This window comes from Clostridium neuense, from assembly GCF_045310695.1.
Taxonomy (GTDB): domain Bacteria; phylum Bacillota; class Clostridia; order Clostridiales; family Clostridiaceae; genus Clostridium_S; species Clostridium_S neuense.
On the sequence record NZ_JBJIAA010000004.1, the window covers coordinates 57,672 to 115,342 of the forward strand.

Here is a 57,671-nt window from a genome sequence, read left to right on the forward strand (position 1 = left end):
TCCTCCAACAAATTTATTTCCTACCTTTATTTTTTTCGTTTCTACCCTCATCATAACACTACACCTCTAAAAAAACTAAATTTTAAGTGGATATAAAATATCCTTTATAGTAACTATAACCATAAGTGCCATAAGCAGTGCAAAACCTATTGTATTTATTACACCAACCTTATCATCATCTACCTTTTTACCCGTTATTATTTGAAATAAAAATAATAGAACATAACTTCCGTCAAGTGCTGGAATAGGTAATAAATTAAACAATCCTACATTAGCACTTAAAAATGCCATAAAATTTATAAGCGTTATCAAGCCTGCATTAGCTGCTGCCCCAGTCACTCTTATTATACTAACAGGTCCAGAAACATCTTGAGCAGATAATTTACCAGTAAACAGCATTTTTAGACTAATAAAAACCTCTTTTACCATAAATGCAGTCTCACTAAAGCCATACTTAATACTTTCAATTACGGATGGATTTTTCACATTAGTAAAGCCTACTCCTATGAGATATCTATTTTCTTTAGTATCCTTCATAGGTGTAAGATTGAAACTTTTAGTCTCTCCATTTCTTTTTACTATAACATTTATAGGATTACCTTTATTTAAATACATTTTAAGAGAAAAATCATCACTTGTAATCATTGTAGAATTATTTGCTTTTACTATTACATCTCCCGCTTTAACTCCAGCTTTTTCTGCTGGTGAATTTGGGACAATCGAACTTATCCGCTTAGAATAGTATCCACTAGTTCCAGTAATTATAGCATATAAAATTACTGCAAGTATAATATTCATAATTGGTCCAGCTGATACAATACTTAATCTTCTAAGCGGTGATTTATTATTATACGCACGCACGTCGTCACTTTTTTCCTGCTCCCCAAGCATCTTAACATATCCACCTATAGGAAGTATTCTAAGTGAATATTGAGTTTCTTTCCCGGTGAACCCTAGTATTTTAGGTCCCATTCCTATAGAAAACTCTTCTACATTTACATCATTTAATTTAGCAAGTATAAAATGTCCCAATTCATGTATCAATACTATTAATCCTAAAACTAAAATAGCTATTATTATATTAGTAAGGCTCAAATCCACCACTCCTACTTGTTATATTTATTTTTCAAATAATTAATTACTTTTTTATTTTCTTCTATTATAGTATTTACATCCTTTATACACTTATTTTCAAAAGAATTTAAAGCATCATATATAATCTCATGTATTTTATTAAAACTAATTTTTTCCTTTAAAAACAAATCTACTGCATACTCATTTGCTGCATTTAGCACTGTTGGCATTATTCCACCCGCTTCTCCTGCTTCATATGCAAATTTTAAGCATTTAAATGTATCTAAATCTGGTTTTTCAAATTGAAGGCTTGGTATAGAAAAAAAATCAAGTGGTTCAATAACAGCTTCACATCTTTCGGGATAATTTAGTGCATATTGTATTGGAAGTTTCATATCTGGAACTGCCATTTGTGAAATAATACTTCCATCCTTGTATTCAACCATGGAATGTATTATGCTTTGTGGATGAACTATTGCTTTAATATTTTTAAAAGGCATATCAAAAAGCCAGTGAGCTTCTATAACCTCAAGCCCTTTATTCATAAGTGTTGCAGAATCAATTGTAATTTTACTTCCCATACTCCAATTTGGATGATTTAAGGCCTCTTTAACTGTAACATTCTTTAGCTCTTCTTCAGTTTTGCCTCTAAATGGTCCTCCAGAAGCTGTAAGGAGTATATTTTTAACAGCTTTATGATCATTTCCTTGAAGACATTGAAAAATAGCTCCGTGTTCTGAGTCTACTGGAAGTATTTTAACTCCGTACTTCTTCGCTTCTTCTTTTACAATTTCTCCACCAACCACAAGTGTCTCTTTATTAGCAAGCGCTATATCCTTTCCTGCTCTTATAGCACTTATAGTAGGCATAAGTCCAATCATACCAACTATAGATGTAACAACTATATCAGCGTCCTTATTTGAAGCGGCTTCATTTAAGGCCTCCATTCCAAATTTTATTTCTGTTTTTATACTTTTGTCTTTAAAATAGCTGCATAAATTTTTATAAGCCATCTCATCCGTAAGTACTGCAATTTCAGGATTAAATTCATCTATTATATGTATCATCTTTTCGTAACTTTTATTAGCTGTAACTGCAATTAATTTATATTTATGTATGTCACTTCTTATTACCTCCAGTGTCTGAGTTCCTATTGAACCAGTTGCTCCAATTATGGATATATTTTTCATTATATCAACTCCTATTATAACCTTAAACTGAGAATATTATCTCCTTTGCACTTATTACATACAATGGTCCCATAAATATCCCTATTATGCCAAAAAGCTTCATCCCTATATACAAAGAAATCAATATTAAGAGTGGATGTACCTTTAATCTGCTACTCATAAACTTCGTTTCCAAAATCTGTCTATTCACCTGAAGTAGTATATATAAAGTAAATATTCCAAATGCTATTATATAATTTTTCAAATAAATGTTATACAAAATCAAAGGTAGGAAAACAAGTATAGTTCCGACATATGGCAATATATCTAAAATTCCACACAGTATACCAAATACAACCGCATTATCTACTCCTAGTATTAAAAGACCGATAACTGTCTCTACTGTAGTTATTATCACCAAAGAGAATTCTACTGCAATCATCTTTCTTAATTCACCAATTTTTTTATATATGAGTTGTATATTAATATCTGGCAGCACAATTTTAGATAAATTAACTATATCATATTTATCCACCAAAATAAAGTAAACAGCAATGTTACCAACAAAATATGCCAAAATAGTATCTGTAGTATATAGAGCTCCTTTTCTTATAAAATCACTATTAAAAAAATTAGTAATTTGGACTTTTACCTTTTCAAGAATATCAGCTATATTTATATCCTTAAAAAAATATATTTTATTAAAATCCACATTACCAAAATCATTTATGACATTAATTCCAATTTCCCTTATAATAAAGTTCCCTATGTAAATAAAAAATATAAAAATCACAGTATTAACAAGTACTATACTTATCGCAGCATTTATTTTATTATTAAAAATATTGATTTTACACAAAAAATTATATATTGGTGTACACATTATAATTAAAAAAAGCATTACAAAAAATGGTTTGAAATAGTATTTTATTATCATAGTCAGCATGATAAATGCTACAAGCAAAAGAACACATTCTATTAGCTTTTTGTATTTTTTCAAAATGATTACTCCTTAAACATTTAAATAATATCTATTAATTAATATTCAAGAAGTTCATCATATATTATTTTATTTTAAGCACTCCTATAGCAATTCCAATAATCCTTGCACCTTCGTCTTCATCTATAACTATAGGCTTATATTTATCATTTTCAGGCATTAAAAGCACTTTGTTTTTTGTTATATTAAGCCTTTTTAATGTAGCACTTCCATCTATATCTACTGCAACTATATCTTTATTCTGAGCCATCGCTTCCTTTTTTATAACAACATAATCTCCATCACAAATATCTGCATTAACCATACTATCTCCCTTAATTTTCAACATAAAGCAGTCTTTTGCACCTTTAATCCAGTACTTTGGCATATAAAAATCATCTGTTATTTCAGGATTTATCATTATAGGTTCACCTGCTGCTATGTCATTAAATACAGGGATTTTATTCATATCTGCCTCAATATATTTTATATTGTCTTCATTTAGTATTATTTCAGATTTATTATCAATATCCCTAACAAAGCTAAAGCTTGTACTATGCTTTAAATCGTTATATATAAAGCTCTCTATAGATTTAATAGCTATATCTTTATTTGTTTTATTACTATCATTATAAATGTTTTTAAGAATAAAACTTTTTATTTTATCACCATCAGAAATTGTGCTTAATTTTCTGCTTTTAACAAACCAAGCATTTTTATTTGAAATATTATCTTTATTAAATGTAAAAAATATTGTTGAATACTCTTTTTTATTGCCTAGTGCCCTTATTAAGCTTATTTCAGCTCTTGTATAATTTTCAATATCTTCAGCAATTATATGCGTAAAGCTTAATTTATGATTGTTCTTTATATAGCTTATTGCATTTAGTATCTTATCCTCTTTATCCATAACCCCATTTTTTTTCATAATTTCATTATATTTAAGCATTAACTTAAATATTGCTTCTCTATATAAAGAATTCTTATTAAGTCTTTTACCAATTCCATTTCCTTTGATTCTATCTGCTTTCTGATAATCTTCTAAACTATATTTACAACTTTTAATCCAACTTATTTCGCTTAATAAAAGCTCTAATTTATCATCTTCATATGCTTTTATCATAGGATATTTAATCCTTACCTCTTTAAGTGCCTCTTTGAGGTATAAAAGCTTATTTTCCCGCGTTACAATATTAAACCTATTATATTTATTTGTTATGCTTTCTAAGCTCATAATATCGACAACATTAACTTTAGGCTCAAGAAGTGTCATATATCTTCCTTCAGCTTCCATAGACATACTTACAAATAAATTTTTTAGTTTGTCTAACTTTTTGTTATCGGAACATATTATTAAAATTCTATCATTATCATATAAACAATAATTATTTTTAAGAAAAATTGCTCTATTTACAACAGTAATAGTTTTCCCACTATTGGATTTACCCTTAACAAATATGTAATTTGATGATTTACTTGTACTAATTCTGCTTTGTATGCTGTTTAGCTGCATATTATCACTTCCCTCTAAACCGACTAATTAATATATCTTATATTATACACTAAATTCAAAAAAGTTTGTCCTTTTATAGTGGCAAACTTTTTGAATTTACAAAAATATTTTATTTATATTATTAAAATACAATAAAGCTCAAATAATAATACACAATAACAGCTGAAAAAAGTATACTATCAAATCTATCTAATATGCCTCCATGTCCCGGTATAAGATTACTGTAATCTTTAACTCCTACATATCTTTTTATTGATGAAGCAGCTAAATCTCCACACTGAGAAAAAACTCCACATAAAAGTCCAATAACTGCATAATTATATATTGGAATCTTAACCCCATAGCTATATATTACATATCCATATATTGTACATGCAATTACACTTCCAAGCAGCCCGCCTAAGGACCCTTCGACAGTTTTTTTGGGACTAACCTTAGGACAAAGTTTAGTTTTTCCTAAAAGTCTTCCAAAATAATAGGCAAACGTATCACACAGCCATGAAGCTATAAATATAAGCCACACTAAATACTTTCCATACATCAATCTATTAGTTAAAACTATAAAACTAAAAAACACAGCTACATATATAAATCCAAGTATAGTAACTCCAATGTCCAAATAGTTATATTTTGTATTAAATATTGGAACACAAAACATTAAAAACACTCCGATTACTATAAAAAACATTAACAATTTATAATTATTATTTCCAAGAAAAATATAATATAATATACAAAGCGTATATCCCAATATGGACATAGGATTAATTTGTTTTTCTTTTGAAACTTTATAGTATTCATATAGTCCTAAAATGGATAATACAAATATCAATAATCTTAGGTATATTCCACCTAAAAATAAAAATATAAGTAAGGGTGCTAAAAATACTGCTCCTATATACCTTTTATTTATTTTCTCCATTATTTACTCCTCCAAACCTTCTATCTCTATTTTGATAATCACTTATAGCCTTATGAAGGTCATTTATAGAAAAATCCGGCCAATTTATATTTGAATACCAAAACTCAGAGTATGCACATTGCCATAAAAGAAAGTTACTTAAGCGCTGCTCTCCACTTGGTCTTATGATAACATCAGGATCAGGAATTCCTTTAGTGTATAGATATTCTTCAAATTTATTATCATCTAAATTCCTCATATCCTCATCAGATATCAATCCTTTTTCATAATCATTAAATATATTTTTTACTGCTCTTAAAATTTCATACCTTCCACCATAATTTAATGCTAAATTTAAAACAAGACCAGAATTATTTTTTGTATCCTCAATGGATTCATTTAAAATATCTATGCATGGCTTAGGAAGCTTGTATATATTACCTATGGTACGTATGATAACATTATTTTCGTTAAGTTCATTAAGTTCATTTTTAAGATACTCAACCAATAATTTCATAAGACCACTCACTTCATCCTTAGGTCTTTTCCAATTTTCAGTTGAAAAAGCATATACAGTAAGATATTTAACACCAATATCACTGCACTCTCTTACTATTTTTTTTAGAGTTTCCACTCCTGCTTTATGTCCTAGTGTTCTTGGTAAATTCTTTTGCTTTGCCCATCTACCATTTCCATCCATTATTATTGCTATATGTACAGGAATATTATTCATATCAATTTTAACACTTACATCATTAACCTCTTTTTTATTAGTTCCATTTAGAAATTTCCACATAACCTTATCTCCAATCAAAGTATAATCTTCATTTTATAAATAAACCATTTTTAAGTTTTAAGCAGTTTATCTTTAAATAAATTATACAGCACTATTTAATAAAATAATATAATAAAAATATTAAAAAACCTGCGAATAAGCATACGCAGGCTATTTAAAACTTTAATCCCTTTTTTAGGAAAGTCAAAACATTAAATCAAACAGTCATAACTTCCTTTTCCTTAATCTCCACAAGGTTTTCTATTTCCTTTATAAATGAGTCAGTTTTCTTTTGAATGTCATCCTCTGCCTTTTTAGCTTCATCTTCAGTAATAGAATTGTCTTTTTTTAGAGCTTTAACTTTATCATTTGCATCTCTTCTTATAGATCTTACTGCTACTTTGCTTTCTTCTCCAGCTTTTTTAACATTCTTTACAATATTTTTTCTTGTCTCTTCAGTTAATTCAGGAATTACAAGCCTTATAGCAGCTCCATCATTTGATGGGTTTAATCCTAAATCAGAAACAAGTATAGCCTTTTCTATATTTTTTATAGAAGATTTATCCCATGGCTGAATTAATAGTATTCTTGGTTCCGGCGCAGAAACATTAGCCATTTGATTAAGTGGAGTCATTGTTCCATAATAATCAACTTCTATTCTGTCTAGTATAGAAGGATTAGCTCTTCCTGCCTTCATAGTTGATAGATCCTGCTTTAAAACAGAAATACTTTTTTTCATTTTTTCTTCTGCTTCTTTAATTATCTCTTTTACCATAGATTTACCTCCTTAATATTATTTAGATATTAAAGTTCCAATTTTCTCACCTGATACAGCCTTTTTAATATTTCCAGGAATATCTAGTCCAAACACAATTATAGGTATATTATTATCCATACAAAGTGATGTGGCAGTAGAATCCATAACCTGTAAATTTTTATCTAACACTTCTATATAGCTTAATTTATCATATTTGACAGCATCTGCATACTTATGAGGATCCTTATTATAAACACCATCTACTTTTTTAGCTAAAAGTATTACATCCGCCTCAATTTCTGCTGCTCTTAATGCTGCTGTAGTATCAGTTGAAAAATATGGATTTCCAGTTCCTCCACCAAAAATTACAACTCTGCCCTTCTCTAAATGTCTCATAGCTCTTCTTCTTATAAATGGTTCTGCAATTTGCTTCATTTCTATAGCTGTCTGAACTCTTGTAATAACTCCTATGTTTTCAAGAGAATCTTGAAGAGCCAATGCATTTATACATGTTGCAAGCATTCCCATATAATCTGCTGTTGTTCTATCCATACCTTCGCCATTTCTTCCACGCCAGATATTTCCACCGCCTACCACAGCTCCTACTTCTAATCCAATATCAACAATTTCCTTTATCTCTTGGGCAATTCTATTTGCTACATCAAAATCTATTCCATATCCATTTTCCCCAGCAAGAGCTTCTCCAGAAATTTTTAGCATTATCCTTTTATATTTTACTGATTCCATAGTATACCTCCATAACGTGCCAGCATATTATTATTTTGATTGGCTTTTAAAAAAAGAGAACACTCCGTGTTCTCTCTTTTATTTTACTTATTTTGCTGCATTTGTCTTTGAACTTCTTCAGCAAAATTTTCTTCTTTCTTTTCTATACCTTCGCCTCTTTCAAATCTAACAAAATCAGCTATAGTAATTTTAGCTCCTACTTCTTTTGCTACTTTATCTACAAGCTTAGATATAGTAAGTTCTGAATCTTTAACCCATAATTGATCAACAAGGCAAACTTCTTTCAAATATTTCTTTATTCTACCTTCAACCATTTTTTCAACTATTTTTTCAGGTTTTCCTTCATTTAAAGCTTGAACTCTATATATTTCTCTTTCTTTATCTAATGCTTCATGATCAACTGAAGTTTCATCTAAGAAAAGTGGATTTGCAGCAGCTATCTGCATACAAATATCTTTAGCCAAAGTTGATACTTCTGGAACAACTTTATCTGAATTTAATTTTACAAGAACACCTATTTTTCCTCCTGCATGAACATAGCTTTCAACTAATCCATTTTCAGCAGAAAATTTAGTGAATCTTCTAACATTAATATTTTCTCCTAATTTTGAAATTAAATTAGTAACAAATTCTTTTAATGTTACGCTTTCATCTTCAATATACTTTTGTTCTAAAAGTTCATTTACATCTTTAGCATTACTTAATGCTGCCATTTTAGCAACATTTTTAGCTAATAATTTAAAGCTCTCATTTTCTGAAACGAAATCAGTTTCGCAGTTAACCTCTGCTACTGCTCCACTTTTGCTACTTTCATCAACATATGCTAAAACTAAACCTTCGGAAGCAATTCTGCCAGCTTTTTTAGCTGCAGCTGCTAATCCTTTTTCTCTTAATATTTCAATAGCTTTTTCAGCATCACCATTTGCTTCTGTTAATGCTTTTTTACAAGCCATCATTGCGGCTCCAGTTCTTTCTCTAAGTTCTTTAACTGCACTTGCAGAAATCATATACTATTACCTCCGTTAATGTTTTATAAAATAAATTTTCATTTATAAAATTCTATTCTGCTAATTGTTCTCCCTGTCTGCCTTCAATTACTGCATCAGCAATTTTAGCTGTTATTAATTTTACAGCTCTTATAGCATCATCATTACCAGGTATTACATAATCCACTTCATCTGGATCACAATTTGTATCTACAATAGCAACAACAGGAATTCCTAAAATCTTAGCTTCAGAAATAGCATTTTTCTCTTTTCTAGGATCTACTACAAATAATGCTCCTATATTTTCTTGTTGCATATTTGTTATACCACCTAAATTTTTAACAAGTTTTTCTTCTTCGCCTTTTAAAAGTGTAACTTCTTTCTTAGGTAAAACTTCGAATGTTCCATCTTCTTCCATTTTCTTTAAATCTGCTAACCTTTGAATTCTAGTCTTTATAGTATTGAAGTTAGTTAACATTCCACCTAACCATCTATTATTAACAAAGTGCATTCCACTTCTTACAGCTTCTTCTGAAATAGCTTCTTGAGCTTGCTTCTTTGTTCCTACAAAAAGTACATCTTTTCCTTCTTCAGAAACACTTTTAATGAAATTATAAGCTTCATCAATCTTTTTTACAGTTTTCTGTAAATCGATTATGTATATTCCATTTCTTTCTGTAAAAATGTATGGAGCCATTTTTGGATTCCATCTTCTAGTTTGGTGACCGAAATGTACACCTGCTTCTAATAATTGTTTCATTGAAATAACTGACATAAAATTTTTCCTCCTTAAAATTGGTTATTACCTCCATTATCTTTTAATGTAAATCACTTAATTAAAAAGGAATTTTAAAAAAGCACCGATTTACAAATTGGATAATGTGTGTATTTTTACTCTAAGTAGTATATCATATAGCATTTGCTTAATCAATACATTTTATTTTATTTTTTTTAATTCATCCATGAGTTTATCATTCAATATTTTTATATGTGTTCCCTTCATTCCAAGTGATCTTGATTCAATAACCCCTGCACTTTCAAATTTTCTAAGAGCATTTACAATAACTGAACGTGTTATACCAACTTTATCTGCTATCTTAGAAGCAACAAGTAATCCCTCATCACCATCTAACTCGTTAAATATGTGTTCTACAGCTTCCAACTCTGAATAAGACAATGTTCCTATCGCTAATTGAACAACAGCTTTTTTTCTTGCTTCTAGTTCAATTTCATCATTTTTAGACCTCAAAATTTCAAGTCCAACAATAGTCGCACTATATTCTGCTAAAACTAAATCATCGTCATCAAACTGCTTGTCAAATCTTGCAAGTAAGAGTGTACCCAATCTTTCCCTGTTCCCAATTATAGGAACTATAGTAGAGATTTTATCACTTATTGCACATTTAGCATCATCTTCAAAAAAGCATGTTCCATTACTATGTATATTAGCACTAGTCTCATAAGAATTTAACAACTTATTATTATATAACTCTGGAAACTTCATTTCATTTATAAAATCATTTTTTACAACTTCACACTCAAATCCACTTGAAAAATTATACCCTAGTATTTTTCCCTTTCTGCTTATAACATATACATTACATTCAAGTACATTACTTAAAAGTTTACATATATCATTAAAAACCACAGGTTCCGCACCAGTTTTTTGAAGTATCTTATTTAGCATTCGTGTTTTATTTAATAGTGTAGACATTAGTATTCCTCCATTTATTTATACTTTATTTTAAAGTTTATTATCAATTTAAAATATTATAATTTTTCTTAACATTTCGAATTGAACGTAAAACCATTAAAATAATATCATAATAAATTTTAAAATTCAACTTTAAATTCTATAAAATTATACTTCATAGTCAACAAAATGGTTAAGTACTAATTATCTCCTAACTTTTTTTCATGCTTACATTCACTATTTGAACACTCAAGATATTCCCCTTTTGATTTACTAGTTTTCTTAACCATATAACTTCCGCATTCGGGACATTTCTCATCTGAAGGCTCAAACCAACTAACAAAATCGCAGTCGGGATAATTGCTGCACCCATAGAATTTTCTTCCTTTTTTACTTTTACGAGCAACTACCTTTCCGCCACACTTTGGACAGCTTACCTTAAGTTCTTCCACAATAGGTTTTGTATTTTTACAGTCAGGATATCCAGGACAAGCTAAAAAATCACCAAATCTACCATGCTTTATAACCATATTTTTTCCACATTTATCGCATTTTATATCAGTTACTTCATCCTCTATTGTTATTTTAGCAACTTCCTTCTCAGCAACCTCAATAGATTTTTCAAGTGGTTTAAAATATTCGTCTACAACCTTATTCCAATTTTCTTTGCCTTCTTCTATATTATCGAGCTTATTTTCCATGTCAGCAGTAAATTCTACGTCTACAATCTGCTTAAAATATTCACTGACTATATTATTCACAATATTTCCAAGTTCTGTGGAATATATAACTTTTTTTTCTTTTCTTATATACTTTCTATCCAATAAGGTTGAAATTATAGGTGCATAGGTACTTGGTCTTCCTATACCATTTTCCTCTAAAGTTTTAACTAGGGATGCTTCACTAAATCTTGCAGGCGGCTGCGTAAAGTGTTGTTTTCCTTCGATTTTCTTACAAAGCAATTTTTCGTTTTCAACTAATGAAGGTATCTTTTGGCTATCTTCTTCATCTTCAGTCACATATTTATATATTTTCATAAATCCTTCAAATTTTATACTGCTTCCTGTAACTCTAAAAGTGTAATCATTATTACTTACATCAACAGAAATGCTATTTAGAATACAATTTGCCATTTGACTTGCTATAAATCTGCACCATATTAAATTATATAGTTTATATTGATCATCCTTTAAACTTGCCTTAACCTTATCTGGAGTAAGATCTATATATGTAGGTCTTATAGCTTCATGTGCATCTTGGGCATTTTTCTTTCCCTTATATACTTTAAATTTCTCTGGAAAATATTCTTTGCCATATTCAGTAACTATAAAATCCTTTGCCGCATTCTGAGCCTCTAACGCTACTCTTACAGAATCAGTTCTCATATAAGTAATAAGACCTATAGTTCCATGACCTTTTACTTCTACGCCTTCATATAGCTGTTGTGCTACTGACATTGTTTTTTTAGTAGAAAAATTAAGTTTTCTGTTGGCATCCTGCTGTAGTGTACTGGTTGTAAAAGGTGGAAGAGAATTTTTATTCTTTGTTCCACTCTTTATTTTTGATACTTTGAATTCTCCATTTTTAAGTTCATCTATAATTTTATCATTCTGTTCTTTATTTGTTATGCTGATCTTTTTACCCTTATAATAAACAAGCTTTAGTACAAAGGCTTTACCACTTTTATTTTTGCTGACTTCACTTTCAATAGTCCAATATTCTTCTGGTTTAAAATCATTAATTTCCTTTTCTCTATTGCAGATCATTTTGAGTGCAACTGATTGAACTCTACCTGCACTAAGTCCCCATTTAACTTTTCTCCATAAAATAGGGCTAATCTTATAACCAACTAATCTATCTAAAATTCTTCTTGCCTGCTGGGCATCGACAAGAGAAACATTTACTTTTCTTGGATTTTTAATTGCATTTTTAACAGCATTCTTAGTTATCTCATTAAATTCAATCCTACACTTTTCACATTCATCAATCTTAAGAACTTTTTCCAAATGCCAGGATATAGCTTCACCTTCCCTATCAGGGTCGGTTGCAAGATAAATTTTATCACACTTTTTAGCTACTTTCCTTATTTTATCTAAAAGTTCGCCTTTACCCCTTATGGTTATATATTTAGGTGTATAATCATTTTCAACATCTACTCCTAAAGTACTTCTAGGTAAATCTCTTACATGTCCCATAGATGCTTCTACAATATAATTACTTCCAAGATATTTTCCTATAGTTTTAGCTTTAGCAGGTGATTCAACTATCACTAATTTTTGTCCCATCTTATCCCCTCCAAAATTCTGTCTTAAAATATTCAAATATATTATTTAAAAGCGTTATTAATTTTAACATAATAATTTCCGCCTAGACATAAAATTTCATTTTTTAACTGCATTTCAAATAATAACGCATATAACTCCTTAATGTCAATATTAGTTAATCTTTTAATATCATCCACATGCATTGGAACATCTGTAATAAGGTTATATAATTTTTTTTCTTCTGGTTTCTGAAATTTTATCTTTTCTTCATAATTGCTGTAGCCGTTATTTTTAACCTGCAGTCCTAAAATATCAAATACATCACTAGATTTTGTAATTGAATGTGCACCTTCTTTTATTAGCATATTAGTTCCAAGGCTCGCCTTTGAAAAAACTGAACCAGGAACTGCTGCAACCTCTTTTCCCTGATCAAGTGCTGAATTTGCAGTTATAAGTGATCCACTTTTAATCCCAGCTTCAACCACTATAATTAAATCACTTAACCCACTTATAATTCTATTTCTAATTGGAAAATTATATGGCATTGGTTTTGTATTAGGCTCATATTGTGAAATTATACACCCCTTGTCAACAATTTGGCAATACAGTCCCCTATTTTCTCTTGGATATATTACATTTGCACCACAACCAAGTACAGCACATGTATATCCATTATTCTCAAGGCATTGCGTATGGGCATAGGTATCTATTCCTCTTGCCATTCCACTTATAATTCCAATGTCCTGCTTAACTAAATCCTCTATTAATATTTTAGTAATATCAAACCCATAGTGAGTACAATTACGTGATCCAACAACTCCCACATTAGTACTTATGCTGTTTAGTTTTTTTATATTACCTTTATAGAATAAACCAAATGGCATATCATCATAGTTTTTTAACACCTTAGGATAATCTTCTTCATAATAAAAAACTACTCTTATTTCTTCTTTTATCATTTCCTGCTTAATTTGATTTATTCTATCTTTATCATAATAAAATTTTGCCATAGCTTTATTTTTACTAATAAACATATACCATATTTCTTTTGTATTTCCAAACTGCTTTATTAAATTCAATTTATCTTTGTTTGACGCGTTTATAGTAGTAAACCACAAATCATAATCATTCATAAGCTTAATTACCTCTACATTTTTTTTATTAATTCTAAACACAAATATTTTTTTTATTCAATATAATTTGAATATAAATACATATATTGTCAATAATTTTGTTAGAGGTGATTAATATTGGCTATTGTAATAAACTCAGCTGCACTATCAGGCATAAATGCTTTTATGGTCTCTGTAGAAGTTGATATAACAAGAGGCTTGCCGTCTTTTAATATAGTCGGTTTAGCTGATACTGCTGTAAGAGAATCAAAGGAACGAGTACGCTCTGCAATAATAAATTCAGGCTTTAACTTTCCAGTTAAAAGAATAACTGTAAATTTAGCACCAGCTAATCTTAGAAAGGAAGGCTCCTTGTACGACCTACCAATTGCTATTGGAATACTAATGGCCACAAATCAGATAAGCTTTAGCAATTCAAATGAATACATATTACTAGGTGAATTATCCTTGAATGGAAACATAAATCCCGTAAATGGTGCTTTAACTATTGTTTTAGAAGGCTTATCAAAGAGCTTTACTAAATTCATTGTTCCACTAAAAAATGCTGAAGAATGTTCAATAACTGAAAAATCTCAAATATACCCTTTTGGAAATCTAATTGAACTTATAAACTTTATAAAATATAGGGATATGCTTCCTTACCATAAGAGCAAAATAAAATCCAAAACTAAATATAAACTGGATTTTTCAGATGTCTCAGGCCAAACTGCATGCAAAAGAGCAATTGAAGTTGCAGCTGCTGGGAAACATAATATAATTTTGCTCGGTCCTCCTGGATCAGGTAAAACCATGATAGCTAGAAGAATACCCTCCATACTTCCAAAACTCAGTTATAAGGAAGCAATTGAAATAACTAAGTTATATAGTATATGTGGTGAGTTAAATGACAATAATATGATCACAAGAAGACCATTTAGAAATCCTCACCATACCTGTACAAAAACTAGTCTTATTGGAGGAAGTACAAAATTAACTCCTGGTGAAGTTTCTTTAGCTCATACCGGAGTACTCTTTCTAGATGAAATGCTTGAATTCAATAAAAATGTTTTAGAAGCATTGAGGCAGCCCCTTGAAGATAAAACTGTTATGATATCAAGAGCATCTGGAAGTGTAATATATCCATCTAATTTTATGCTTGTAGGTGCCCTTAATCCATGTCCTTGCGGTTTTTATGGTTCTTCTAAACCATGTACCTGCACAGATTATGATCGAAAAAAATATCTTTCTAAATTATCGGGACCTCTTTTGGATAGAATTGATATTTTTGCTTTTGTAAATGATATAAAATACAGCGATCTAACAAATAGGGAATTTGAAAATGAGTCCTCTGAAACCGTACGCAAAAGAATAAACTATGCAAGATCAATACAAAAAGAAAGATTCAGTAAATGTAATTTCTATTGCAACTCGGATATGAAGTCAGAAGATATAAAAAAATACTGTAAACTTGATGCTAAATCTTCGTCAATCCTTGAATTTGTATATAATAAATACCATCTAAGTATAAGAGCATATAACAAAATACTAAAAGTTTCTCGTACAATAGCTGATTTAGATAAAAAAGAAAATATAGAAAAGGAACATATACTTGAAGCTATACAATATAGAAATTTTTTAAATGAGCATATCATTTAAACTATATATAAACCGTTTCAACTACTGAAATTCATGTACACCATAATGCCCAGAATACGGCATTTTAGTACAAATAAATTTCAAGTTTTAAGGTAGTTTATCTTTATAAACACTAAGGAGAATAATTCAATGTATAGAAAAAATAAAATAATAGGCAATTACGGCGAAGATCTAGCAAATGAGCATCTCAAAAAGCTTGGTTATACTATACTAGATAGAAATTTCAAGTGTAAAATTGGTGAAATAGATATAATTGCTCAAAAACATAATACTGTAGCTTTTATAGAGGTAAAGAGCCGCTACAATGTTCTTTATGGCAAACCCTGTGAAGCAGTAAACTTTACAAAAAAATTAAAAATATATAAAGCTGCAAAGTTTTTCATTACTAAGAATAATCTTATGAACTTCGATTTTAGATTTGATGTTATTGAAATCACATTCAACTACAATAATAATAAGCAGCTTATAAATTATATAGAAAATGCATTTCAAATTTAAAAACTTGAAATGCATTTTTATTTAATACTATATAATATTTTTCAAAAAACTCATTCTATGTATTGGACAAACTCCATTTTTCTTAATAGCTTCAATATGTCCCGTTGAACCATATCCAACATTACTTTCAAAACCATATTGTGGGTACTTATCAGCATATTTATGCATCAGTTCATCTCTATACACTTTAGCTATAATAGATGCACAAGCTATGCTTGCACTTTTAGCATCACCTTTAACAACAAAATTATTTCGAATATTTAATCCTTTAACTGCGTAACCATCCGATATTACCAAAGCTGGTTTTTTGTTTAACCTTGAACAAGCAATTTTAAAAATTTCATTATTACACCAGCCTATTCCTTTTTCATCAATCTCTCTGTTATCTAACTCTGCAATTTCATAACTTAAAGCTTTTTCTTTTATGATTTTAGATAGTTCTTCTCTTTTTTTAGGGCTTAGCTTTTTAGAGTCATTTATTCCTAATATTAATTCACTGTCCACGACATTTAGATTGAGTATAACAGCAGCTCCTACAATTGGACCTGCAAGTGGACCTCTTCCAACCTCGTCCACGCCTGCTATAATAATATCTCCAAAATTTTTATCAAAATTGTACATACCACGTACTCTCTTTATTTCTTGGTCCTTTTTCTCTTTGTTCTTTAAAATTTGTTTACCTAAGCTGCTTACATTTTTTCTGCTATCTGTAATTAAAGAATCAGCTATTTCAAGCTGTTCTTTTTCATCTTTTAAAGATACGTACTGCTTAATATCCTTAAAATTCATTTTCAGAAAATCCAAATACATCACGGCCTTTCTAAGGATATGTTTCCAAGTTTACCATCCCTAAACTCATCGAGCAGCATAACTGAAACTCTATTATAATCTATTTCTCCACCCTTCAAAAGAGCGCCTCTTTTTCTCGCTATATTCTCCATATTATCAAGTGGATTTTCACAAATTTCTTCTAGCTTATATCTTTCTTTAATCTTTGAAGAATAATTATCTTGAAGAAATCCAACTAATTTTAAAGCTAATTCCTCTATATCCAGTATCTCATCCTTAATTGCTCCAGTAAATGCTAAATTAATGCCTACATTTTCATCCTCAAATTTAGGCCATAATATTCCTGGTGTATCCATTAATTCAATTCCTATATCTGTTTTTATCCACTGCCTGCTTTTAGTAACGCCAGGCTTATTGCCTATCTTTGCAATATTGTTCCTAGCCATTTTATTTATAAACGAAGACTTACCTACATTAGGTATACCTACAACCATTACTCTTATTACATAATTTTGTATACCTTTATTTTTAAGCTTCTCTAATTTATCTTTCAAAATTACATTTAAAGCTGGTCTTATTTTATTTAATCCTTTACCATTAAGACAATTTACGGGTAAAACATTTATTTTATCAGTAGACAAATACTTAATCCACTGGCTATTAACACTATCTTCTGCCAAATCACATTTATTAAGAAGAATTACCCTCGGTTTATTTGCACAAATCTTATCTATTTCAGGATTAGCACTTGACTTTACAATTCTGGAATCTCTTATTTCAATTACTGCATCCACCAACTTTAGGTTTTCTTTTATTTCTCTTCTTGTTTTGGCCATATGACCTGGAAACCAATTTATAGAATTAATCATACTATCTAACCCTTCCTATTTTATTAAAAGGATAAATTCTAAGCAATTCTTTTCCTATTATAAGCTTATCATTTACAAATCCAACTTCATCTTCAAATCTGCTATCAAGACTATTATATCTATTATCACCAAGTACGAATACGGAATCCTTAGGTACAGTTGCTTCTGCATAATTATGAATTCTATAATCCTGAATTACATTATTACTTCCATCTATAAAATAAGCATAAGGTTCACTTATCCTTTTGCCATTAACGTATACTCTATCATTAGATATTTTTATTTTATCTCCACCAACAGCAATAACTCTCTTTATAAATTTTTTGCTAGTATCACTTGGATATTTAAATACTATAATATCACCTTTCTCAGGCTTTTTAAAACGATAAGATACTTTCTCTATTACTAACCTATCATTATTATGAAGAGTGCTATACATAGAAGTTCCATCAACACTTACTGTTTCAAAAACAAACATTATAATAAGCGTTGCTGCTATTAGTGCAATTACTAATGTCTTTCCAAGTTGAAGTAACTGCTTAACCATATTTTTCCACCACCATGATAATAAAAAAGGGACTTATGCCCCTATTTTTGTATTATTTCTTTTACCTTTGCAGCTTTACCTACTCTATCTCTTAAATAGTATAGTTTAGCTCTTCTTACTTTACCTCTTCTTACTACTTTAATTGTATCAATTATAGGAGCATTTAAAGGAAATGTTCTTTCAACACCAACTCCGTAAGCTACTCTTCTTACAGTGAAAGTTTCTCTTAAACCACCGTTTTGTCTCTTTATAACGGTACCTTCGAAAGCTTGAATTCTTTCTTTTTCTCCTTCTTTGATCTTAACATCAACTTTAACAGTATCTCCTACATTAAAAGCTGGTAGATCTTTCCTTATTTGTTCTGCTTCGATATTCTTTATTACTTCTAACATGTGCATTCCCTCCTAACGATAAATTTGACGTTCGTGGATTTCTCTTTTAAACCTAGAGGACCGCCCGTACTAGCACAAAGTGTATTCTATCATAAAAACAAATATATTGCAACACCAAATATTTATGTATAGATAAACTGCTTCAACTATTGAAATTCATGTGCACTAAAATGCCCATAAGACGTCATTTTGGTACAAATAAATTTGGAAGTGGTTTATCTTTAATAACTTTTAAGGTTATTTATTTTCTTTAAGTATTTTTTTATCCTCTTCACTTAAAACCATATTATCTAATAAATCTTTTCTATTTTTAAGCGTAATTAAAATGGATTCTTTTCTTCTCCATTTTCTAATATTTTCATGATGACCGGAAAGCAAAACTTCTGGAACCACTTCTCCTTCAAATACTTCTGGCCTCGTATATTGAGGGTATTCAAGAAGTCCACTGTAAAAAGATTCGTCAGTATAGCTCTCGCTTGTTTTTAGAACTCCTGGGAGCATTCTGCAGATACTATCTACTATAGGAATACATGCCATCTCTCCACCCGTCAAAACAAAGTCTCCAAGAGAAATTTCTTCATCGATATATTTATATACTCTTTCATCTATTCCCTCATAATGACCACACAATATAATAATTTCATTTTCTTTACTTATATTTTTAGCCATATTTTGATCAAACCTTTTACCTTTAGGTCCCATAAAAATAACTTTACCTTTATTGCTCTGCTTTACCTTTTTTATGCAATCAACTATAGGCTGAGGAGTCATAACCATACCTGCCCCTCCTCCATAAGGATAATCATCGGTTTTTTTATGCTTATCTAAACTATAATCTCTTATGTTATATGTATTTATTTCAACTATATTATTTTCCCTTGCCCTTCCTATTATACTATAGTTAAATACATCAAACATTTCAGGAAATAATGTTAATATATCTATCTTTAACTTTCTTTCCATGTGTCAACAGCCTTTATAATTATTTTACTATCATTTATACTTACGCTAATTATAATATCTTTAAGGGCAGGAATTAGCAAGTCTTCTTCATCTGGTCTTTTTACCCAGTATACATCATTATTTTTAGTGCTTATTACATCATAAACTTTACCTAAATAGCTTTCATTTTCATCAAATACACTGCAGCCTTTTATATCTGCAATAAAATATTGACCTTCTTTTAAATCAGCTGCTTCTTCTCTAGGTATTGTAATGTATTTGTTCTTTAATTTAAAAGCCTCTTCTATACTTTCTATTCCTTCCAACTTTAATATTACTTTATCAGGCTGGATCTTGCACCATTTTATCTTTTTTACCTCATCATCTATATACACTTCTTTTAATTTTCTAAAGCGTTTAGCATCATCCGTTAGTGGATAAACTTTAACTTCACCCTTTACACCATGAGTGTTTATAATTTGACCTACATTAAAAAATTCTGTCAATTTTAATTACCTCCAAAACACGTTTAAACATAGAGTAATTATATTACATTTGTAAACAATTATCCACTAATTTAATTAAAATGCATTATATAATTATTATTTACACAAACAACCATATTTATACATCTCCTACATAATAAAATTTAGGAGGGCATACCTCCCAAATTTAGATTATTTCTAATTAAATTAATGAAAAAATATAAGAGTTAGCAAGCTAACCCTTATATTATTTCAACAACAACATGTTTATTTTCTTTAACAGCTGCTGCTTTCACAACAGTTCTTATAGCTTTCGCTATCCTACCCTGTTTTCCTATTACTTTACCCATATCCTCTGGTGCAACTTTTAGTTCAAGTATTATTGACTGTTCTCCAGTAACTTCAGCAACCTGAACTTTATCTGGATAATCAACTAATGACTTAGCTATAGTCTCTAGTAATTGCTTCATGGACTACACCTCCAATTACTACTTTGTTGCTATTCCACCTTTGTTTATAAGTTTTTTTACTGTATCTGATGGTTGAGCACCATTCTTTATCCATGTTCTAACTTTTTCTTCATCAAATTTAACAGTAACAGGATCTGTAGTTGGATTGTAATATCCTAATTCTTCTATGAATCTTCCATCTCTTGGACTTCTAGAATCAGCTACAACTATTCTGTAAAAAGGAGCTTTTTTAGCACCCATTCTTTTTAATCTTATTTTAACTGCCATGTATATTCACCTCCTTCATATAATTGCGAAATCATCTTAGCCAAAGTAAGCATAATGCTGTACATGACATGTTTTCACCAACCTGAATATTTATACTAAAAAGGAAAGTTTCCAAACAAACCTTTTTTAGACATCTTTTTACCATTCTTAAATTGTTTTGTAAACTTTTTAATCATTTCAAATTGTTTTAATAACTTATTCACTTCCTGTATAGTTACCCCAGAACCCTTTGCAATTCTCTTTTTTCTAGATGAATTTGAGCTTACAAGGTTAGGGTTTTTTCTTTCCTTCATAGTCATAGAATGAATAATAGCTTCATATCTTTTCATAGACTTTTCTCCTTCAGAAAAATCCATACCTTTCATAGCACTCGTATTCACTCCAGGAAGCATTTCCATTATCTTGCTGAATGGTCCCATTTTTTTCATCTGATCTACATAACTTAAAAAATCATCAAAATTAAAATCTTGACTCATCATTTTATTTCCAAGTTCCTTGGCAGTCTTCTCATCAATAGCAGATTGAGCCTTTTCAATTAAGGTTAGGACATCACCCATGCCAAGTATTCTTGATGCCATTCTTTCTGGATGAAAAACTTCTAAGTCATTCATCTTCTCGCCAATTCCAGCAAACTTAATTGGTTTACCAGTCATAGCTTTAATTGAAAGTGCAGCACCACCTCTTGTATCTCCATCGAGCTTAGTCAAAACAACACCTGTAACATCCAGCTTTTCATTAAAGGTATCTGCTACATTTACAGCATCCTGACCAGTCATTGCATCTACAACAAGCAAAATTTCATCAGGCACGACTTCATTTTTTATATCAGAAAGTTCATTCATAAGTTCTTCATCTATGTGTAGTCTTCCTGCTGTATCAATTATAACAGTATTAAATCCGTTATCCTTAGCATAGCTTATAGCCGCTTTAGATATATCTACAGGATTAACCTTATCACCCATTGAAAAAACAGGGACATCAATTGATTTTCCTACAACTTCAAGTTGTTTTATAGCTGCTGGTCTATATATATCACAAGCAACTAAAAGAGGTTTTTTATTTTTCTTTAGATTAAGTGCAAGTTTACCACACATTGTAGTTTTACCAGCACCTTGAAGACCTACTGCCAAAAAAACTGTAATTCCATTATCTTTAAACTTAAGTTTACTTTCACTTCCACCCATTAAAGCTGTAAGTTCTTCATTAACAATCTTTATTACCTGTTGAGCAGGAGTAAGGCTTTCCATAACTTCTTTACCAAGACACTTATCTCCTACTTTCTTTATAAAATCCTTAACAACTTTATAATTAACATCTGCTTCAAGAAGTGCAAGCTTAACTTCTCGCATAGCATCCTTAATATCCTTTTCAGAAAGTTTTCCTTTTCCCCTAAGTTTTTTCATTGCATTCTGGAGCTTAGAGGCCAATCCTTCAAAAGCCATGTTAAACCTCCTTTTCAATTACAGTATAAAACTATATTTGTTCCAATTTATTTTCAATATCATGAATTATGCTTAAAATTTCATTATCTTTAATCTTATATTTTGCTTTAACTAAATCTTCTTTTATACTCTTTTTTAAATCTTCATTTTTGTTGTATTTCTCTAGCAGTTGAAGATTTTTTTCGTAGTTAAGCAAAGTTTTATGGCATCTTTTTATAATATCATAAATTGCCTGCCTTGTAGTAGTGGTTATTTCCGATATTTCAGACAGAGACAAATCATCATCATAATATAATTTCATAATATCCCTTTGCTTATCTGTAAGTAAACTTCCATACAAACCAAGCAGCATGGATAAGTAAACTCTTTCTTCCATATAAATCACCAACTTACTAGAACATAATATCAAAAAAAAATACATGTGTCAAGTATTTTTACTTAACACATGTATTTATTTCTCTATATGCCTAAAACAAAGCTTCTACAAATGCTTCAGGATCAAATTCTTGAAGATCATCTATACCTTCACCTACTCCTATAAGCTCAACCGGAATTCCAAGCGAATGCTTAATAGAAATAACAACTCCACCTTTAGCTGTTCCATCAAGTTTTGTTAGAATTATTCCATCTATTTTACATACTTCCATAAATTCTTTAGCTTGTATAACAGCATTTTGTCCTGTAGTTGCATCTAAAACAAGTAATGTTTTTCTAGCACTTTCACTAAATTCCCTATCAATTACTCTGTTTATTTTTTCAAGCTCGTTCATAAGATTTTTCTTATTATGAAGTCTTCCAGCAGTATCACATATCAATACATCAGCTTTTCTTGCCTTAGCGGCCTGAATTCCATCAAAAACCACAGCTGATGGATCTGACCCTTCCTGATGCTTTATTATATCAACCTCTGCTCTTTCACTCCATATTTCAAGCTGATCTATAGCTGCTGCCCTAAAAGTATCTGCTGCTGCCATAACAACTTTATAATTTTCATTTTTCAATTTTGCTGATATTTTACCTATAGATGTTGTTTTTCCAACTCCATTAACCCCTATAACTAAAACAGTTTCAGGGACTTTTTCTGGGATTAAAGTTCCTTTATCTGTTCCAATTATTTCAACTATGACCTTCTTTAAGTATGTATTTACAAGCTGTGGATCTTTTACTTTTTCTTCTTTTATAACTTCTTTTAACTTTTCTATTATGTACATTGAAGTTTCAACACCAATATCCGAAGTAACTAAAATTTCTTCAATTTCATCGTATAAATCATCATCGATTGTTACAGTTGACTTTAAAGCTTCACTTATTTTATCTGTAAAATTATTTTTTGTTTTTGCAAGACCATTTTTTAGTTTATCAAAAAACTTATTAAACATTGAAATTCTCCTTTACTATAGACAAACCTCTTCAACTATTGAAATTTATGTGCACCATAATTTCCAGAAGACGCCATTTTGGTACAAATAAATTTTAAGTTTCAAGATGACTTATCTTTATTGATATAAATTTTTATTTAAATCTACAGAAACAATTTTTGAGACTCCCTTTTCCTCCATCGTAACACCATATAATATATCTCCCGCCTCCATAGTACCTTTTCTATGAGTAATTACTATGAACTGTGTGCTTTTTGAAAATTTCTTTAAAAACTCTGCATATCTGAACACATTAGCATCATCAAGTGCAGCTTCTATTTCATCAAGTATACAAAATGGACTTGGTTTCATTTTCAATATTGCAAATAAAAGTGCTATAGCTGATAATCCTTTTTCTCCTCCAGACATTAAATTTATGTTCTGAAGCTTCTTTCCTGGCGGCTGAACATTTATTTCTATATTACATGTAAGTTCATCCTCTCCAGCAAGTATTAAATCTGCACTTCCACCCTTAAATAATTCTTTAAAAGTTTCTTTGAAATTTTCCCTTAGCTTTTCAAAATTTTCTTTAAAAACAGCCCTCATTTTATCTGTCATTTCCTTTATAACTTTAAATAATTCTTCTTTAGCATTATCCAAATCTTCCTTTTGTGAGAGCATGAAGGTATACTTTTCCTTTACATCCTTGTATTCCTCTATGGAAGCAACATTTACTGTCCCAATTTTCTTTATTTCACTATTTAAATAATTAATTCTGCTTTTATAGCTAACAACATTTCCTAAGTCTTCTTTAAAATTAAGAGCTTCAGCATAAGTAATTTTAAAATCATCATTTAGCTTATTATAGAAATTCTTATTTTCTGTATCCATTCTTGTTAAGGTAATTTCACACTTATGTTTTTCAATTTCTTTTTTTTGCATTACAGAATTAAGATTCTCTATCTTACTATTATTAACCTTTATATTCTCTTTTATCTTTATGCTCAAAACTTCGCTTTCTTTTAATTGCCCTTCTAAGTTTTTAATATTTTCATCAATTTCCTTTAGTTTATCCTCATCAATTTGTATATTACTTTTACACCTTTGTTCGTTTTCTACACTTTGTCTATACTCATTATTGAGTTCCTTTTCTTGATTTTTAAGGCTTAAAATTTCTTCTTTATATCTATCTAACTCTCTCTTTCTTGACAACACAATCTCATCAATTTGAGCTTTCTTTACTTTAAGAGAGGTTATTTCTTCATTTAACGTGGAAATGTTTTCTCTTGCATTTTTCACGTAATTTTCAAGTTCTTCTATTCTTCTATTATTGTTTTCTTCCTCATCATTAAGCTTTACCAATACTTTTTTATTTTCTTCAAGTCTTTTTATTTTATCCTCAATATTTTTATTTATTATATTTACTTCCTCATTTGAGACTTCATAACTTTTATTCAGCTTATTTGTATCCATATCTATAGATTTAATTCTCTCTTCAATTTTAGTAATTTCTATATTATGATTATGCATTAAATCCACTATATCAAGACACATATCATCTAATTTTTTTACTGAAACTTTATTATTATTTATTTTAGCTGTTAATTGATTTATTTCCTTGGTAATATTTTCTATTTTGCTAGAGTATTCGTTTATTTCCCTTTTTCTACTTATGACATTTACAGCTTTATTGTAAACACTACCACCTGTCATAGAGCCTCCTGGATTAATTACTTCACCAGAAAGAGTTACAATCTTAAATGAATATCCACTTTTTTTAGCTATATTTAAAGCTTTATCCATATTCTCTGCAATTACAGTTCTGCCTAAGGTATAATTTAAAGCAGGTGTAAAAACAGCGTCATAGTTAATAAGTTCACTAGCTATGCCTATAAATCCATCCTGTTTTTTTATTTCTTCATTAATTTGAAGCTTACGACTCTTTAGTATATTAAGAGGTAAAAATGTTGCCCTTCCAATATTGTTAGTTTTAAGGTACGTTATAAGTCTTTTAGCTGTAACTTCGTTTTTGGTAACAACATCAGAAATAGCAGCTCCTAGAGCTATCTCTATAGCAACTTCAAATTTTCTAGAAACAGTTATTATATCACCCAGTACAAAACATTCTTCTTTAGCATCCGCAATTAATCCTTTGCTAATATGTGACATAAGCGTTTTTACTGATTTATTATATCCTTCATATTGCTTTTCAAGATTAATTAAAACATTTTTATTAGCCTCATTTTTATTATATTCTAAATTTAAATGTTTAAGTTTATCTTCATCAGAAGCAATCATTTTATTTAAGCCTGAAATTTCCTTCTTATGAATTTTTATATCTTCTTTATACTGTAATACTTTTTTTTCTATTTCACTTTTATTTTTTTCAAGCATGATTTTAGTGTTTTGATTTATTTTTATAGAGTTCAAATGACTTTCATTAGTAGCCTGTATACTACCAATTCTTCCATTTAAATCATCGATTTCCTTTTGGAGCATAACAGCATTATTTTTATTTTCAGATATTAAGCTTATTATTTCTATAGCATCATTTTTATACTTTTTAATCATATTGTCTTGATCTTTAAAGCTATTTTCAGCTTCACTTTTAAGCTTTTCAGCCGAAGTAAGTTTTTCAGAAATATCCTTCTGCTTAATTTTTTCTTCATTAAAAATTTCACTATAGCTTTTATATTTATTCTCAAATTCCTTGATTTTTTCTTTTGAGTTATTAATCTGGCTGTTTATTTTATCAATAGTTTCATTAAGATTTTTTACTCTTTCATTAAGTAATTCTATCTCAGAAGTTACTTTTTGATATTCTGACTTGTTTTTATAGTAATCATTTCTTTTTTCTGCATACTCACTCTCAAATTTATTTAGCTCATTCTCTGCCTTATCTTTTTCTTCTTGAATTTCATCTTTTTCAATTAGATTTTCTTTTATATCACTTTCTATGCCTTCGAGCTCTTTTTTGACCTGAGAAATCTTATCATTCATTTCATCAATAGAGTATACAAGCATATTGATTTCCTTTATCTTTAGTTCATCAGATAAAGTAACAAACCTGTTCGCCTTTTCACTTTCTATTCTAAGTGGTTCTATTCTTTCTTCATAGGTTCCAAGTATATCTCTAATTCTAACTAAATTTTGTTCTGTATTTTGAAGTTTCTTTTCTGCCTCTTCTTTTCTAGTTTTAAATTTTACTATTCCAGCCGCCTCTTCAAGGATACCTCTTCTTTCCTCAGGCTTTCCACTTAGAACTGCTTCTATTTTACCTTGTCCTATTATGGAGTACCCTTCTTTTCCTATACCAGTATCCATAAAAAGCTCTTGTACATCTTTAAGCCTGCATTGTGTATTATTTATATAATATTCACTTTCTCCAGATCTATAAAGCCTCCTTGAGACTGTAACATCTGAATAATCTATATTTAAAAGCTTATCATTATTATCGAGAGTTAATGATACTTGAGCTAATCCAACTGGCTTCCTGTACTGAGTTCCAGCAAATATTACATCTTCCATTTTCCCGCCTCTAAGGTTTTTTACACTTTGCTCACCAAGTACCCATCTCACAGCATCTGAAATATTACTTTTTCCACTTCCATTAGGACCAACAACAGCAGTAACTCCGTCCTTTAATTCTAATTCAGTTTTATCTGCAAAGGATTTAAATCCTCTTATCTCGATAGATTTAAGAAACATAAAAGCACTCTCCCACTCTAACCTCTAAATGCAAATGTTGGTAATAAGGTCAAAACCATTGCTGCAATAATAACAAAAACTAGTATTTTTATAGCCTTTTCCCTTGTATTTTTTCTCATATATACATCTTCCTCTCATAATATATTTATATTTTATATCATTTTATTAATTTTAGAAAGAAAAAACCGCACAAACACGGTCTTTATCCTATCTAATAGTAAACTTTAATTTTTATATTTATCTTTAATATATTTATTCAAGGATAAATCAGTAACTAAATCGCCACACATTATCTTAATGCAATTTCTAGGGATATCTTTACTTTGATTAACCTCAATTTCTACATTAGGCAACTGAAGCTTCAGGTCATTAAAAAATTTCTTTTTATTTGCATAAAGCTTTGATATATCCCTTTCATTGACAATGACTTTAGCTTTCTCACTATCAATGCTCTTAAGGTAAGAAGTAATCATATCATTAATTATACTGCCTTCAACAAGTTCTCTTATAGCAGGATGAAAGGGTCCAGCCACAATGTCACCGCCTTCATTTATTTCCTTTGTTGGTTGAAGTCCCACCCTTATAACATTTATATCGTTTGCTACATACATTCCATATATAACTTTGCAGATGGATATACACTCATCTAAATCATATGGTTTATATATTCCTTCTAAATACATCTTTTCCATTGGGGTATCCTTAATAACTAAGGATGGGTATATTCTGCAAATATCAGGTTTCATTTCTATACTTTTTCTTGCTGTTTCAATGTCCTTCTCAAAACTATCCCCAGGAAGTCCAAGCATTATCTGATGGCCTAAGGTAAAGCCATATTCTTTTATGAGTTTTGAAGCCTTTAAAGCATCAAAAGCACTATGCCCTCTTCCTGATTTTAAAAGAACTTCTTTATCCAGAGATTGAATACCAAGCTCAATTACATCCGCATTGTAATTTTTTAAGTTATCAAGTATCTCATTATCAATGTAGTCAGGGCGGGTTGAAAGATGTATATACTGAATAATCCCCTTATCCTTATACTCTTTTGCTACCTGTAAAAGTTCTTTTTGTTTTTCTATATTTATAGCTGTAAATGTGCCACCAAAAAATGATACTTCTATAACAGCATTTGTATTAGGAATGGTTTTCAGATATTTTTCAATTGTATCCCTTGTATACTCTGCATTTACAAGATCATTAACTCCTGTAATTGTATTTTGATTGCAAAAAACACAGTTATGAGGGCAGCCCTCGTGAGGAACAAATATAGGTATAATATAATGTGCACTGCTCATTCTAATTTTTCAATCCTTTCAATGCTTTACGTGCTGCATCCTGCTCTGCTTCCTTTTTTGTATATCCAATTCCATTGCTTTTAACGATACCATCAAATATTAAGCTTGTATAAAACTTTCTTCTGTGTGGTGGTCCCTCATATCTTACAAGTTCATATTTTATATCTATTTTACCATTAGCCTGAAGAACTTCTTGAAGTCTAGTTTTATAATCAAGTATAATTTCATTTCTAACTGCCTTTTCAATTATATCTTCAAAAACTTTAATAATAAACCCTTTTACACACTCAAAGCCCTTATCAAGATATATAGCAGCTATAATAGCCTCAACGCAGTCTGAAAGAATAGAAACTCTAGTTCTTCCTCCAGTAAGCTCTTCTCCCTTACTCATCTTTATATAGTCTCCTAGCTCCCATCTCTTAGAAACTTCATACAAGGAGGCTTCACAAACTATAAGGGCTCTTTTTCTAGTAAGTTCCCCCTCTGAGATACCTTCATATTTTTTAAATAAATACTCAGATATTGATAGTTCAAGTACTGCATCACCTAGAAATTCAAGCCTTTCGTTGTACTTTATATTCTTATTTTCGTTTGCAAAAGAACTATGAGTTATTGCAGTTTCAATAAGTTCCTTATCATTAAACGCAATACCTATTTTTTTTTCTAAGCTGCTTAGTTTTTTATCTTCATGCAACAAACATATTCACCGCCTAAACCAAGTTCATTCTTCAAATTACTCCTATGAATCTCTTCTTAAATAATTTCAAGAATAAACTTAAAATATTTTAAATATAAAGCCCCGCATTATACGGGACTTATATTATTCCTCAGTATGAGCTTTTATGTATTCCACAACATCTTTTACTAATGAAACTTTTTCAGCATCTTCATCAGGTATTTCTATATCAAATTCCTCTTCTAATGCCATTATTAATTCTACTATATCAAGAGAATCTGCTCCTAGATCATCAACAAAGGAAGAATCCATTGTAATTTCATCTTTTTCTAATCCAAGCTGTTCAGCTATAATACCTTTAACTTTTTCAAATATCATAATTTCACCTCCTAAACTCTATTAAGATAATATTACATATAATCGCTATCGTCAATATTTATAATATTATTTTTTTATTTATTATAGTATTTTTATTTAGATTTTATTCCTGTTCATCATTGTTTTTTATACTTGAAGCTCTCTCAAGTTCCTTAGATATTTTATCTATTATTCCATTTTCATAGCAGATTTTAGTTTGCTTTATAGCATTTTTAAATGCCTTAGCATTCGAACTTCCATGAGCCTTTATAACTATTCCCTTTGCACCTAAAAAAGGTGAACCGCCATATTCTGTGTAATCAAACTTCTTCTTAAAATCATTAAAAACATCTTTTAGTAGAAGTCCTCCTAATTTAGCCTTAGTGGATGACATTATTTCAGCTTTTAGCATCTTAAATATGTTGGATGCTACACCTTCATACATTTTAAGTAAGGTATTTCCAACAAATCCATCGCATACAAGTACATTAACATCACCATTCGAAACATCTCTAGGTTCAACATTACCTACAAAATTAAAATCAGTTTCTTTAAGCATTTTATGAACAGTCTTTGTAAGTTCATTTCCTTTTTCTTCTTCTGACCCTATGTTTACAAGCCCTATAGATGGATTTTTAACACCTAAAATGCTTTCAAAGTATATTTTACCCATAAGAGCAAATTGAAGCAAATATTGAGGTTTACAATCAACATTAGCTCCTGAATCTGAAATCATAAATGGAGCATTTTTTCCTGGCATAATTGGTGATAGAGCAACCCTGTCTATTCCTTTTATTCTTCCAATAATGAATGTAGCTCCTGCCATTAAGGCTCCTGTGCTTCCAGCTGATATTACACCATCTGCTTTACCATCCTTTACAAGCTTTATTGCTTTATAAAGTGAAGATTCTTTCTTTCTCTTTATAGCCATAACCGGATGCTCATTATTAGTTATAATTTCTTTTGCGTCAACTATTTCTATTTTATCTTTATTAAAATTATATTTTTTAACTTCATCCCTTATTTTATCCTCAGTACCTGTAATTATTATGTTGACATCATATTCATTGATAGCATCGACACACCCCTTCACTACTTCGGAAGGCGAATTATCTCCACCCATGCCATCTACAGCTATTATCATGATAACACCCCTTTACAAATACACTTAAGCAAAAAATGATTGTATTGCCTTAATTTGCACAAAATTTTTATAAAATTAAATTCCAGATGGATGTACCATTCTGGAATTTAGATATGCTTTTTCAATAAATATCCTTAATGAAAATCTATAGAGGTAATACTCTATAGATTTTATACGAATTTTTATCGAAATCACCTTAATAAAAGAAATTATGTAGCTTTCCTTTATTTTGCTTCTAAAACAACAACTTCTTTACCCTTATAATATCCACAGTTTTTGCAAACTCTATGAGCCAATTTCATTTCATGGCAGTTTGGACATTCTACTATTCCAGGTAAACTTAATTTAAATGTTTGAGCTCTTCTTGAATCTCTTCTACCTTTTGAAAATTTTCTTGCTGGATTTCCCATCTGTAAACACCTCCTTAACGGTTTGAAAACAATTCTTTAAGCTTTTCAAGCCTAGGGTCTATGTTTTCTTCATGACAACTACATGTAGATACATTTAAATTAGTACCACATATTGGACACAACCCTTTACAGTCTTCCTTACACAACCTTTTTATAGGAAGGGAGACTATAATGTTGTTTTCAACAATTTCACAAATATTCACACTATCATTTTCTATAAAGATAATTTCCTCATCTTTATTTTCTGGATTATTAGTGAGCTTTTCATGAATTTCCAAATCAATATTATATGGAAACTTTTCAAGGCACCTTGAACACTCGAGTTCAATAACGCCCTTAACTACAGCGTCAAGGTATATTATATCCCCCACTCTTGTAAGCAAACCTGTAAGTTTTAATGGTTCTCTTACTTTAAATTCTTCAAAGTCATCTTGAAATTTTTTAACATCAAGTTCAATATCTAAAGATTTTTTTATTACTTTTTTGCTTGTTAAATCAGAAACATTTATCATAATACCATTAGCTTCAAACTTACGCAAGTAGTTTACTATATAAAGCAAAGTAAAATCACTTACTAAGCCTCAGTAAAGCTAAACATTCCCTCCCTAGTTATTATTAACCCACTAATTTATCCCTTAGGAATAAAGCCACAATTTATTATATAAACATGGCTAATAAAAGTCAAGTTTTATTTTAATACTCCCACTATTTCCTTAGTATCTCTAGCAATCATTAATTCTTCATTGGTAGGAATAACCAAAACTTTTACTTTTGAATCTTTTGCACTTATATCTGTATCTATACCAATAGCTTCTTTATTTTTTTCTTCATCAGCTTTTATTCCAAGGAAGTCCATATCTTTACATATTTCATGTCTATTCTCTGGAGAATTCTCACCAATGCCGCCTGTAAAGACTAAGCAATCCAGACCATTCATTGCTGCTGCATATGCACCTATAAATTTCTTAATTCTATAATGAAAAACATTGAAAACAAGCTTAGCCCTTGGATTATCTTCACGAACACCCTTTTTTATATCTCTCATGTCGCTTCCTATTTCACTTAAGCCAAGAATTCCAGATTTTTTATTTAAAGTAGTATCTACTTCTTCTGGGGTCATATTTAATTCTTTAATCATAAAAGATACTATTGCTGGGTCTATGTCTCCACTTCTGGTTCCCATTACAAGACCAGCAAGTGGTGTAAAGCCCATACTTGTATCAACTGATTTTCCACCATTTACAGCAGTAACACTAGCTCCGCCTCCAAGGTGACATACAACTGTTTTTAAATCCTTTATATCTTTTCCTAAGAAATCTGCTGCAGCCTTAGATACAAATTTATGTGATGTACCGTGAAAACCATATCTCCTTATACCATGTTTCTTGTATAAATCGTATGGAAGTGCATATAAATAAGCATAATCTGGCATCGTTTGATGGAAGGCAGTATCAAATACTGCAACCATAGGAGTATTTGGCATAAGCTCCTTACATGCATTAATTCCAATTATGTTAGGTGGATTATGAAGGGGTGCTAGTTTACTGCACTCCTCTATTGATTTCATAACTTCATCATCTATTAGAACTGACTTAGCATATTTTTCTCCACCATGAACTACTCTATGACCAACAGCTGAAATTTCGTTCATGTCTTTTATTACTCCATGTTTTTTGTCTACCAAAGCATTTAAAACAAGCTTTATAGCTATGGTATGATCTTTCATAGGCTCCTCAATAACATATTTTTCACCATTAACCTTATGGGTTAACACTGAACCTTCAATTCCTATTCTTTCAACTAACCCCTTGGCTAAAACCGCTTCATCTTCCATATTTATTAATTGATACTTAAGAGATGAGCTTCCACAATTTACAACCAAAACTTTCATAAATATACCCCCTATATTCCTCTTTGTGCTTCAACAACAGTTAGTGTAACAACATTTACAATATCTTCTGCACTGCATCCTCTTGACAAATCATTAATTGGTCTTGCAAAACCTTGACATATTGGTCCTATAGCCATAGCTTTAGCAAACCTTTGAACTAATTTATAACCTATATTTCCAGTCTGAAGGTCAGGAAATACAAGTACATTAGCTTTTCCAGCTACTTTGCTCATAGGAGCCTTTAATTTGGCAACTTCAGGCTCAATTGCTGCATCAAGCTGTAATTCTCCATCAATATCAATATCAGGTCTAAGCTCTTTTGCTATCTTAACAGCATTAGTAACTTTGTCTACCAATTCACCTTTTGCACTTCCCATTGTTGAAAAGGACAACATTGCAACTTTAGGATCGAGGTTACATAACTTCTTTGCTGTCTCAGCTGTAGTTATAGCTATATCTGCAAGTTCCTCTGAAGTAGGATTAGGATTAACAGCACAATCTGCAAATAAAAGTAGTCCACTTTCCCCATACTCACAATCTGGAACCTTCATCACAAAAAAGCCTGAGACTATTTTAACTCCAGGTGCTGTCTTTACTATTTGAAGTCCAGGTCTTAATAAATCACCTGTAGTGTGTACTGCTCCTGAAACCATTCCATCAACATAACCATTTTTAACGGCCATAGTAGCAAAGTACAATGGATCTCTTACCATTTTTTCAGCCTTTTCCATTGTAATTCCTTTTTTCTTTCTTAATTCATAAAATCCTTTAACGTACTCCTCCAATTTTTCTGAAGTATTAGGATCCATTATTTCAGCCTTTGAAATATCTGAATTTAGTCTTTTAGCATTTTCTTTTATCTTAGCTTCATTTCCTACAAGAACTAAATCTGCTATTCCCTCTTTTAAAATTTTGTTTGCTGCAACTAAATTTCTCTCCTCTTCGCCTTCTGCTAATATTATTCTTTTCTTATCTCTTTTAGCATCTTGCATTAAACTTTCAATTAAATCCATGTTTTTTCTCCTTTCAAACTCCGGAAAACCTACCATATTTTCCAACTTTAAGTTTTAAACTTAACCGTTATAAATATTTAATTGTCTATACTCCTTAAGTAAAAACTTAACCTCTAAAGTTATTTATCTAGGCTAATTAATTAATATTTTTATTAGTATCTAACATTCATATATAATATAAACCCTTTGCAACATAATTTTCAACAAAAATTTTAAAAATTTTTACAAGGATTAAAATTTCATAATATCTGCTATAATATTTGATGAGGTGATTTATTTGAATATAACTGGAATTGTTGCAGAATATAACCCATTGCATAAAGGTCATATCTATCATCTATTGGAAACAAAAAAAATATGTAGCAGCGATGGTATAGTATGTGTAATGAGTGGAAATTTTGTCCAGCGAGGTGAGCCCGCGCTAATAGATAAGTGGAGCAGAGCAAAATCTGCCATTCTTTCTGGAATTGATCTTGTAATAGAACTTCCATGCATATATTCTTTATCCTCAGCAGAATTCTTTGCATATGGCGCTGTAAGCCTTCTTAACTCCATTGGAATAGTAAATAGCATATGCTTTGGAAGTGAATCTGGCAATATTGAAAGCATACAATTGATAGCTGATATATTAAATAATGAGCCAGAAGAGTATAAAGACTATTTAAAACAAAGTCTCAGCAAGGGCTTATCATTTCCTAAAGCAAGAATGGAAGCAATTAAAGAATTTATATCAAAAAATTCAAACTTTTTTTTAGAAGAAAGTGATATAAAATATTCCAACAATATACTTGGCATAGAATACTGTAAGAGCTTAAAGAAATTGAATAGCAAAATCAAACCTTACACAGTAAAGCGAAGAGGAAGCCTTTATACAGACGCTAAGTTATCTGAATATCCAAGTGCTACTTCTATAAGAAACTCTCTAAAAGAATCAAAAAATGCTTATTTATTAAAGGATTTATTACCAGAGCCTTCTCTTAACTTAATAAAAAGTAACATAAATAATATTACTTTTAAAGACGCAATGTTTAATTTTCTAAAGTACAAAATTTTTACGAATAAAAACACTTTAAAAAATTTACCCGATGTTTCAGAGGGACTAGAAAATAAAATATATGATGCCTTAGCGAACTGTTCTACCCTTGATGAGGCACTAGTTTATATGAAAAGCAAAAGATATGCATATACACGTCTTACAAGAATTTTAACTCAATACTACATAGGATTTGACTGTTATAATACAGATTATTTAAGAAAATTACCATGCCCTTATGCACGAATTTTAGGTTTCAATGAGCGTGGAAAAGAAATGTTAAGGCTGATGAAATCAAATAGTAAAATACCAATGGTATCCAAGATAAATAAAATAGAAAATGAAATTTTAAAGCTGGATATACAATCAACCAAAGCTTATAGTTTAATTAATACTTCTGTAAATTATCTGGATGACTACCGAAAAAAACCGGTAATATTTTAATTATATGTAATATTCTATTATTCTTCTAAAATATTATATTGTATAGATCAAACTATCTTAAGCTTGAATTTATGCAAATAATATTTTTAGGAGGACTTATCTTTGGTAATATTAATTTTAATGATCCCAATCATATTTCTTTTATTTCTTCTATTAAAAAAAACTACACCTATAAAATCCATAAATATATTAATTACTGCTGTATGCTCACTAATTGTATTATTTATAATTTTAAGTCCAGAAATATGTTTTAAGTTTTCAATAAATGGAGCAAAGCTGTTTTTTTACAACGTATTTCCTTACGTCTTTCCTTTTATGATTTTATCAAACTTAATAATATATTATGGTGGTGTTGAAATATATTCTAAATTTTTAGGTATACTCTGTAAACCTCAAAAACTTCCTAAAAATACAGCAATAGTGTTAGCCATAAGTGCACTATGTGGATATCCCCTTGGAGCAAAATATTCTTGTGATTTATATGAGGAAGGAATAATTGACTTTAAAACCTTTGAAAGGATTATAAATATTGCCTCCAATGCTGGACCACTTTTTATTGTGGGATCAGTTGGAACATCTATGCTTGGCAGCAGACATTCAGGATACATACTATTGGCATCCTGCTATGCTTCTTGTATTCTTATGGGTATACTAATACCCTACAAAGCCCCAAAGATGCATATAGATATAAAAAAAAATAACAATATTCAATCAGAAAATAATTTTGGCGTTTCTATAAAAAAAAGCGTTGAAAATGCAATTCAAGTTTCGATTCAACTTATGGGATTTATAGTTTTTTTCTCTTTATTAATAGGTATATTAAAAAATTCCATACTTTTCAAGAGTATTCAAAATCCCATAGTTAAATCACTAATATTGGGGTGTATTGAAATGACTAATGGTTGTTCAATAATTTCTACATCTCAAATTTCCTTTGAATTAAAAATGCTTTCAATGAGTTTTTTAATATGCTTTGGGGGATTTTGCGTCATATCTCAAATTTACTCATTCGTAGGTAAGTATAAAGTTTCTCCTGTAAAGTTTATACTCAGGAAGCTAGTCCAAGGCTTTTTGGGAAGCCTTATATGTTTTATTCTAATAAGTTTTTCTCCTAAAAATGACGCAAAATATACCTTTAATTTTCAGTTTTCAAAATATAATTTCACTTTGTATTATACCTATTTAATAATAATCTTTTTAGTTCCTATATTTTCAAGTAAATTTTCAAGGCGCAAACACTAATACTCCGCTATTTAACATTCTTTAATTCATCTATATTTTCAGTTATAATATCCCTTATAGACTTAAAATCATTTTCAATATCCATATCAAATTGTTCCATATCCTTTTTTATTCTATTTACTGTTTCATTTTTTCTAATTTCAATTTGTTCATCTAATTTTGTTAAAAGTTTATATGCATATTCAATAGAAGCAAGCTTTATATCCTCAGCTTCTTTTTTTGCAGAAATTATTATGCTTTGAGCCTTTTCTTCAGCTTCCTTTGTAATATCATGTTTTTCAACTTCTTCTCTTATATTTTTAAGATTTCTTTCTCTTATAGCATCTGCTTCTTTAAGAGCATCACTAATTATCTTTTCTCTATCATTTATAAGTTTCTGAGCTTTTTTAAACTCATCAGGAAGCTCATCCATAATCTGATTTATAACATCAGTCATTTCTTTCTTATTTATTGACACTTTACGTGAAAGAGGAAGCTTGCTTCCAGTTTCAACTATTTCCTGCATATACTCCAATAACTTCATTATATTCATTATTTATTCCCCCAAATTGCAAAATAATATTTATTTAATGCTTTTTACTTTTTTCGCAACATCTGATATTATCTCATCTGGTACAAGTCCCTTTATACAGCCTCCCAAAAAAGCCACTTGTTTAATAGAAGATGAGCTTAAAAAAGAAAATTCAGAACTTGTCATCATAAACACAGTTTCAATTCCTGGATCTAATTTTTTATTCATAAGTGAAGTTTGAAGTTCATATTCAAAATCTGCTACACTTCTAAGTCCTCTTATCATAACATTAGAATTATTCTCTCTCATAAAATCAACAAGAAGTCCATTAAAACTTTTTACACTTACATTATCATATGGCAATACAACTCTTTTTATAATATCTACCCTTTCATCAATTGTAAACAATCCTTTTTTATCTGGATTAACAAGCACTCCTACAAGAACCTTGTCAAAAACCCTAGACGATCTCTTTATTATGTCTAAATGTCCATTAGTAATAGGATCAAAGCTTCCAGGGTATACCGCTACTTTCATCTTTAGTCCTCCTTATGTTTATAAAAGCATATTGTTGTATTCCCATATTTTTTGTATCTTGTCAGCACAATGCTTTTATTCCCTTCATAAATTTCTTCTTCTGAATCGATTTTTGTAACAATAAGTCCATCATTTTTCAGCATATTCTTATCGGTTATAATATCTACAGCTGGTGGAATCATATCCTTTGAATAAGGTGGATCAATAAATATTAAATCAAACTCCCTATTCTTATAGCCTAAATCCTTTAAAGCCTTATACGAATCCATATTAATCGTTTGGCACTTATCCTCAAATTTTAAATTTTCCACGTTTTTTCTAAGCAAACTATATGTTTCAGGACTTTGATCTATTAAAATACAACTCTTTGCTCCTCTACTTACTGCTTCAAGACCTAAACTTCCTGTTCCTGCAAAAGCATCAAGAACAACTGAATAAGGGACCTCATTTTGAATTATATCAAAAATAGACTCTTTCACTCTGTCTAAGGTAGGTCTTGTTACCATACTTGCTGGTGGAAATAATTTTCTTCCCTTTGCAATACCCGAAATTATCCTCATAATGTTTCCTCCAATTCAAGGCAAATTTTCGTTAATATTTTATCATATTTATATACAACATACAAAAATTATTTTGTTAAATTTCTAAATTGTGCTGTTATATAATACAAATTAATTAAAACATATATATCTAGACGTACTTTTTAATTTTTCAGCAATATACTTTTTAATTCTTATATCTTCCTTAGAATTACTTAAAATAAGCTTTTTTGCTTCTTCATTTGCCAACTTAAGTATATCAATATCATCCACAACATCACTTATAATAAGTTCATTATCCCCACTTTGCCTTATTCCAAAAACCTCCCCGCTTCCACGAAGCTTTAAATCCTGCTCGGAAATATAAAAACCATCCGTACTTTCCGATATTATTCTCATCCTTTTTTCAACTATTTTATTTTTAATTTCAGCTATTAAAATACAATAAGAATTATATTCTCCGCGCCCAACTCTTCCTCTAAGCTGGTGAAGCTGCGCTAAACCAAATCTCTCTGCATTTTCAATAATCATAACAGATGCATTAGGTACATTTACTCCTACCTCTATAACTGTAGTTGATACAAGCACCTTTATATTTCCAGCCTTAAATTCATTCATTATTCTATCCTTATCCTTTGGAGGCATCTTTCCATGAAGCATTTCAATTTCTACCTTGCTAAAATATGTATTTTTTAATTCTTCATATAGTTTTTGCACAGAAGTGAGCTTAAGTTCATCATTTTCTTCAACCAGTGGACATACTACATATATTTGCCTTCCTTCTTCAATCTGCTTTAAAGCAAAATTATAGACTCTGCTCTTTTCACTGCTTTTTATATAGTAGGTTTCAATTTTTTTTCTTCCAGGAGGAAGCTCATCTATTATAGACACATCCAAATCACCATATAAATATAATGACAAGGTTCTTGGTATAGGAGTGGCTGTCATTACAAGCACATCAACATTATTTCCCTTATTAAAAAGCCTATTTCTTTGCATAACTCCAAATCTATGAAGTTCGTCTGTAACAATCATCCCTAGATTTTTAAATTCAACATTATCTTCAATTAAAGCATGAGTACCTATAATCAAATCAATTTCGTTATTTTTTAATTTTTCTTTTATTTCATTCTTTCTTTTTGCAGTTACACTTCCTGTTAAAATTTCTATACTCACATTAAATCCATGGAATAAATTATTAGCTTCTTTAAAATGCTGGTTTGCTAAAATTTCTGTAGGAGCCATTAATGCACCTTGATAACCGTTCTTTATAACATTAAAAAGCGCAATCAAAGCAACTACAGTTTTACCTGAACCTACGTCACCTTGAACAAGCCTATTCATAGAATTTGACCGCTTCTCATCCATGAGAACCTCTCTTATGACCCTATTTTGTGCATTTGTAAGCTTAAATGGCAATTTTTCCTTTAATACTTTGAGTTCTGGTGATATTTTAAAGGCAAAGCCTTTATTATTAGCTTTAACGTACTCTTTAAGCATTAATATTTTTAACGAATATGTAAATAATTCTTGAAATTTAAGTCTCCTCCTGCTTTCAACAAGTTCAGCACTATCTTTAGGACTATGAATTCCTCTAAGTGCTCTATCAAGTTCATAGAAATTGTACTTTTCAGTAATCCATTTAGGCATATTTTCACTGATTTTAACTTGTTTTAATAATTCCAATATTATTCTTATAAAAAAACTATTTTTTAAGGTTCCAGAAAGAGCATACTTAGGTACTATTTTGTTGTTATCTTCTATATCGCCACTTAAAATAACAGGATTATTTATTGTAATTTCTTTACTGGTCTTTTTAATTTTTCCCATTACCTTATACCAGCTATTATAATTAAACTTACTTTTTACATAAGGTTGATTAAACCACACAGCATAAAAATTATTTTTTCCATCAGAAAATAGCATTTTAGTTACAGTTTTTCCGCTCCTAGATCTAAATTCCCTTTCTAACCTTATTGGCATACAGTTTAAAACTACTTTATCACCATCTTGAGTATCTAATATAGATGGGCATGAAGATATATTATCATAGGATTTTGGAAAATACAAAAGCAAATCCATTATAGAAAATATACCACACTTATTTAACTTTTCCGCCATTTTAGGTCCAATTCCTTTTAAATTAGATATATCAGCATTGATATCCATAGCTTTCCACCCCAAAACAATTTCTATAAAAAAGAAAGTAGCACTGCTACTTTCCTTTTTACTTTATAAAACTTCACAATAAATATCTACTCAACAGATACTATAAAGTAATACAATGGCTGCTGACCATAGCTGCACTGTACATCCTTATCTGAATATTTTTCCTCAAGTTTTTTTACTAACTTATCTACTTCGGCTTTGTTTGAGTCCTTTCCATAATAAATAGAAATAAGTTCACTATTATCGTCAATCATACTATCTATAATCTCTTCACAAACTTCATAAACATTATTTCCAACTTTTTTTATTTTTCCCTCAACAAGACCCAATATATCATTTTCTTTTATAACTTCTCCATCCATTTCAGTATCCCTAACTGCATAAGTTACAGAGCCTGTCTTTACATTCTTAATAGCATCCGATAATTTTTCAATATTATCCTTTGCTTCTCCATCGTAATCAAATTCAGCAAGACAAGTAATTGCTTGAGGTATTGTAGTTGTAGGAATTACATATACATTTTTTTCAGCTAATTCTTTAGCCTGATTTGCTGCCATAATTATATTTTTGTTATTCGGGAATACTATTATATTTTCAGCATTAACTTCATTAATACTTGAAAGTATATCCTGAGTACTTGGATTCATGGTCTGACCGCCTTCTATTACCCTGTCAACACCTAGGTCCTTAAATATATTTGATATTCCTTCTCCTAGAGCAACTGATATAAAGCCATATTTTTTGTTTTCATTTTCTGTAGAAACTTCATTAAAACCTGATTTTTCTTCAGCTTCTGTTTTAAGTCCAAGAACTTCTCTGTGCTCTTCTCTCATGTTATCTATTTTAATTTTAGAAAGTTCTCCAAGTTTTACAGCCTTTGATAAAACAAGACCAGGATCATTAGTATGTATGTGAACTTTTGTTATATCATCCACATTTACAACTATCATACTATCTCCTATTTTAGATATATCATTTCTAAATTCTGTAACATCGGCTTCATTTGAATGTATTATAAATTCTGTACAATAACCAAATTTTATTTCTTCATCGACGTTAACTCCAGCTGTTTTAACGGTTTTAGATGTTTTTATCTCTCCGTTAAGTTCCACCTTCAAATCATCTTTTAATGCCTCATACATTCCTTTTAATATTATAAGAAGTCCTGTTCCGCCAGAATCCACAACATTTGCTTTTTTTAAAACTGGAAGCATTTCTGGTGTTCTATTTAATGTTTCTTCACTAAATTTACATACCTCTTCTAGGAGTTCTGTAATATCAGTTTTATCGCTTTTTAATGCACTTTCTCCAGCACTTCTTATTATAGTTAAAATAGTACCTTCTGTCGGTCTCATTACAGCTTTATATGCAAAGTTTGCTCCTTCCATTAAACAATGTGAAAATTTTTCACTATCAACTATCTCAGCATTGCCAATTCCATTGGAAATTCCCCTTAGAATTTGTGATAATATTACTCCTGAGTTGCCCCTTGCTCCCATAAGTGCACCTTTGGCTAACTTTTTAGATATTTCACCAATTGTACTATTTTTAGAACCATTAACTTCTAAAACCGCATTTCTGAAAGTCATGGACATATTAGTTCCTGTATCTCCATCTGGCACAGGAAAAACGTTTAATGAGTTTACAAATTCTTTTTGTTCTTCTAGTCTATTGCAGGCATTTACGATCATATTATAAAAACTATGCCCATCTATTGTTAAGTGTTTCAATTTTAGTACCTCCTTAGACTCTTACACCTTGCACATTTACTGTTATACTTGAAACCTTTAGTCCTGTGTAATTCTCTACATTGTATCTTACTTTCTGAATTATATTATTTGCTATAACTGAAATTTTTGTACCATATTCAACTATAATATATAACTCAACAACCAATTTGTTTTCCTTACAATTTATTTTAACACCCTTGCTTAGATTTCCGCCTTTTATGAGTTCCCAAAACCCATCTTTAGCATTCTTAGAAGCCATACCAACTACACCGTAACACTCCATAGTTGCAACCCCTATGATATTAGCAAGTGTTTCCACAGAAAAATTTATATTCCCATTTTCATTGGAAATCTGCATCATTTTAAATTCCTCCTTACTTATAAGCATAATACAATTTTATATTAAAACAAACAATTATTCAATAAGTTTAGCAATTTAATTGCTATAATTTGTGAAAAGAAATTAATTTTCTCTTGCATATTTTGCTCAATATATGATAAAATATGATATGTGTTTTGTTTGGAATGTATTTCTTACATATATAAGGGAGGTGTATACAATGTCAAGAAAATGCGATATATGCGGAAAAGGTGTTGTTGCTGGCGTACAATATAGTCATGCACATAATCAATCAAAAAGAACATGGCTTCCTAATATAAGAACAGTTAAAGCTGTAGTTAATGGAACTCCAAAAACTATTCATGTATGTACTAGATGCTTACGTTCAGGAAAAGTACAGCGTGCTATATAAAATAAAAAATGCAGTTGTTTATCAATTGCATTTTTTATTTTTAAAATTTTATGTTTAACTTTTTTTCCTTACAAAAATCTTAATTAAACTAGACAAAAATTTCGGAAGCTTTACGGCAATAATTTTCATACTATATTCCCTCCTAAATATGATCACAAAATACACTATTATCTATAATATAATTATATGCATTTAAATAATCAATTATGGCAATGTTCTATTAAATACCACCCTAAATATATAAGTCCTGCTCCAACGGCAATTATCCACCCGCAAACTGGTATTATAACAGCAATTATTACACCTGCACCTACAGAGGCAACTATTAATCCAATATTATTTTTTTGGATTTTCTTTTTAAAGCTTTTTGACATAACAAGCACCTCCTTTAGTAATCCATTAATATTATATGCTGGATTACTAAAAAAGTTTACTCATTAATCTCTAGATTTAAATACAATTACATATCCTTCTTCAAAGCTTATTTTAACACTTCCGTCTAAAAATTCATTTGATATTGTTCTCGGATCTCCAAATTTTAAATTATAATTTTTTAGGGGATACTTCGCTCCCTCTATAGATAAATTTTCAACTTCATTCATATATGCTTGTATTGAAAACATCTCACCTTTTTCGCCGCTTAATATACATGTTTTATCTATTATAAATATGGTATTGTTATCATCCTTTATACATGCTTTTATTCCTTTTTTTACACATCTTAGAAGCAGGCCCATATTTCCAAAGAGATGATCTAGTCTTGTACCCGTACAACCTAAAAAAACCACTTCAGTTACATCAAGCTTTAAAGCCTCTGAAAGTGCAAGTTCAGTATCTGTAAAATCCTTTTCCTTAGGGTATTTAAGTACATTAACACAGTTATTCTTATAGTACTCAAAAGCTTCTATAGCTATAGAATCAAAATCTCCAAGTAAAATATTAGGCCTTATATTATATTTATGTAGACAATTCGCACCACTATCAGCACATATTAAAAAATCACAATTTTTTATTTCCTTCATTAAAAGCTCTTTAGATGGTTCTTTACCACCGGAAATTACAACTACCTTCATTAATTTATGCTTCCTTTTAATAAATTTATATTTTCTTCTATTGCATTATCTTTAAAAACAGCCGAACCAGCTACCACTACATTAGCTCCTGCTTCTACTACATTTTTTATGTTACCTGCACCAATCCCACCATCTGCTTCAATTAAAATATCCTTATTCATATTTTTTGAAAGTTCTTTTACTTCTCTTATTTTATCCAAAGAATAATCAATAAATTTTTGTCCACCATAACCAGGGTTAACAGTCATTATAAGTACCATATCTACTAATCCTAATATATCCTTAATACACATTACCGGTGTTCCTGGATTTAACGCAACAGCTGCTTTTATTCCAAAGCTTTTTATGTAATTAATTGTTCTATCGATATGCTTATCAGTTTCATAATGAATTGTTATAATATCTGCCCCACATTTTACAAACTCTTCTATATATCTTGATGGATTCTCTATCATAAGATGAACATCAAAGGTTTTTTTAGTATATTTTCTTATAGACTTTATTATAGGAAAGCCAAAGCTAATATTAGGTACAAAATTACCATCCATTACATCAATATGTATAAAATCAGCCTTAGAATTTTCCAAAATTTTTATTTGTTCTCCAAGCTTTGAGAAATCTGCTGATAAGATTGATGGCGCTAATTTAATCATTTATACTTCCTCCTACTCTTAAGTTCTTCCAGAGTATTTACATAAAAATCATATCTGCTTTTATGTATTTCACCTCGATTTACAGCTTCTTTAACTTCACAACTAGGTTCTTTATAATGAAGGCAACCTGAAAACTTGCACATATCACTGTATTTTAAGAATTCAGGAAATAATTCCTTAAGCTCCTGAGGCTCTAAAAATTTTATATCAAGAGAAGAGAACCCTGGGGTGTCAACTAAAAAGCCCCCATTAAGTTCTATAAGCTCACTATGTCTTGTTGTGTGCTTACCTCTCTTTATTTTTTCACTTATATCTCCAGTTTCCATTGCTTTCTTACCTACTAATTCATTAAATATAGTAGATTTTCCAACTCCAGAAACTCCACATACTACAGTTATATTTCCATCTAACCTATCCCTTAAAGCATCTAAACCAATTCCGCCTTTAGCACTTAACATTACATATTCACAACCTATTTGCTTTACAATACCCTCCATATAGGAAATTTCATCCTTGGAAGCTAAATCTATTTTGTTAAAACATATAACCGGCTTTATTTTTTTTGCTTCACATAAAACAAGAAATTTATTAAATAAATCACTATTAAAATCAGGATTCCGCACAGCAAATACTACAAATGCTTGAGTGATATTGGCTACAAGCGGTCTTTTAAGTTCATTAAATCTAGTTTCAATTTTATCTATTACGCCTTTGTCATCCTTAACAGATATTTCTACTCTGTCACCAACAATAGGTGTCATTTCATTAAATCTAAATTTTCCTCTTGCCTTACATTCATATATTTTTTCACCAACTTTTATATAATAAAATCCTGCTATACCTTTAACTATTATCCCTTGCATAAATCCTCCAGTTATAAAATTTACTTTTTGTCACCACCGCCGGTTTGATTGTTAGAGCCACCTTGACCGTTACTTGGATTTGTTGTATTATTTCCACTCGGCTGCGTATTAGTTGGCTGCGTATTAGTTGGTTGGGTAGGTGTTGTATTAGAACCGCCCTGCTGTCCAGTCTTAGTATTACCATTTGTACCCGTTGATTGACTACCTGTATTATTGTTATTATTGTTATTATTGTTATTAGTATTTGATTGTGCTGTTGAATTATACTGATAAACAACAATAGTTATAACTGAATTTTTAGCAGCCATAGCACCTGCACCTGGATTTTGAGAATAAACCAATCCATTTTGATTTGGATCATTAGTAATCTTCTTTTGAATATTTACAGTAAATCCTGCATTTTCAAGTGTCTGTTTTGCATCACTTTCGCTCTGTCCTTGTACTCCTGGTACACTTACATTATCACTTTCCTTAGGACCAGTACTTATAACCAAATCTATGGTTTTACCTTTTTCAAGACTGCTTCCTTCATCAGGAGTTTGCCTTACCACACAGCCCTTAGGAACATCACTACTTTCTTTTGAAATATCTCCAACCTTATAACCAGCACTAATTATTTTATCCTTTGCTTCACTTTCAGTTAATCCGAACAATGAAGGAACCTTTGTATCATCCTCACCTGAGCTTACATCTACTCTTACTGTACTACCTTCATCTACTTCAGTACCTTCACTTGGAGAGCATGCTATTACTGTTCCAGCAGGTTTATCACTTTTTGTTCTTTGAACAACTTCAAATTTTAGCTTTGCATCAGTAACAGCTTTTTTAGCATCTCCTTCTTTAAGGCCTCTAATCTTAGGCACACTTACCTTACCGACAGCACTTGTTCCAAGAAGTCCTGCCCCAAGAGCGAAAAACAATACACAACCAGCTAATAATATAACTCCTATAATTGATGCAGTTATTATTTTTTTCTTTTTATTTTTTTTGTTATTTTTAGGTTCATCCTCATCTATATCTTCTTCATCTTCATCAAATTCATCATCTGGAACAGGAGCTTTATTTTTATCGGCATTTTTCTCTAATCCTTTTGCTTTCACCGGTTCCATAACTCTAGTATAATCCTCTTCGTCATTAACATTCATAGTTTCGTCAAAATCATCTATTTTATAGTTACTTTTCATCCTAATGAGGTCGTTCAATATTTGTCTTGTATTTTGATATCTATCATCTGGATTTTTTTCAAGACACTTTAAAATTAATCTATTAAGACTATCTGGTATATTTTCATTTAAATTCTTTGGAGGAATAACTGGTTCCTGTATATGCTTCAAAGCTACAGAGACTGGAGTATCAGCATCATGAGGAACCTTTCCTGTTGCCATTTCATATAGAACTATTCCAAAAGAATATATATCTGTTCTGCAGTCAACTTGTTTACCCTGTGCCTGCTCTGGTGACAAATAATGTGCAGAACCAACTACTTTATTTGTACTTGTAATAGTAACTGAATTTGAAGCTTTTGCTATTCCAAAATCAGTAACTTTGACAAGTCCATCCTTTGTAACCATTATATTATGAGGCTTTATATCCCTATGAATAATATTATTTTTATGTGCACAATCGAGAGCTTTAGTAATTTGAACAGCTATTGCTATAATTTTTTTTATATCTATTTCCTTCTCTTGCTTTATTATTTCTTTAAGAGTTTTTCCATCGATATATTCCATAACTATATAGTTTATTTTTCCATCTGCACCAACATCATATATATTTACAATATTAATGTCTGAGATACTTGCAACAGATGTTGCTTCCCTCTTAAATTTAGCTACAAAATCATCATCATCGGAAAGCTCATTTTTAAGAACTTTTACAGCAACATTTCTATTTAAAATTGTATCTTTTGCCTTATAAACAACTGCTGTACCGCCTACACCTATTTCTTCTTCTAATTTATATCTATTACTTAGAATAGTTCCTATCATCTCTATCCTCTCCTCCAAATACAATAACTGATATATTATCTCTGCTTCCTTTTACTTTACTTAATTCGACAAGCTTACTGCAGGCCTCATCATTATCATTTTTAAGTACGATATCATAAATTTCATGAATAGTAACTCCATTAGTTAGGCCATCAGTAGATAATACAAACTTATAAGTTCCAGCTAAATCTATATTAAAAATATCAACATCTACAAATTTACTAGTTCCAAGTGCCCTTGTTATTATGTTTTTATTAGGATGAGTCATTGCTTCTTCTTCAGTTATAGTACCCGTATCAACAAGCTGCTGTACTAGAGAATGATCCTTTGTTATCTTTGTTATTCCATTTTTAGTAACGGAAAAACAACCACTATCCCCAACATTAGCTACTACCATACTATTATTTTTTATTAAACATGCAGTTATAGTAGTGCCCATTCCAGATAAACTTTCTGAACTATTTGCTTTTTCATATATTTTTTCATTAGCGTATTTTACTGCATTTTCAAGACATATGCCCATTTGTTCCTCTTTAGTATTAACATTATTTTTTATGTATTCCATAGTAGCTTCAACTGCAATCTTGCTCGCAACTTCACCAGCATTGTGCCCGCCCATCCCATCTGCAACAACATAAAATTTAAATTTTTCGCTTTCATAATAGTCAGCATAGTCTTCGTTTAATTTTCTAACATTACCAATATCAGATAGTAATCCTACCATATTAACACCTCTTCTCATCACTTTGATTTAGGTAATTTCTTCTCAGTTGGCCACATGCTGCATTAATATCTGAACCCATTTCTTTCCTAACTGTATTTTCTATGCCAGCTCTAGATAAAATTTTAGAAAAATCCTCAATTGTATTTTTAGAAGGTTTTTCATATGATGTTTCTTTAACAGAATTTACTGGTATTATATTTACATGGCACAGCATTCCTTTAAGCAAATTTGATAGTTCCTTTGCATTTTCAGCACTATCATTTACATCCTTTACCAAAGAATATTCAAAAGTAACACGCCTTTTTGTGATTTCAGAATAGCTATTACATGCAGTAATTATTTCATTAATACTATATTTATTGGCAACTGGCATAATTTTTCTTCTTAAATTATCATTTGGTGCATGAAGAGAAATTGCAAGTGTGATTTGAAAATCTTCTTTTATTAAATCATATATTTTAGGCACTATTCCACAAGTCGAAAGTGTAATATGCCTCTGACCTATATTTAACCCCTGTTTATCATTAACAAGTTTTATAAATTTAATTACATTGTCATAATTATCTAGTGGTTCACCACTTCCCATAAGAACTATATTGGATATTCTTTCTCCAATTTCCTTTTGTGCCTCAAGTACCTCAGCTAAAATTTCCCCAGCTGTCAAATCTCTTATACGACCACCAATAGTAGATGCACAAAAGCTACACCCCATTCTACATCCAATCTGAGTGGACACGCATATTGAATTTCCATAATCATATTTCATTATAACACATTCAATTACATTTCCATCATTATATTCAAATAAAAATTTGCTAGTATCACCATATTTTGAATCTAATCTTTTAATAACTTTAGGTATCCCTATATAGAAATTATCGCTCAACTTTTCAGTAGTACTTTTAGGGATATTCTTCATATCAAAAAAATCAAAAACTCCTTTATATATCCAGTCATTTACCTGCTTAGCTCTAAAAGCTTTTTCATTATGAAGCTCCATCCAGCTTTTAAGTTCATCTAGACTCAAATCTAAAATATTTTCCATTTAACATCCACCTACCATAATTTTCTCAACTTGCACATAAAAAAGCCATCCATATGCTCATTAGGAAGTATCGTCACACCGTACTTATCATAATTTACATTTGAAACATCTCCAAAAAATATATCTTCAATTTTAAAATTATTATGGCTAGATATAAATCTTTTTATATTATTTTCATTTTCATCCTTGTTAAGGGTGCACGTTGAATAAAGTAAAATCCCACCCTTTTTTAGATACTTAGAAGCATTCTGAAGTATTTTTTCTTGCAATCCACACAATTCTTTTAAATCATTGATACTTTTATTCCATTTTATCTCAGGCTTTTTCTTTATAATACCAAGACCTGAGCATGGAACATCAACTAGTATTCTATCGGCTTTCCCCTTAAATTTTTCATTATATTCCGAAGCATTCATAACATCACATTTTATATTTGTAATGCCAAGTCTCTCTGCATTTTGTTCTATAAGCTTTAACTTATTTTTATGTATATCAAAAGCATATACAGTTCCAGTATTATTAGAAAGTTCACTTATGTGCGTTGTCTTTCCTCCAGGTGCACTACACAAGTCCATAACATACATATCATTTTCAATTTCCATACATGGAACTGTAAGCATTGCACTTTCGTCTTGAACTGTAAAATTTCCTTTTAAAAATAAAGGATTGTTTTCTATACTGCTTCCTCTTTTTATTTCTATAGCTTCAGGACATATAGAGCCTTCTTCGATATCATAACCAAGTTCCTGCAGTTTATTAAATGTTTCATCATAAGAACCTCTAAGCAAATTTACCCTTACTGTAACATTCGGTGTAGAATTTAGTCCACTTAATATTTTATCAATATTTTCAATACCATACTGTTTTATAAAAAAGTTAACCATCCATGGTTCAAAAGAATATCTAAATGCAATAACCTTTATCTTATCTCTTGAACTTAAAAAATCCGCATCTAAATTTCTAATATAATTTCTAAGTACACCATTTACAAATTTAGATGATTTAAGTGAGGAGTATTTTTTTGCAAGTTCAACTCCTTCATTTACAACTGCAAAATCAGGTATCCTGTCAAGATACCTGATTTGGTACACAGAACTTCTAAGTATATTAAGTATAATTTTATCCAATTTACTAAACTTAACTTTTATAAATTTTTTAAGAATAATATCAATGGTATATTTATACTTTATAGTCCCATATACTATTTCTGTCACAAGTGCTTTATCACTTGAAGCTAAATTTGAATTTTTTAAAGCTTTATTAAGGCTTATATTTGAATATGAATTTTTAAAAAACACTTCATTTAAAACATCTACAACAACTTTTCTAGCATTCATTATATTTTCTATTCCTTTTCTTTAATCTCTATCCCTACTTATAATTATAAGTCTAATTAGCTGTGAAATTGCCATTAATGCTGCAGCAACATATGTTAATGCCGCCGCACTAAGTACTTTTCTTGCCCCTTTAACTTCATCACCATAAAGTATTCCTCTACTTTCAAGAAGTTTTAAAGCTCTACTTGATGCATTAAATTCAACTGGCAGAGTTATAAGGTGAAATACAACAACTGCTGCAAAAAGTACAACACCAATCCTGGCAAGAAATGGAATACTAAATATCATTCCTATGAAAAATAGAATCCATGATGCGTTAGAGCTTAAATTAACAGCTGGTACTATAGAATTTCTTATTTCAAGTGGTACATAATGCTGTTTATGTTGAAAAGCATGACCTGTTTCGTGTGCCGCCACACCAATTGAAGCTACAGAACTTCCATAGTAGACCTCTTCTGAAAGCCTTAGCACTCTGTTTGCTGGATCATAATGATCTGTAAGTTTCCCTGGTATTACCTCAATGGGTACATCATATAAACCGTTGGCATCTAAAAGTTTACGTGCTGCATCTGCTCCTGTATAACCATTTATGCTTCTAACTTCCGAATAATTATTAAACGCAGAGCTAATTTTCGCTTGAGCCCAAAAGGAAAGCAAAATAGCCGGAATAAGTAAGACGTATGTAGCATCAAAGTAAAACATCCAAACACCTCACAATCTAATCTTTTATTTTAAAATAATACCTTTTTCTATAGTATTTCCCGCAATGTAATCTTTAACACTCATTATTTTTTTGCCCGGGAATTGAACTAAGGTTATAAGAAGTTTTCCCTCTCCTGTTTCTACCTTTATACCTTCCTTGCTTACATCGGTTACTAACCCCGGTGTGCCTTTAAAATCAGTATCAATTACCTTTGACTCATGTATTTTCATGACTTTATCTTCATAGTGAGTATATGCAGAAGGCCATGGATTAAATCCTCTTATAAGATTATGAATACTCTCTGCACTATTATTCCAATTAATTTCACCTAAATCTTTTGAAATTACTGAAATATAAGAAGCTTCCTCATCATTTTGCCTTTCAGGTTCAATTTTACCATCCTTAAAATCTTCTATTGTATTTAAAAGTAGATTTGCTCCTTTTTCTGCAAGAATATCTTGAAGCTGTCCTGATGTCATATCAGGATCAATATCAGTTTCACACTTTAAAAGCATATCTCCCGTATCAATCCCTTTAGCCATAAGCATAGTAGTGACACCAGATTTTTTTTCTCCATTTACTACGGACCAAATTATAGGTGCAGACCCTCTATATTTAGGAAGAAGCGATGCATGAACATTTATACATGCGTATTTAGGTATATTCAAAACTTCCTCTGATAAAATTTGTCCGAAAGCTACTACTATTATAAAGTCTGGTTTTATCTCTTTAAGTTTTTCCACATATTCGTGCTCTTTTTTTAAACTTTGAGGCTGAAATACAGGAATATTGTTTTCTACTGCAACCTCCTTAACTGGAGACATTGCAAGTTTTTTTCCTCTGCCCTTTGGTCTATCTGGCTGAGTAAAAACAGCCTTCACATCATAATTTTCTATAAGTTTTTTCAATGATGGTACAGCAAATTCTGGTGTACCCATAAAAACTATATTCAATTATTCTTCACCGCTTTCAGTTTTAACTAATTTATCTATAAACAAAACACCATCTAGGTGATCAAACTCGTGGCACATTGCTCTTGCCATAAGTTCTCTGCCTTCTACTATAAATTCTTCTCCCTTTTCATTTAACGCTTTAGCTTTAACGTACTCTGGTCTTTCCACCATACCATCTTGACCTGGTATACTTAAGCATCCTTCACTATCAACATAACTTCCCTTTGTCTCTAGGATTTCTGGGTTTATGAAAGCCATAGGTCCTTCACCTATATCTATAACAACAACTCTTTTAAGTATTCCAACTTGAGGTGCAGCAAGTCCAACTCCATTAGCACTATACATGGTCTCTTTCATATCCTCAATCAAAGTTAAAATTCTTTTATCTATCTTATCTACTTCTCTGCTTCTCTTTCTAAGTAGTTCATCACCATATTTTCTTATATTTCTTATTGCCATAACATTACCTCCAAATAATTTATAATAGGCTCAAAGGATTTATATCAATTGATATCCTTATAACATTATAATCTTTTTTAAGTATTTCATAAATAGATTTTTTAATAAAATTAGCCATATCATAGGTTACTTCACCTTTCAGTATAATTTGCCACCTATAAAACTCATTAATTTTACCAATTGGTGAAGGACATGGTCCTAATATATCAATATTATCATAGACAGCAAAATTATTCTTTAAAAAATTGCCAACTATTTGTGTATATTTTATTAATAAACTTTCATTTTTTGAACTCATATTAACAATAAATATTTTAGAAAAAGGCGGATAATTCATTCCTTCTCTTAACATTATTTCAGTTTTATAAAAACTTTCATAGTCATTTTGAGATGAATATTTTATTGCATAACTTTCTGGAGTATAGGTTTGAATTATTACTCTACCTTTTTTGTTTCCCCTTCCAGCTCTTCCACTAACCTGTGATACAAGTTGAAAAGTTCTTTCGGCAGCTCTGTAATCTGGTATATTTAGAGTAAGATCCGCTGCAACAATTCCAACTAAAGTAACTTCCTTAAAATCAAATCCTTTTGCTATCATCTGTGTCCCAATTAATATATCTGCTCCACCATTCTTAAAGGAATTATATATAAGTTCATAAGAATTTTTTTTGCCCGTAGTATCCTTATCCATTCTTAAAACTCTTGCACTGCTAAATATTTTCTTAACTTCTCTTTCAACCCTTTCAGTACCAACTCCAAAATACTTAACATATTTACTACCGCATTTAGGACATATTTTAGGTATCTCTTCTGTACTACCGCAGTAATGGCATATAAGATACTTTTTATCATTATGATAAGTAAGTGGCACATCACAATTTTTGCATTTAAATACAAGCCCACATTTTCTGCAGGATACAAAGGTTGAAAATCCTCTTCTATTTAAAAATAATATTATTTGTTCTTTTTTTTCCAAGGTTTCCTCAATAGCTTTGTAAAGTTTTCTACTAAATATAGATTTATTGTTTTCCTTAAGTTCCTCTCTCATATCCACTACAGATATATCTGGCATTGAAGCACCATCAGCTCTTTCGCTTATACTTAATAATTTATATTCTTTGTTTGTACATTTGTAATATGTGTCTATGGATGGGGTTGCTGAGCCAAGAACAAGCTTGCAACCTTCAATTTCGCTTTTCATTTCCCCTATTTCTACTGCACTATATTTAGGATCACTTTCAGATTTATAGCTTCCTTCGTGTTCTTCATCAATTACTATAAGACCCAAATTACTAAACGGAAGAAAAATAGCTGATCTTGCTCCAACAGCTACCCTAACCTCACCATTCTTAACTCTTAGCCACTCATCATATCTCTCGCCATCCGAAAGCTTACTGTGAAAAACTGAAACATCGTTTCCAAACCTGCCCTTAAATCTTTCTACCATTTGAGGAGTAAGTGATATCTCTGGAACAAGTATAATAGACTCTTTTCCTTGTTCTATCATCTTTTTTACAAGATACATGTATATTTCTGTTTTACCACTTCCAGTAACACCATGAATTAAAAACTTTCTTGCGTTAGAACTTAGTATTGAATTTACAACATCAGCTTGCTTTCTATTTAATACTTTTTCCTCATAGCTATCAAAAACTTTATTATCGCACCTTGAAACAACCTTTTCTACGATCTTCAATACCTCATGTTTTATCATTGTATTTATAGAAGATAAGGAAAATTTAAATTCACGATTCAGCTCACTTTTTGTATATACTCCATTATATTCTCCTACAACTTCATAAATATCCGTGTAAGGTTTCTTTTTCAACTTTTCTACAAGCTCGCCCCTAATGCAAACCACAGAACTAGTTTTATGTCCTACTCCTTTTGTTATTCCAGTAGGTATCATGAGTTTAATGCAGTCAATATAGCTGCAGAAATATCTTTTTTTCATTTTAAGTATTAAATCTATATCTTTAGCTGTAATAACAGAGTAATCAGTAACAATACTGCTTACCTCTTTTATTTTAATAGATTCGTTTATTTCATCTATAAATTCTAAAATAAAGCCATTTACTTTTTTATTTCCCATACCAAAAGGCACTTTAACTATTTGGCCCAATTTAATATCGCTTTTTAGACTCTCTGGAACTTTATATGTAAATACCCTATCAAGTGAAACTGCTTCGCTGTCTACTATTACTCCAATATAATTATTCACCGTATCACCCTTTATTGATAAATCAAAATACTAACAAAGCTTTCTATTATTTTCCCTTTAATAAACAAATAAGTTAAGCAAATAAAAAGCGCATTTAGCGCTTTTTATTAATCAAATTAAATAGTTCTCTTGCAACATTTCTTTTGCTCATTTTATTAAGTTCCAAAATATCTTTATCTTTAGAAATTATAAATACTTTGTTATCGTCACTTGCAAAGCCTGTATCAGAGGCCGTAATATCGTTAGCTACTATGTAATCTAAATTTTTTCTTTGAAGCTTTGAAATAGCATTTTCTATAAGGTCATTGCTTTCTGCTGCAAATCCAACCAAAACTTGAGTTTCTTTTATCTCACCAAGTTTCTTTAATATATCATTATCTTTCACAAAATCTATATTCAAATTATCTTCAGACTTCTTTATTTTCTTGTTGCTGTAATTCTTAGCCTTATAATCAGATACTGCTGCTGCCTTAACAACTATATCACTATATGAAAAATTATCTAAAACTGCTTTAAGCATTTCCTCATTGGTAGTTACCTTTATAACATCAACTCCAAAAGGAAACTTTAAATTTGTTTCACCACTTATAAGAGTAACCTTTGCTCCCCTATCTCGTGCTTCTTCTGCTATGGCATAGCCCATTTTCCCAGTAGATCTATTTGTTATGTATCTTACAGGATCTATAGGTGCTATTGTCGGTCCTGCCGTAACCATTACTTTCTTTCCTTTTAAGTCCTTTATGTCATAAAGCTTGCTACTTATTATTTCTGAAATTGTTTCTGTATCACAAAGCTTACCTTTACCTGTATCACCGCAAGCAAGTCTCCCTGTTTCAGGTTCTACAAAGCTGTATCCATAGCTTTGTAATTTTTTTATATTATCCTGTACTATAGGATTTTCATACATATAGGTATTCATAGCTGCTGCAAAGATAACAGGACATCTTAAAGCTGCTGCCATTATTGTAGTTGAAAGCATATCATCTGCTATGCCATTTGCAACTTTTCCAATTATATTTGCTGTTGCTGGAACAACAATTAGTAAATCTGCTTTTTTAGCTAAAGATATATGTTGAATTTCCCACGCCTTAGGCTCCTCAAACATATCTGTTATTACAGGATTACCACTCAAGCTTTGAAAGCTTATAGGATTTACAAATTCCACAGCAGACTTTGTCATTATTACATCAACATTAAAACCATTCTTTTTAAGTCTACTTACAACATCTAAAGCCTTATACGCAGCGATACCACCAGTAACACCTAAAACAACATTTTTTGAAGCCATTTATTTTATACCCTCATGAACCACTTTAAAATGTATCTTTCCTTGATCTACTTCATTAATAGCTATTGTAAGAGTTTTATTGCTATCTACATTTACAAGCGGCTTTTCTCCCTGTATTAATTGTCTTGCTCTTTTAGAGGTTATAACAACAAGTGAATACTTATCTCCTACTCTTTCTTTCAAATCAACAATTGATGGATTAATCATAGAATTGTTCATGAACAATACCCTCCTTAGAATCTATTATATTTTCTTTTATTCTATCAACTCTGCATTTTTCAGCTGCTATAATTGCTTGTATTTTACTTACAGCAATATCTACCTTATCATTTATAACAGCATAGTTGTATTTTGACACATAATTTAATTCTTTATAAGCAGATTTAAATCTTCTCATAAGTGACTCTGGTGTTTCACTGCCTCTGCCTATTATTCTTTTTTTAAGTTCATCCATTGAAGGCGGAAGTATAAATATAAATACCCCTTCCGGATAATTTTCTTTAACCTTAAGTGCACCCTGTATATCTATTTCTAGTATAACATCTTCTCCATTATTTATTTTTTCATTCACACTTGCCTTAGGTGTACCATAGTAATTTCCATAAACTTCTGCATACTCAAGAAAACCATCATTCTCTATTCTATCCTTAAACTCATCAACGTCTAAGAAAAAATAACTTTTTCCATCTATTTCACCTTTTCTTGGCTTTCTTGTAGTTGCTGAAACTGAAATCCATAAATCCTGTTTTTCAAGAAGAGCCTTACATATAGTACCTTTGCCTGCACCAGAAGGACCAGATATTACAATTAACAACCCTTTTTTCATTTATTCATCAACCTCGTCTATAGCTATATCCTCATCTTTGGATGACAATCTGTGAGCAACAGTCTCAGGTTGAACAGCAGATAGTATAACATGATCGCTGTCCGTTATTATAACAGCTCTAGTTCTCCTACCATATGTAGCATCTATAAGCATTCCTCTATCTCTAGCTTCCTGTATTATTCTCTTTATAGGTGCTGATTCTGGACTCACTATAGCAATTAACCTATTTGCAGATACTATATTTCCAAAACCTATATTTATTAATTTTATTCCCATTCTTAATCCTCCTAATACTATTCAATATTCTGTATTTGCTCTCTTATTTTTTCAATATCATTTTTTATATCAAGTACCGAATGTACTATGTCGATATTATTTGATTTTGAAGCTATTGTATTTGCT

General features: G+C 30.3%; 62 protein-coding genes (2 of these 62 cut by a window edge). 5 read left to right on the forward strand and 57 right to left on the reverse strand.

Translation table 11 applies throughout. From position 1 onward, the window contains the following. The 14 genes from ispG to dprA form a co-directional block, all read right to left on the reverse strand. A protein-coding gene (gene ispG, locus ACJDT4_RS05435; protein ID WP_406786526.1) for a flavodoxin-dependent (E)-4-hydroxy-3-methylbut-2-enyl-diphosphate synthase crosses the window boundary here: on the reverse strand, positions 1 to 54 show its beginning. The gene continues 996 nt to the left of window position 1, outside the view; the window shows 54 of its 1,050 coding nt (coding positions 1–54); its start codon is at positions 52 to 54; its stop codon lies off the left edge, out of view. A 21-nt stretch (positions 55 to 75) separates the two neighbouring features. Beyond that, a complete protein-coding gene (gene rseP / locus ACJDT4_RS05440; protein WP_406786527.1) occupies positions 76 to 1,095 on the reverse strand; it encodes an RIP metalloprotease RseP in 1,020 nt (339 codons plus the stop codon). Positions 1,096 to 1,106: 11 nt separating this feature from the next. Next, the gene (gene dxr, locus ACJDT4_RS05445; RefSeq protein ID WP_406786528.1) at positions 1,107 to 2,264 is read right to left on the reverse strand and encodes a 1-deoxy-D-xylulose-5-phosphate reductoisomerase; all 1,158 of its coding nucleotides are present in this window, start codon (positions 2,262 to 2,264) and stop codon (positions 1,107 to 1,109) included. 22 nt (positions 2,265 to 2,286) lie between these two features. Next, complete coding sequence (locus ACJDT4_RS05450; RefSeq protein WP_406786529.1) at positions 2,287 to 3,243, reverse strand: AI-2E family transporter; 957 nt, start codon at positions 3,241 to 3,243, stop codon at positions 2,287 to 2,289. Positions 3,244 to 3,307: 64 nt separating this feature from the next. Then, on the reverse strand, positions 3,308 to 4,735 hold the full coding sequence (gene lexA, locus ACJDT4_RS05455) for a transcriptional repressor LexA (protein ID WP_406786530.1): 1,428 nt from the start codon (positions 4,733 to 4,735) through the stop codon (positions 3,308 to 3,310). A gap of 121 nt (positions 4,736 to 4,856) precedes the next feature. After that, entirely contained in the window at positions 4,857 to 5,648 is a 792-nt protein-coding gene (locus ACJDT4_RS05460) for a phosphatidate cytidylyltransferase (protein WP_406786755.1), read from the reverse strand. Beyond that, a complete protein-coding gene (locus ACJDT4_RS05465) occupies positions 5,641 to 6,432 on the reverse strand; it encodes an isoprenyl transferase (protein ID WP_406786531.1) in 792 nt (263 codons plus the stop codon). Before ACJDT4_RS05465 ends, ACJDT4_RS05460 begins: the two co-directional genes overlap by 8 nt. Before the next feature lie 196 nt (positions 6,433 to 6,628). Beyond that, positions 6,629 to 7,186 carry a ribosome recycling factor gene (gene frr / locus ACJDT4_RS05470; RefSeq protein ID WP_406786532.1) on the reverse strand — a complete coding sequence of 186 codons (558 nt, stop codon included), beginning with the start codon at positions 7,184 to 7,186 and terminating at the stop codon, positions 6,629 to 6,631. An 18-nt stretch (positions 7,187 to 7,204) separates the two neighbouring features. Then, positions 7,205 to 7,915 (reverse strand): UMP kinase, encoded by a 711-nt coding sequence (pyrH, locus tag ACJDT4_RS05475; RefSeq protein ID WP_406786533.1) that lies wholly within the window; start codon positions 7,913 to 7,915, stop codon positions 7,205 to 7,207. A gap of 83 nt (positions 7,916 to 7,998) precedes the next feature. Beyond that, entirely contained in the window at positions 7,999 to 8,922 is a 924-nt protein-coding gene (gene tsf, locus ACJDT4_RS05480) for a translation elongation factor Ts (RefSeq protein ID WP_406786534.1), read from the reverse strand. Between the two features lie 52 nt (positions 8,923 to 8,974). Next, positions 8,975 to 9,676, reverse strand: a complete 702-nt coding sequence (gene rpsB, locus ACJDT4_RS05485) for a 30S ribosomal protein S2 (protein WP_406786535.1) — start codon at positions 9,674 to 9,676, stop codon at positions 8,975 to 8,977. A 162-nt stretch (positions 9,677 to 9,838) separates the two neighbouring features. After that, positions 9,839 to 10,615: a GTP-sensing pleiotropic transcriptional regulator CodY gene (gene codY / locus ACJDT4_RS05490; protein WP_406786536.1), complete on the reverse strand. Its 777-nt coding sequence runs from the start codon at positions 10,613 to 10,615 to the stop codon at positions 9,839 to 9,841. A gap of 179 nt (positions 10,616 to 10,794) precedes the next feature. Next, a complete protein-coding gene (gene topA / locus ACJDT4_RS05495; protein ID WP_406786537.1) occupies positions 10,795 to 12,879 on the reverse strand; it encodes a type I DNA topoisomerase in 2,085 nt (694 codons plus the stop codon). 41 nt (positions 12,880 to 12,920) lie between these two features. Further along, on the reverse strand, positions 12,921 to 13,991 hold the full coding sequence (gene dprA / locus ACJDT4_RS05500; protein ID WP_406786538.1) for a DNA-processing protein DprA: 1,071 nt from the start codon (positions 13,989 to 13,991) through the stop codon (positions 12,921 to 12,923). A gap of 117 nt (positions 13,992 to 14,108) precedes the next feature. Between dprA and ACJDT4_RS05505 the strand changes: the two genes are divergently transcribed. Then, positions 14,109 to 15,626: a YifB family Mg chelatase-like AAA ATPase gene (locus tag ACJDT4_RS05505; RefSeq protein WP_406786539.1), complete on the forward strand. Its 1,518-nt coding sequence runs from the start codon at positions 14,109 to 14,111 to the stop codon at positions 15,624 to 15,626. A gap of 129 nt (positions 15,627 to 15,755) precedes the next feature. Beyond that, a complete protein-coding gene (locus tag ACJDT4_RS05510) occupies positions 15,756 to 16,124 on the forward strand; it encodes a YraN family protein (RefSeq protein ID WP_406786540.1) in 369 nt (122 codons plus the stop codon). 27 nt (positions 16,125 to 16,151) lie between these two features. On the opposite strand, the gene ACJDT4_RS05515 is transcribed toward ACJDT4_RS05510, so the two are convergent. The 20 genes from ACJDT4_RS05515 to pta form a co-directional block, all read right to left on the reverse strand. Further along, positions 16,152 to 16,913, reverse strand: a complete 762-nt coding sequence (locus ACJDT4_RS05515; protein WP_406786541.1) for a ribonuclease HII — start codon at positions 16,911 to 16,913, stop codon at positions 16,152 to 16,154. Between the two features lie 20 nt (positions 16,914 to 16,933). Beyond that, positions 16,934 to 17,782 (reverse strand): ribosome biogenesis GTPase YlqF, encoded by an 849-nt coding sequence (ylqF, locus tag ACJDT4_RS05520; protein ID WP_406786542.1) that lies wholly within the window; start codon positions 17,780 to 17,782, stop codon positions 16,934 to 16,936. 1 nt (position 17,783) lies between these two features. Then, positions 17,784 to 18,329 carry a signal peptidase I gene (gene lepB, locus ACJDT4_RS05525; RefSeq protein WP_406786543.1) on the reverse strand — a complete coding sequence of 182 codons (546 nt, stop codon included), beginning with the start codon at positions 18,327 to 18,329 and terminating at the stop codon, positions 17,784 to 17,786. Between the two features lie 41 nt (positions 18,330 to 18,370). Further along, the gene (gene rplS / locus ACJDT4_RS05530) at positions 18,371 to 18,721 is read right to left on the reverse strand and encodes a 50S ribosomal protein L19 (RefSeq protein ID WP_406786544.1); all 351 of its coding nucleotides are present in this window, start codon (positions 18,719 to 18,721) and stop codon (positions 18,371 to 18,373) included. Positions 18,722 to 18,958: 237 nt separating this feature from the next. After that, the gene (gene trmD / locus ACJDT4_RS05535; protein WP_406786545.1) at positions 18,959 to 19,684 is read right to left on the reverse strand and encodes a tRNA (guanosine(37)-N1)-methyltransferase TrmD; all 726 of its coding nucleotides are present in this window, start codon (positions 19,682 to 19,684) and stop codon (positions 18,959 to 18,961) included. Next, positions 19,669 to 20,169 (reverse strand): ribosome maturation factor RimM, encoded by a 501-nt coding sequence (gene rimM / locus ACJDT4_RS05540; RefSeq protein ID WP_406786546.1) that lies wholly within the window; start codon positions 20,167 to 20,169, stop codon positions 19,669 to 19,671. The genes trmD and rimM overlap by 16 nt, the downstream gene beginning before the upstream one ends. A 221-nt stretch (positions 20,170 to 20,390) precedes the next feature. Further along, positions 20,391 to 20,618 (reverse strand): KH domain-containing protein, encoded by a 228-nt coding sequence (locus tag ACJDT4_RS05545; protein ID WP_406786547.1) that lies wholly within the window; start codon positions 20,616 to 20,618, stop codon positions 20,391 to 20,393. A gap of 18 nt (positions 20,619 to 20,636) precedes the next feature. Further along, positions 20,637 to 20,885, reverse strand: coding sequence for a 30S ribosomal protein S16 (gene rpsP / locus ACJDT4_RS05550; RefSeq protein WP_406786548.1), 249 nt, complete (start codon positions 20,883 to 20,885; stop codon positions 20,637 to 20,639). Between the two features lie 95 nt (positions 20,886 to 20,980). Further along, positions 20,981 to 22,327 carry a signal recognition particle protein gene (gene ffh, locus ACJDT4_RS05555; RefSeq protein WP_406786549.1) on the reverse strand — a complete coding sequence of 449 codons (1,347 nt, stop codon included), beginning with the start codon at positions 22,325 to 22,327 and terminating at the stop codon, positions 20,981 to 20,983. A gap of 31 nt (positions 22,328 to 22,358) precedes the next feature. After that, positions 22,359 to 22,703 carry a putative DNA-binding protein gene (locus ACJDT4_RS05560; protein ID WP_406786550.1) on the reverse strand — a complete coding sequence of 115 codons (345 nt, stop codon included), beginning with the start codon at positions 22,701 to 22,703 and terminating at the stop codon, positions 22,359 to 22,361. A 91-nt stretch (positions 22,704 to 22,794) separates the two neighbouring features. Continuing rightward, positions 22,795 to 23,706, reverse strand: a complete 912-nt coding sequence (ftsY, locus tag ACJDT4_RS05565) for a signal recognition particle-docking protein FtsY (RefSeq protein WP_406786551.1) — start codon at positions 23,704 to 23,706, stop codon at positions 22,795 to 22,797. A gap of 117 nt (positions 23,707 to 23,823) precedes the next feature. Continuing rightward, a complete protein-coding gene (smc, locus tag ACJDT4_RS05570; protein ID WP_406786552.1) occupies positions 23,824 to 27,393 on the reverse strand; it encodes a chromosome segregation protein SMC in 3,570 nt (1,189 codons plus the stop codon). A 224-nt stretch (positions 27,394 to 27,617) separates the two neighbouring features. Continuing rightward, on the reverse strand, positions 27,618 to 28,688 hold the full coding sequence (locus ACJDT4_RS05575) for an elongator complex protein 3 (protein WP_406786553.1): 1,071 nt from the start codon (positions 28,686 to 28,688) through the stop codon (positions 27,618 to 27,620). 1 nt (position 28,689) lies between these two features. Further along, on the reverse strand, positions 28,690 to 29,385 hold the full coding sequence (rnc, locus tag ACJDT4_RS05580; RefSeq protein WP_406786554.1) for a ribonuclease III: 696 nt from the start codon (positions 29,383 to 29,385) through the stop codon (positions 28,690 to 28,692). A gap of 123 nt (positions 29,386 to 29,508) precedes the next feature. Beyond that, a complete protein-coding gene (gene acpP, locus ACJDT4_RS05585) occupies positions 29,509 to 29,742 on the reverse strand; it encodes an acyl carrier protein (protein ID WP_406786555.1) in 234 nt (77 codons plus the stop codon). Positions 29,743 to 29,845: 103 nt separating this feature from the next. After that, on the reverse strand, positions 29,846 to 30,865 hold the full coding sequence (plsX, locus tag ACJDT4_RS05590) for a phosphate acyltransferase PlsX (protein WP_406786557.1): 1,020 nt from the start codon (positions 30,863 to 30,865) through the stop codon (positions 29,846 to 29,848). 224 nt (positions 30,866 to 31,089) lie between these two features. Beyond that, positions 31,090 to 31,275, reverse strand: coding sequence for a 50S ribosomal protein L32 (rpmF, locus tag ACJDT4_RS05595; protein WP_406786558.1), 186 nt, complete (start codon positions 31,273 to 31,275; stop codon positions 31,090 to 31,092). Positions 31,276 to 31,289: 14 nt separating this feature from the next. Further along, positions 31,290 to 31,835 carry a YceD family protein gene (locus ACJDT4_RS05600; RefSeq protein ID WP_406786559.1) on the reverse strand — a complete coding sequence of 182 codons (546 nt, stop codon included), beginning with the start codon at positions 31,833 to 31,835 and terminating at the stop codon, positions 31,290 to 31,292. A 128-nt stretch (positions 31,836 to 31,963) separates the two neighbouring features. Further along, positions 31,964 to 33,166, reverse strand: a complete 1,203-nt coding sequence (locus tag ACJDT4_RS05605) for an acetate/propionate family kinase (protein WP_406786560.1) — start codon at positions 33,164 to 33,166, stop codon at positions 31,964 to 31,966. A gap of 11 nt (positions 33,167 to 33,177) precedes the next feature. Next, the gene (gene pta / locus ACJDT4_RS05610; RefSeq protein WP_406786561.1) at positions 33,178 to 34,179 is read right to left on the reverse strand and encodes a phosphate acetyltransferase; all 1,002 of its coding nucleotides are present in this window, start codon (positions 34,177 to 34,179) and stop codon (positions 33,178 to 33,180) included. A gap of 277 nt (positions 34,180 to 34,456) precedes the next feature. Between pta and ACJDT4_RS05615 the strand changes: the two genes are divergently transcribed. Together ACJDT4_RS05615 and ylbJ are read left to right on the forward strand one after the other, a co-directional pair. Then, positions 34,457 to 35,656, forward strand: a complete 1,200-nt coding sequence (locus ACJDT4_RS05615) for a nucleotidyltransferase (protein WP_406786562.1) — start codon at positions 34,457 to 34,459, stop codon at positions 35,654 to 35,656. 102 nt (positions 35,657 to 35,758) lie between these two features. Then, a complete protein-coding gene (gene ylbJ / locus ACJDT4_RS05620) occupies positions 35,759 to 36,898 on the forward strand; it encodes a sporulation integral membrane protein YlbJ (protein WP_406786563.1) in 1,140 nt (379 codons plus the stop codon). Between the two features lie 7 nt (positions 36,899 to 36,905). Here the strand turns inward: ylbJ and ACJDT4_RS05625 are convergent, their stop codons facing one another. The 6 genes from ACJDT4_RS05625 to ACJDT4_RS05650 all read right to left on the reverse strand — a co-directional run bounded on the left by ACJDT4_RS05625 (position 36,906) and on the right by ACJDT4_RS05650 (position 42,745). Beyond that, positions 36,906 to 37,430, reverse strand: coding sequence for an ATP synthase subunit B family protein (locus tag ACJDT4_RS05625; protein ID WP_406786564.1), 525 nt, complete (start codon positions 37,428 to 37,430; stop codon positions 36,906 to 36,908). A gap of 30 nt (positions 37,431 to 37,460) precedes the next feature. Beyond that, entirely contained in the window at positions 37,461 to 37,946 is a 486-nt protein-coding gene (gene coaD, locus ACJDT4_RS05630) for a pantetheine-phosphate adenylyltransferase (protein ID WP_406786565.1), read from the reverse strand. 2 nt (positions 37,947 to 37,948) lie between these two features. Continuing rightward, positions 37,949 to 38,506 carry a 16S rRNA (guanine(966)-N(2))-methyltransferase RsmD gene (rsmD, locus tag ACJDT4_RS05635; RefSeq protein WP_406786566.1) on the reverse strand — a complete coding sequence of 186 codons (558 nt, stop codon included), beginning with the start codon at positions 38,504 to 38,506 and terminating at the stop codon, positions 37,949 to 37,951. Between the two features lie 111 nt (positions 38,507 to 38,617). After that, the gene (gene recG, locus ACJDT4_RS05640; RefSeq protein ID WP_406786567.1) at positions 38,618 to 40,654 is read right to left on the reverse strand and encodes an ATP-dependent DNA helicase RecG; all 2,037 of its coding nucleotides are present in this window, start codon (positions 40,652 to 40,654) and stop codon (positions 38,618 to 38,620) included. An 86-nt stretch (positions 40,655 to 40,740) separates the two neighbouring features. Next, positions 40,741 to 42,384 carry a DAK2 domain-containing protein gene (locus ACJDT4_RS05645; RefSeq protein ID WP_406786568.1) on the reverse strand — a complete coding sequence of 548 codons (1,644 nt, stop codon included), beginning with the start codon at positions 42,382 to 42,384 and terminating at the stop codon, positions 40,741 to 40,743. Between the two features lie 13 nt (positions 42,385 to 42,397). Then, positions 42,398 to 42,745, reverse strand: a complete 348-nt coding sequence (locus tag ACJDT4_RS05650) for an Asp23/Gls24 family envelope stress response protein (protein ID WP_406786569.1) — start codon at positions 42,743 to 42,745, stop codon at positions 42,398 to 42,400. Positions 42,746 to 42,944: 199 nt separating this feature from the next. Here ACJDT4_RS05650 and rpmB point away from each other — a divergent pair, with 199 nt between their 5' ends. Then, a complete protein-coding gene (rpmB, locus tag ACJDT4_RS05655; protein WP_053240813.1) occupies positions 42,945 to 43,136 on the forward strand; it encodes a 50S ribosomal protein L28 in 192 nt (63 codons plus the stop codon). Positions 43,137 to 43,336: 200 nt separating this feature from the next. On the opposite strand, the gene ACJDT4_RS05660 is transcribed toward rpmB, so the two are convergent. From ACJDT4_RS05660 to ACJDT4_RS05740, 17 genes are all read right to left on the reverse strand, one after another. Further along, positions 43,337 to 43,510, reverse strand: coding sequence for a hypothetical protein (locus ACJDT4_RS05660; protein ID WP_406786570.1), 174 nt, complete (start codon positions 43,508 to 43,510; stop codon positions 43,337 to 43,339). A 63-nt stretch (positions 43,511 to 43,573) separates the two neighbouring features. Beyond that, positions 43,574 to 44,209, reverse strand: coding sequence for a thiamine diphosphokinase (locus tag ACJDT4_RS05665; RefSeq protein WP_406786571.1), 636 nt, complete (start codon positions 44,207 to 44,209; stop codon positions 43,574 to 43,576). Next, positions 44,209 to 44,862 (reverse strand): ribulose-phosphate 3-epimerase, encoded by a 654-nt coding sequence (rpe, locus tag ACJDT4_RS05670; RefSeq protein ID WP_406786572.1) that lies wholly within the window; start codon positions 44,860 to 44,862, stop codon positions 44,209 to 44,211. Before rpe ends, ACJDT4_RS05665 begins: the two co-directional genes overlap by 1 nt. Then, complete coding sequence (rsgA, locus tag ACJDT4_RS05675) at positions 44,859 to 45,725, reverse strand: ribosome small subunit-dependent GTPase A (RefSeq protein ID WP_406786573.1); 867 nt, start codon at positions 45,723 to 45,725, stop codon at positions 44,859 to 44,861. Before rsgA ends, rpe begins: the two co-directional genes overlap by 4 nt. A 20-nt stretch (positions 45,726 to 45,745) precedes the next feature. Continuing rightward, the gene (gene pknB, locus ACJDT4_RS05680) at positions 45,746 to 47,713 is read right to left on the reverse strand and encodes a Stk1 family PASTA domain-containing Ser/Thr kinase (protein ID WP_406786574.1); all 1,968 of its coding nucleotides are present in this window, start codon (positions 47,711 to 47,713) and stop codon (positions 45,746 to 45,748) included. Further along, the gene (locus ACJDT4_RS05685) at positions 47,691 to 48,437 is read right to left on the reverse strand and encodes a Stp1/IreP family PP2C-type Ser/Thr phosphatase (RefSeq protein WP_406786575.1); all 747 of its coding nucleotides are present in this window, start codon (positions 48,435 to 48,437) and stop codon (positions 47,691 to 47,693) included. Before ACJDT4_RS05685 ends, pknB begins: the two co-directional genes overlap by 23 nt. A 1-nt stretch (position 48,438) precedes the next feature. Continuing rightward, positions 48,439 to 49,482, reverse strand: a complete 1,044-nt coding sequence (rlmN, locus tag ACJDT4_RS05690) for a dual-specificity RNA methyltransferase RlmN (protein WP_406786576.1) — start codon at positions 49,480 to 49,482, stop codon at positions 48,439 to 48,441. A gap of 11 nt (positions 49,483 to 49,493) precedes the next feature. Continuing rightward, on the reverse strand, positions 49,494 to 50,822 hold the full coding sequence (gene rsmB / locus ACJDT4_RS05695) for a 16S rRNA (cytosine(967)-C(5))-methyltransferase RsmB (RefSeq protein WP_406786756.1): 1,329 nt from the start codon (positions 50,820 to 50,822) through the stop codon (positions 49,494 to 49,496). A gap of 18 nt (positions 50,823 to 50,840) precedes the next feature. Further along, complete coding sequence (locus ACJDT4_RS05700) at positions 50,841 to 51,521, reverse strand: zinc metallopeptidase (RefSeq protein WP_406786577.1); 681 nt, start codon at positions 51,519 to 51,521, stop codon at positions 50,841 to 50,843. A gap of 24 nt (positions 51,522 to 51,545) precedes the next feature. Then, positions 51,546 to 52,475, reverse strand: a complete 930-nt coding sequence (gene fmt / locus ACJDT4_RS05705; RefSeq protein ID WP_406786578.1) for a methionyl-tRNA formyltransferase — start codon at positions 52,473 to 52,475, stop codon at positions 51,546 to 51,548. Beyond that, complete coding sequence (gene def, locus ACJDT4_RS05710; RefSeq protein ID WP_406786579.1) at positions 52,476 to 52,934, reverse strand: peptide deformylase; 459 nt, start codon at positions 52,932 to 52,934, stop codon at positions 52,476 to 52,478. Between the two features lie 19 nt (positions 52,935 to 52,953). Next, the gene (priA, locus tag ACJDT4_RS05715; RefSeq protein ID WP_406786580.1) at positions 52,954 to 55,155 is read right to left on the reverse strand and encodes a primosomal protein N'; all 2,202 of its coding nucleotides are present in this window, start codon (positions 55,153 to 55,155) and stop codon (positions 52,954 to 52,956) included. Between the two features lie 94 nt (positions 55,156 to 55,249). Beyond that, positions 55,250 to 56,443 (reverse strand): bifunctional phosphopantothenoylcysteine decarboxylase/phosphopantothenate--cysteine ligase CoaBC, encoded by a 1,194-nt coding sequence (coaBC, locus tag ACJDT4_RS05720; protein WP_406786581.1) that lies wholly within the window; start codon positions 56,441 to 56,443, stop codon positions 55,250 to 55,252. Next, complete coding sequence (gene rpoZ, locus ACJDT4_RS05725; RefSeq protein WP_406786582.1) at positions 56,444 to 56,662, reverse strand: DNA-directed RNA polymerase subunit omega; 219 nt, start codon at positions 56,660 to 56,662, stop codon at positions 56,444 to 56,446. Beyond that, positions 56,643 to 57,269: a guanylate kinase gene (gene gmk, locus ACJDT4_RS05730; protein WP_406786583.1), complete on the reverse strand. Its 627-nt coding sequence runs from the start codon at positions 57,267 to 57,269 to the stop codon at positions 56,643 to 56,645. The genes rpoZ and gmk overlap by 20 nt, the downstream gene beginning before the upstream one ends. After that, positions 57,270 to 57,545, reverse strand: coding sequence for an extracellular matrix/biofilm regulator RemA (gene remA / locus ACJDT4_RS05735; RefSeq protein WP_053240805.1), 276 nt, complete (start codon positions 57,543 to 57,545; stop codon positions 57,270 to 57,272). Between the two features lie 17 nt (positions 57,546 to 57,562). After that, positions 57,563 to 57,671 carry the final stretch of a YicC/YloC family endoribonuclease gene (locus ACJDT4_RS05740; RefSeq protein WP_406786584.1) on the reverse strand. 773 nt of this gene lie beyond the right edge of the window, so 109 of the gene's 882 nt are visible here — the last part of the coding sequence; the start codon falls outside the window, past its right edge; it ends in the stop codon at positions 57,563 to 57,565.

Coding starts and splice junctions, on each gene's coding strand:
- dxr (WP_406786528.1), bottom strand. CDS start 2,264: ATGAAAAATATATCCATAATTGGAGCAACTGGTTCAATAGGAACTCAG.
- lexA (WP_406786530.1), bottom strand. CDS start 4,735: ATGCAGCTAAACAGCATACAAAGCAGAATTAGTACAAGTAAATCATCA.
- ACJDT4_RS05465 (WP_406786531.1), bottom strand. CDS start 6,432: ATGTGGAAATTTCTAAATGGAACTAATAAAAAAGAGGTTAATGATGTA.
- frr (WP_406786532.1), bottom strand. CDS start 7,186: ATGGTAAAAGAGATAATTAAAGAAGCAGAAGAAAAAATGAAAAAAAGT.
- pyrH (WP_406786533.1), bottom strand. CDS start 7,915: ATGGAATCAGTAAAATATAAAAGGATAATGCTAAAAATTTCTGGAGAA.
- tsf (WP_406786534.1), bottom strand. CDS start 8,922: ATGATTTCTGCAAGTGCAGTTAAAGAACTTAGAGAAAGAACTGGAGCC.
- rpsB (WP_406786535.1), bottom strand. CDS start 9,676: ATGTCAGTTATTTCAATGAAACAATTATTAGAAGCAGGTGTACATTTC.
- codY (WP_406786536.1), bottom strand. CDS start 10,615: ATGTCTACACTATTAAATAAAACACGAATGCTAAATAAGATACTTCAA.
- topA (WP_406786537.1), bottom strand. CDS start 12,879: ATGGGACAAAAATTAGTGATAGTTGAATCACCTGCTAAAGCTAAAACT.
- dprA (WP_406786538.1), bottom strand. CDS start 13,991: ATGAATGATTATGATTTGTGGTTTACTACTATAAACGCGTCAAACAAA.
- ACJDT4_RS05510 (WP_406786540.1), top strand. CDS start 15,756: ATGTATAGAAAAAATAAAATAATAGGCAATTACGGCGAAGATCTAGCA.
- ACJDT4_RS05515 (WP_406786541.1), bottom strand. CDS start 16,913: ATGAATTTTAAGGATATTAAGCAGTACGTATCTTTAAAAGATGAAAAA.
- ylqF (WP_406786542.1), bottom strand. CDS start 17,782: ATGATTAATTCTATAAATTGGTTTCCAGGTCATATGGCCAAAACAAGA.
- lepB (WP_406786543.1), bottom strand. CDS start 18,329: ATGGTTAAGCAGTTACTTCAACTTGGAAAGACATTAGTAATTGCACTA.
- rplS (WP_406786544.1), bottom strand. CDS start 18,721: ATGTTAGAAGTAATAAAGAATATCGAAGCAGAACAAATAAGGAAAGAT.
- trmD (WP_406786545.1), bottom strand. CDS start 19,684: ATGGAAAGAAAGTTAAAGATAGATATATTAACATTATTTCCTGAAATG.
- ACJDT4_RS05545 (WP_406786547.1), bottom strand. CDS start 20,618: ATGAAGCAATTACTAGAGACTATAGCTAAGTCATTAGTTGATTATCCA.
- rpsP (WP_406786548.1), bottom strand. CDS start 20,885: ATGGCAGTTAAAATAAGATTAAAAAGAATGGGTGCTAAAAAAGCTCCT.
- ffh (WP_406786549.1), bottom strand. CDS start 22,327: ATGGCTTTTGAAGGATTGGCCTCTAAGCTCCAGAATGCAATGAAAAAA.
- ACJDT4_RS05560 (WP_406786550.1), bottom strand. CDS start 22,703: ATGGAAGAAAGAGTTTACTTATCCATGCTGCTTGGTTTGTATGGAAGT.
- ftsY (WP_406786551.1), bottom strand. CDS start 23,706: ATGTTTAATAAGTTTTTTGATAAACTAAAAAATGGTCTTGCAAAAACA.
- smc (WP_406786552.1), bottom strand. CDS start 27,393: ATGTTTCTTAAATCTATCGAGATAAGAGGATTTAAATCCTTTGCAGAT.
- ACJDT4_RS05575 (WP_406786553.1), bottom strand. CDS start 28,688: ATGAGCAGTGCACATTATATTATACCTATATTTGTTCCTCACGAGGGC.
- acpP (WP_406786555.1), bottom strand. CDS start 29,742: ATGATATTTGAAAAAGTTAAAGGTATTATAGCTGAACAGCTTGGATTA.
- plsX (WP_406786557.1), bottom strand. CDS start 30,865: ATGATAATAGCTGTAGATGGCATGGGTGGAGATAATTCGCCTTCCGAA.
- rpmF (WP_406786558.1), bottom strand. CDS start 31,275: ATGGGAAATCCAGCAAGAAAATTTTCAAAAGGTAGAAGAGATTCAAGA.
- ACJDT4_RS05605 (WP_406786560.1), bottom strand. CDS start 33,166: ATGAAAGTTTTGGTTGTAAATTGTGGAAGCTCATCTCTTAAGTATCAA.
- pta (WP_406786561.1), bottom strand. CDS start 34,179: ATGGATTTAATTGAAAGTTTAATGCAAGATGCTAAAAGAGATAAGAAA.
- ACJDT4_RS05625 (WP_406786564.1), bottom strand. CDS start 37,430: ATGAATATAATGAAGTTATTGGAGTATATGCAGGAAATAGTTGAAACT.
- coaD (WP_406786565.1), bottom strand. CDS start 37,946: ATGAAAGTAGCGGTATACCCTGGAAGCTTTGATCCTATTACTAATGGA.
- rsmD (WP_406786566.1), bottom strand. CDS start 38,506: ATGAGGATAATTTCGGGTATTGCAAAGGGAAGAAAATTATTTCCACCA.
- recG (WP_406786567.1), bottom strand. CDS start 40,654: ATGGATATCAATGCTGATATATCTAATTTAAAAGGAATTGGACCTAAA.
- ACJDT4_RS05650 (WP_406786569.1), bottom strand. CDS start 42,745: ATGATGCAGATTTCCAATGAAAATGGGAATATAAATTTTTCTGTGGAA.
- rpmB (WP_053240813.1), top strand. CDS start 42,945: ATGTCAAGAAAATGCGATATATGCGGAAAAGGTGTTGTTGCTGGCGTA.
- ACJDT4_RS05660 (WP_406786570.1), bottom strand. CDS start 43,510: ATGTCAAAAAGCTTTAAAAAGAAAATCCAAAAAAATAATATTGGATTA.
- ACJDT4_RS05665 (WP_406786571.1), bottom strand. CDS start 44,209: ATGAAGGTAGTTGTAATTTCCGGTGGTAAAGAACCATCTAAAGAGCTT.
- rpe (WP_406786572.1), bottom strand. CDS start 44,862: ATGATTAAATTAGCGCCATCAATCTTATCAGCAGATTTCTCAAAGCTT.
- rsgA (WP_406786573.1), bottom strand. CDS start 45,725: ATGCAAGGGATAATAGTTAAAGGTATAGCAGGATTTTATTATATAAAA.
- pknB (WP_406786574.1), bottom strand. CDS start 47,713: ATGATAGGAACTATTCTAAGTAATAGATATAAATTAGAAGAAGAAATA.
- ACJDT4_RS05685 (WP_406786575.1), bottom strand. CDS start 48,437: ATGGTAGGATTACTATCTGATATTGGTAATGTTAGAAAATTAAACGAA.
- rlmN (WP_406786576.1), bottom strand. CDS start 49,482: ATGGAAAATATTTTAGATTTGAGTCTAGATGAACTTAAAAGCTGGATG.
- ACJDT4_RS05700 (WP_406786577.1), bottom strand. CDS start 51,521: ATGTTTTACTTTGATGCTACATACGTCTTACTTATTCCGGCTATTTTG.
- def (WP_406786579.1), bottom strand. CDS start 52,934: ATGGCAATAAGAAATATAAGAAAATATGGTGATGAACTACTTAGAAAG.
- coaBC (WP_406786581.1), bottom strand. CDS start 56,443: ATGGCTTCAAAAAATGTTGTTTTAGGTGTTACTGGTGGTATCGCTGCG.
- rpoZ (WP_406786582.1), bottom strand. CDS start 56,662: ATGAACAATTCTATGATTAATCCATCAATTGTTGATTTGAAAGAAAGA.
- gmk (WP_406786583.1), bottom strand. CDS start 57,269: ATGAAAAAAGGGTTGTTAATTGTAATATCTGGTCCTTCTGGTGCAGGC.
- remA (WP_053240805.1), bottom strand. CDS start 57,545: ATGGGAATAAAATTAATAAATATAGGTTTTGGAAATATAGTATCTGCA.